Genomic DNA, 57,310 nt, shown 5'->3' with positions numbered 1-57,310 from the left:
CAATTCCACATTGAAATACACCGTCTCGCATGCTGTGCGACCGTGTGAAGGGCAACAAGCTCGTGCCGTACGTCATCACTCAGGCTTGCGTCGACGTCATGGACAAGTCCTGCATGGAAGAGTGCCCGGCCGACTGTATTTACGAGGGCGACCGGATGCTCTACATCCAGCCCGACGAATGTGTCGAATGCGGGCGCTGTGAACCCGTCTGCCCGCAGATCTCCATCTTCCACCACGAGGACCTGCCGGCCGAGAGCAAGCCGTTCGAGCGCATCAACGCCGAGTTCTTCACCCTCGGAATCGAACCGCTCGGCTCGCCCGGCGGGGCCCGCAAGGTCGGCCGGGCCGGCCGCGACCACCCGGAGGTCGGCGCGTGACCGGCCCCGTGACCACGGGCACCGGGCCCGCGACCACGGACATCGGCCGCGAGGTCTCCGTCGATCTGCTCATCATCGGCGCCGGACCGACGGGGCTGTACGGCGCGTACTACGCCGGCTTCCGTGGCCTGAGCGTCGCGGTCGCCGACGCGCTGCCCGAAGTGGGCGGCCAGATCGCCGCGCTGTACCCCGAGAAGCTCATCTTCGACGTGGCCGGTTTCCCCGCCGTCCGGGGCCAGGACCTGGTGGACCGGCTGGCCGAGCAGGCCGGGCGATGGAACCCCACCTATCTGCTCGGGCACGGGGTCACCCGCCTTGACGACACGGGCGAGGGCGTCGTCGCCCTCACCGACGGCGGCGCCCGGATCACCGCGGGCGCGGTGCTCGTCTGCGGCGGGATCGGCAACTTCATCCCCCGCGAGCTGCCGGTGGGCTCGGAGTACCTGGGCCGGGGGCTGCGGTACTTCGTACCGCGGCTGAACGAACTGGCGGGACAACAGGTCGTGGTGGTCGGCGGCGGGGACTCCGCGCTGGACTGGGCGCTGTCGCTGGAGCCGATCGCCTCGTCGGTGACGCTGGTGCACCGGCGGGCGCGGTTCCGGGCCCATGAACGTTCCGTCGAGCAGGTGCACACCTCCTCCGTGCGGGTCCTGACCCCCTACGAGGTCGAGAAGATCCACGGCGACGGGTCGGAGTCGGGCGACGGTTTGGTGTCGGGCGACGGGTCGGTGTCGGAGGTCGTGGTCGCGAGCGCCGACGGCGACCGGATCAGCCTGCCCGCGCAGGCCGTCGTGGCCGCGCTCGGCTTCATCGCCGACCTCGGTCCGATCGAGCGCTGGGGACTGGAACTGCGCCGCCGGCGCATCCTCGTCGACCGCACCATGCGGACCAGCCGGGAGCGGGTGTTCGCGGCCGGCGACATCGCCGACCACAACGGCAAGGTCAGCCTCATCTCGATCGGCTTCGGCGAAGCGGCGCTCGCCGTCAACCACATCGCCGCCCTGCTGGACCCGGCACGCTCGATCACACCCGGACACTCCTCGGACACGTGAGGTTTCCGCAGCGAACCAGTGGGCACAAGGGCCCCTCCCATCCGTGCACCCGCCGCTACACTCCCCTATACCACTTCCCTATTCGATACGGCGTCTCATTTAATGTCTTATGACTGGCCACATACGGTTGGGAGCGATACATCCATGCCCACGCAGGCGCAGCGCGGCACCGGGGAGCAGGTCGGCCCGGACAAAACCGCGCCGACCATCCAGACGGTGGAGCGCGCGGCGCTGATCCTCGGTTCGTTCACGGTCGGCAAACCGCATATGAGCCTCAACGAGATCACCGCGCGTCTCGGAGCGAGCAAGGCGACCGCTCACCGCTACACGAAGGCGCTGCGGGCGGCGAACCTGCTGCGCTATGACGAGCGCACCTCGCTGTACTCGCTCGGCCCCCAGGTGCTCACGCTCGCCGCCGCCGCGCGGGCCGGTCTGCCGATCGTCGCCGCCGCCGAGCCGTACATGGAGAATCTGGTCAGGCGCATCGACGAGACGATCGTCCTGTCGGTCTGGGACGGCGAGTCGGCGACCGTGGTGCGCTCGGTGGACAACACCGACCACATGGTGCGCATCAGCGTCCGGGTCGGCTCGCGTCTGCATCTCACCTCCTCCGCGCAGGGACGCGTCTTCCTCGCGTTCCTGCCCCCGGAGCTGGTACCGACGCTGCCGCGCGCGGTCCGCAAGTCGGCCGAACTCACCGAGGAGTTGGAGGCGATCCGGGAGCACGGTCTGTCGGTCAACTCCCCCACCGTCAACGGGGTCCGCACCATCGCGGCGCCGATCTTCGAGGGCGACAAGATCAGCGGAACGCTCGCGATCGTCGGTACGACGGCGACCGTGTCCGACGACGTCACGGCGCCCATGGCCCAGCAACTGCTGGAGACCGCCCGCGCGTTGTCGCAACGGCTGGGCACCTCCGAGGGCGCACGCAACGGCAACTGAACTGATTGCCACGACGTACGGCCCACCGCGAAAGCGGTGGGCCGTACGTCGGTCAGGTGCCGTATGTCGGTCAGGGTCGGGGCAGCAGGTCGGCCCGCGGCGGGACGAAGAAGTCGATGTTCACGCAGGGGCCCTCGGTCGGCTCCACGTAGTGCTCGCTGCCACGGGGGACCAGGAGGAACGATCCCGCGCGCATGTCGTGCGCCACCCCTTCCACGTAGTAGTTGGCCCGCCCCTCGGCGATATGGACCAACTGGTCGAAGTCCTCGTGCCGGTGCGGGTTGAGTGTCATGCCGACCTCCAGCTCGTGGTGGCAGATCATCACCTCGTCCGTCGCGTAGACACGACGGCGGACCCCCGGACGCACCTGGGTCACCGGCAACTCGTCCCAGTTGACGACGGTGTTGAACAGGGCCGCGTTGCGTGGGCTCACTGGTTCTCCTCTCCGGCGACCGCGCGCAGGCCGGCCGCCAACATCTGCAGGTCCGAACCGACGACCAGGTAGTCGGCCGCGCCCAGGCCGAGATCCGCCGCGGCGCCCCGGGTCGGCGCCCAACCGCCGAACGCAACCCCCGCGCGGCGGGCGGCATCGCCCACCCGGTCCACCGCGGCGCGCAGCACCGCCGGGTCGGCCGGCAGGCCCAGGTCGACCGCGAGGTCGGTACTGCCGACGAAACACACGTCGAGAGCGGCGACCAGGGTCGTCAGCGGATCCGTCAGCGCCGTCTCGATCTGCCCGACCAGTACCGGGGGATCGGCCCGTTCGGCGGCCAACAGCCCGGCCAGCGGGACCGCGCCGAACCGGGCGGCCCGGTTGGCCAGACTCACCGAACGGCGCCCGGCCGGCGCGAAACGGGTGGCCGCCACGAGTGCCTCGGCCTGGGCGACGCGGGTGAGCATGGAGAGCTGGATCCCCGCCGCCCCGGCCTCAAGGAGCCGGTTGACGGCGGCGGCGTCCACCTCGGGCACCCGAACCAGGGCCGGCAGACCGCACACGGCCGCGTGCCGCACCAGACCGACGGCGTCCTGCTCGGTGAGGGTGGAGTGTTCGAGGTCGACGACCACGAACGCGCACCCGGCCGCCCCGGCCAGTTCCACCACGTCGGGCGACGCGAGCTTGACGAACGTACCGACGGCGGGTCCTTCGGCCGTCAGGGCCGCGCGCAGTCGGCGCCGCAGCGGATGAGTGTCACCGTGCGTGTCACCGGCGGTCATCGGATCCTCCGTACATGGTCGGGCGGCACGGGAGGTGCGGGTGCGTCAGGCCAGGTTCAGACCGCGCCACGGCACGATGTCGATCTCGGCGCCGCCGTGCAGCACCACGGTCGGCTCCAGGCGCGGCGCGACGATCGTGTTGCCGGCGGCGTCGGGCAGGACGACCTCGTCGGTCTCGGTGACGACCGTGATGTCGGCCCGTCCGCCGACCTCCAGGCGCCCGTAGCCCTCGGTGTCGAGTCCGAGCAGTCGGGCCGGCGCGACGGTCGCCCGCCGGACGCACTCTTCGAGCGGCGCGCCGAGCGCGACCAGCTTGGAGATGCTGGTGAGCAGGTCGAACACCGGGCCACGCCAGTTGCGCGCACTGGTGTCCGAGCTGAGGATGTCGGGCAGGAACCCGTCGGCGATGGCCCGGCGGGCCACCTCGAAGCTGAGGTTGCTCCTGCCGTGGGCGGAGTCGAACAGCACCCCACGCTCACGGGCCGCGGTGACGGCGGGCTGTACGCGGTCGCCGTCGAGGATGCCGTGCGGCTTGCCCGTGTAGCAGTGCGCCACGATGTCGCCGGGGCGCAGATGGTCCAGGACGACGGGCAGCGGCTCCTCGGTCTCGCCGATGTGCACCATCAGCGGGAGACCGGCCTGTTCGGCCAGCGTCACGGACTTCTTCAGCAGCGACTCCCAGTTCTCGCCGACGACGTCCTCGGAGAGCCGGATCTTGAAGCCGCGCACCACGTCGGGGTGGGCCTCGGCGGTCGCGAGCGCGTCCTCGGGGACCAGCGTGTCGGGGTTCAGCAGCTCGCCGAACCTGAAGTCGATCAGGCCGAGCACCGAGACGTTCAGGAAGTTGACGATGCGCAGCGGGTTCGCCTCGACCACCAGCTTGCGGAACGCCGGGAACGTCGAGGCGCCGGCCGTACCGGCGTCCGCCGCCGCGACCACGCCGCGCCGCAGATGGGCCTCCTCGGCCGGGGCGCCGACGGCGGAGACGTACTGGAAGATATGGGTGTGGCCCTCGACCAGGCCCGGCAGCACGGTGGATCCCGTGGTGTCGATCGTGCGGGCCGCGTTCGCCGCCAGACCCTCCCCGATCGCGGCGACGCGGTCACCGTTGACGGCCACGTCGAGTCGGGCGTTGGTGCCCGACGCGGGGTCGATGACAGTGCCGCCGGCCAGCACGAGGTCGTAGGACGGCGCGGAGGATATGGACATCGATGTGGGCTCCAGGGTGAGGACGGTCAGCTGACGGGTTCGGTCAGCCGGTGGTCGCGCGGTGGGGTCCCCGCAGGACGCGCGATGCGGGTGACCAGGGGGAGTACGCCGTCCACCTCGACGCGTATCTCGTCGCCGTCGGCGAGGAAGCACGCACGGTCCTGGCCGGTGCCGGCCGGGGTTCCGGTGAGGACGACGTCGCCGGGTTCGAGCGCGGTGAACCACGACAGTCTGCTGAGCAGTTCGGTGACCGGGAAGATCATTCCGGCGCTGGTGTCGTCCTGGTGGAGTGCGCCGTTGACCCGGGTCCGTACGCGGATCGCGTCGCGGTCGGCGAGATCGTCGGGGGTGCAGATCGACGGGCCGAGCGGAGTGAACCCGGGGTAGCTCTTGGCGAGGGCGGGGATGGCCGTGGCGCGCATGACATCACGCGCCGTCATGTCGTTGGCCGCGGTGATGCCTGCCGTCGCGGGCCAGACCTCGGACTCGGTCGCCCGGTACAGCCGGCTCCCGACGACGACCGCGATCTCGCCCTCGTAGTCGGGTTCGGCCACGGCGTCCGGAATCACCACCCGCGCGCCGGGCGCGGGCACCGCGGACGACGCGGCCAGGTACAGGATCGGCTGCTCGGGCAGTCCCCGGCCGGTACGGGCCGCCTTCGACACGTAGTTGAGCCCGACGCCCCACACGGCACGGGGTCGTTCCAGCGGCGCCAGGAGCGTGGCCTCGTCCAGCGGGACCCGGCGGCGTACCGCGCAGGAGGCCAGGCACCGCAGCGAGCCCTCCTGTTCCAGGACCGCGCCGAGGTGCGGAAAAGCAGTGTCCAACAGGGCGACAGCCCCGTCCTCGATCCGGCCCAGGCCGGCCTTCGTCGTCACTACTCGCATAGCCCGCATCTTTTATTGTGAGACGGCATCATGTCAAGCGATACGCACACAGGACTGACGACGCACCGACACCCCGTACGCGCACCAGGCGCACGGGGTGTCAAAAGGGCATCTGAGGAGCCGATTTCCGGCTGTTGAAGGACTGTTGAAGGGCTGGGCCCCGGCCGTCGGACAGGACGTGGGTCCCGGCGGTCGGCCGGGGTGTCACGCGAGCTGGCGCCGCACCTCGCCGCTGTCCCAGTAGTCCGTGCGGCGCGTGATGAGACCGCCGGCGACGGTGAACACGAAGACGCCGCGAATCCGCACCGGGCGGTCGCCCGCCGAACGCATCCGGAAGGTCATGACATACGGCACCGCGGCCGATCCGCCGTCGACAAGGATGCGTTCGGGCGCGTAGCGCAGGTCACCGAAGTCGGCCAGGAACCCGGTGAGCGCCGCGCGGTACTCGGCGCGGCCCCGGCGGTCGTGTCCCATGGACGACGTGTGTTCGTTGACGAAGTCCTCGGCGACGCAGGCGGCCACGGCGTCGGCGTCGTGGGCGTTCAAGGCCGCGAGGTACGTCTCGACCGCGGCGCGGGTGTTGTCCTGGGTGTCCTTCAGCTTGAGCCCCACTTCTGGCGGACCGTGTCGAACACCCGCTGGTCGTGGGAGATCTCCACGACATTGCCGTCGGGGTCCTTGAGCGCGCAGATGTAGCCGACGGGATCGGGCATCTGCATGGGTTCCCAGTGCAGGCAGCCCAGTTCGCGTGCCCGGTCCGCCAGCGCGTTCACGTCCTCGCGGGTCGGCACCTCGATGCCGATGTGCGCGAACGGGTGCAGCAGGCCCAACTTGCCGCCCTTGTCCTTGTTGAACGACACCAGGACGAGCACGAACGGCGTCTCGGCCTGCTTGTCGTTGGAGAGCCAGACGCTCTCGCCGTCGGCGTCCCGGAACCGCTCGACCACGACCAGGGGAGTCAGCGAGGTGTAGAACGCGATCGCCTTGTCGAGATCGCCGGTGGGCAGCGCGACGTGAGTCCAGCGGGCCGTGGTGAGACCGGTGGTCACGGGACCTCCTCATGTGTGGTGCGGCAGGTGTGGTGCGGCATGTCTGCCGCATGTCTGCTGCGGCTTTCCCGCCGAGCCTAGGCGCGCGCGCACCCGCGGGTCGATGTGCTGCGGACACAACACGCACGCCGGGAACGCTGACCCCGCGCGACATCGGCTCCGGGACTCCCGCCGTGGGAGCCTGCGCGTGACAGTGGCAGGGACAGTGCAGTGACAGTGACAGTCACAGGCGTCGGCGCGAAAGGCGGGGGCGAACATGCAGTACAGAACTCTGGGCGGGACCGGCATCGAGGTGAGTCAGCTCTGCCTCGGGTCGATGATGTTCGGGGCCTGGGGCAACACCGACGAGGCCGAGTGCCACCGCATGGTGGCGACGGCACTGGACGCCGGCGTCAACTTCGTGGACACCGCCGATGTGTACGCCTTCGGCGAGTCGGAGGAGATACTCGGCCGGGCGCTGAAGGGACGGCGCGACGACGTCGTCCTGGTGTCGAAGTTCCACAACGAGATGCCGGGAGGCCCGCTCGACCGCAACCGGCGCGGCAACTCCCGGCTCTGGATCACGCGGGCCGTGGAGGACAGCCTGCGCCGGCTCAGGACGGACCACCTCGACGTGTACCTCGTCCACCGCCCCGATCCCCGAACCGACATCGAGGAGACCCTCGGCGCGCTCAGCGACCTGGTGCGGGCGGGCAAGATACGCGCGATCGGCACCTCCAGCTTCCCGGCCGAGGAGATCGTGGAGGCGCAGTGGGCGGCGCGACGCGAGGGCCGCGAACGGTTCACCGTGGAACAGCTCTCGTACTCGATCCTGGCCCGGCACGCGGAGGCCGCCGCCCTGCCCACCGCGCAGCGGCACCGGATGGGCGTCATGGTCTGGAGCCCGCTCAACGGCGGCTGGCTGACCGGCAAGTACCGGGTCGGTGCCGAACCGGCGGGGGACTCGCGCGCGCGGGCCAACGGCGACCACTTCGACTACGCCGACGAGCGGATACGTGAGCGCAAGCTGGCGGTCGTCGAGGAGTTGGTGAGCCTCGCCGCCGACGAGGGCTGCACGCTGGTCGAGTTGGCCCTGCGGTTCGTGCTCGCCCACCCGGGCGTCACCTCGGCGCTGATGGGTCCGCGCACCCACGACCAGCTCGTCTCGCAGCTCAGCGCGGTGGACCGGCCGCTGTCGACCGAGGCCCTGGACCGTATCGACGCACTGGTCGCACCGGGGAGCGTGCTCAACCCGCGCGACGTCGGCCACACACCACCGGCACTGGAGACAGCGGCGCTGCGACGCCGCTGACGTAGGTGTTCCGGGGCCCGAGGGGGGCCGGGGGGACGCCCCCAGGTCCTGCCGTCGGACGGCAGGACCTGGGGGTTTACGGGTTTACAGGCGTACGGGTTTACGGGTGTCCGGACCGGATCAGGTCGAGCCCCGTTCGAAGGGCCGGCCGAGTGCCGCCGGCTCCCGTTGTTTGGCGGTGAACAGCACCATGGCGAGCAGCGCCAGCAAGTACGGGGCCGCGACGAGCAGTTGGGCGTTGAGCGTGACACCGAGCGCGGGCAGTGCCAGGCGCATCGCGTCGGACAGGCCGAACACCAGACAGCCGAGCAGGGTCCTGCCGAGCCGCCACGCCCCGAAGATCACCGCGGCGATGACGATGTATCCGCGCCCGGCGGTCATGTTCTGGTTGAACGAGCCGACCTCGCCGACCGCGAGATAGGCGCCACCGAGTCCGGCCAGCGCACCGCACCACAGCAGGGCCTGCCGGCGCCGCAGGTTCACCTTGATACCCGTGACATCGGCGGCCTGCGGGTTCTCGCCGACCGCCCGCAGTTCCAGGCCCCAGCGGCTGCGCTCCACCAGCCACCAGGTGAGCGGCACCAGCAGGATCAGCAGATAGACCGGCCAGCGCCCCGAGAAGAACGGCTCGCCGATGAGCGGGATGTCGCGCAGCAGCGGGATCGACAGCACCCCCACCTGGTGCGAGGCGAACTGCTGCGTCGTGATCAGGTAACTCGTCAGCCCCAGCACGAGCGCGTTGAGCGCGAGGCCGACGACGAAGGTGTTGATGTACGCCCGGTGGGAGAGATTGCCGTGCACGAAGCCGAGAAATAGGCCGGTCACGACGCCGGCCGCGAGGCCGACGGTGGCGCTGCCCGTCGCGGCGGCGGTGGCGACCGAGGTGAACGCGGCGCCGAGCATCATCGCCTCGACGGAGATGTTCATCGCGCCGGCGCGCTCGGCCAGGTACTCACCGCAGGCGGCGAACGCCAGCGGCACCGTCAGCCGGACACCGCTCGCGAGAATCGTCTCGGTACTGTCCAGAACGCTCACGCCGCCGCCTCCATCTTGGTCGGGACAACAGGCACGGTGGGCGATGCCGGCGGATGGACACCGCGGCGCCTGCGGAAGAGGTCGATGAGGACGGGCGGCACGACGAACGCGAGGACCAGCAGCGCCTTGACGATGTCGACCAGGTAGGACGGCACACCGGTGGCCGACAGGAAGTCGCCGCCCGCTCGCAGCACGGCGAACACGAACGCCACCGGGATCGCGATCAGGGGACGGTTGCGCGCGACGAGCGCGACGAGCAGACCGTCCCAGCCGACGTTGTCCGAGAGCCCGGACTGGAGCCGGTTGGTGCTGACCGGGCTGGCAAGCAGCAGCCCTCCCGCCAGTCCCGCGAAGGCGCCCGACAACGCCAGGGTGAAGCCGCCGAGCGCGGCCACCCGGACACCGGCGTGCTTGGCCGTCTGCGGATTCAGCCCGACCATGCGCACCTTGAATCCCCACCGGCTGCGCCTCAGGGCGATGACGACGCCGACCGCGGCGACGAGCGCGATGAACAGACCCGCGTTCAGCTGCAGGGACGGGTACTCCCCGAAGTGGGCGAGCAGGGCGTTGGCCGGCAGGGGGTTGGACTGCACGTCGGCGATGCCCGACGATCCCTGCGCGCTCTCCTGGAGCATCCACGGGGTGCTCACCGCGAACGTGACCAACTGCAGGGCGAGGAACGACATCAGGAGGGTGCTCACCACGACGTTGACACCGCGGAAGCGATGCATGAGCGCGCTGAGCGCGGCCCACACGCCACCACCGATCGCCGCGGCGATCATCACCACGACCACCAGCGTCGGGCCAGGCAGCGCCAGCCGGAGCCCGACCCAGGCGCCGACCAGGCCACCGATGAGTACCTGGCCCTCCTGGCCGATGTTGAACGTGCCGGCGGTCGCGCAGACACACGCGCCGAGCGCGACCAGCAGCAGCGGCGCCGCGTTGAGCAGCGTCGTCGTCCAGCCGGCGGTGTTGGCCAGACTCCCGGTCCATATCGCGCTCACCGAGGCACTCGGCGAGGCGCCGGTCAGCGTGAGCAGCAGCGCGGACGCGCCCAGGGCGACGGCGACGAGCGCGACGGTGAGGCCCGCCGTGATCCAGCCGTCGCGCCCGGGTCGGAGCCGGGCGAGGAAGCGCCGGGCGAGGTCGTCCGGCTCCGTCAGGGCGGCGGGCCTCATGCGGCCTCACCGCCGACCAGCATGCCGAGCCGTTCGGGCGTCGCCTCGGCGATGGTGAGCGCTCCGGTGATCCGCCCGGCGGAGATCACCGCGATCCGGGTGGCAAGGGCCATGACTTCCTCGAATTCGGTGGAGATGAGCAGCACTCCGACGCCTTCGGCGGATGCCTTGCGCAGTCGGGCGTACATGTCCTCGATGGCACCGACGTCCAGCCCGTGGGTCGGCTGCGCGGCCACCAGGACGCTGGTGTCGCCGGAGAGTTCCCTGGCGAGTACGACCCGCTGCTGGTTGCCGCCGGAGAGGCTGCGCACGGGCGCGTCCAGCGACGGGGTGATGATGTTGAACTCGTCCGCGAGGCGACGGGCCTCGGCGAGCATCGCCCGCCGCCGCAGCAGGAACCGGCCGCTGACCTTGTCCAGCGACTTCATCGTCAGGTTCTCGGCGACGCTCATGTCGAGGACGACGCCGCTCTGGTGCCGGTCCTCCGGGACGATGCCGAGTCCGGCCTTCGACAGCGCGCCGGGCCGGGACACGTCGACCCTGTTCCCGGTGATCTCGACGGTGCCGGCGGCCGGCGCGACGAGCCCGGCGAGGACATCGCCGAGCGTCGCCTGGCCATTGCCCTCGACGCCGTAGAGGGCGACGATCTCACCGGCGCCCACGGTCAGATCGATGCCGTCGAGCAGTCTGACCCCACCTTGCTCGACGGTGAGTCCGGCGAGGCGCAGGGCGGGCTGCCCGGGGTCGGTGGCCTCGGCGTCGTCGGTGTCCGCGTGCTGCTGCGGCACCAGTCCGAGGGCGGCGGCCTCCTCGCCGAGCGACACCTCACGGCCCACCATCTGCCGGGCGAGCAGTTGGGGAGTGGTGTCGGCGGTGACCGCCCGGAAGGCGACGCCTCCCTTGCGCAGGACGGTCACCCGGTGCGTGGCCTGGGCGATCTCGGCGAGCTTGTGGCTGATGAGGATGACCGCGCGCCCCTCCTCCCGCACCACCCGGCCGAGCATCGCGAACAGCTCCTGCGACTCGGCCTGGGTCAGTACCGAGGTGGGCTCGTCCAGGATCAGGATCTGCGGGTTGCGCCGCAGGCACTTGACCACCTCGACCCGCTGCCGCTCGCCCGCCGAGAGCGTGTCGACACGCGCCTCGGGGTCGATCGGCAGCCCGTACCGCGCGCAGACCTCGGCGATGTCGGCGTGGATGGCCTGCTTGTTCACCTTGCCGGTGTCGCCCAGCGCCACGTTCTCCCAGACGGTCAGCCCGTTGATGAGGCTGAAATGCTGGTGCACCATGCCGATGCCGAGTTCGGCCGCTTCCTGCGGGCTGTCCAGCGCGACCGTCTCGCCGCGCACCAGGACGCTGCCGGCGTCGCGCCGGACCAGCCCGAGCAGGACCTTCATGAGGCTGGACTTGCCCGCCCCGTTCTCGCCCAGGAGTCCATGGATCTCGCCGGCGTCGACCCTGAGGTCCACGGCGTCGCAGGCCATGACCGATCCGTAGGACTTCGTGATGCCGCGCAGCTCAAGAATCGGAACCGCTGAGGCTGTCGGTGTCATCGCTGGTCTTCCTCGTAGGGGTCGGCGGTTCGGCGGGTCAGCCGAGGCGCTCGACCTCGGCCTTCGGGTCGATCTCCTTGCTGCCGATCTTCTTGATGAAGGCGGCCAACTGCTGCTCCTCGTCGCCCTTCGCGTCGCAGAGCTTGACGGTCGGGTACGGGTCGACGCCGAGCTGCCACACGCGCTTGGTACCCATCTTCAGGTTGTCCTTGGCGAACTCCTCCAGCGCGGCACGGAAGTAGTCACCCGGACTGAAGATCACAGATATGTCGTACTTCGGACTGGTCGAGGCGCACCGGTCGGTACCCGGGGTCAGGGTCAGCACGCCCTTGTCGTTCGCCAGCCGCGCCGAGGCGTCGGTCGCGCCGCCGAGGTAGGGGTAGATGACCTTGATGCCCTGGCTGATCTGGGCCTGGGTGGCCTCCTTGGCCTTCGCCGAGTCGTTGAAGTCACCGGTGTAGGTGCTCGTCAGCTTGGCCTTCGGGACGACCTCCCGGATGCCGGCGAGGAACGCCTTGGCGGCGGCGACACTGAAGTCGGCCTTGGCGCCGGTGATGAAGCCGGCCTTGGTGTCACCGGACGCCTTCATCTTCAGACCAGCGGCGTATCCGGCGACGAGCATGGACTGGTTGGGGTCGTCCTCGGACAGCAGGACCTTCGGGGTCTGGTCGAGGTTCGCCCCCGTCGGCACGTACCAGGCGGTCTTGGCGCACACCGCCTCCTCGGAGGCGGGGATGGCCGTCTTCAGCTCACTCGCGCCGAGCGCGACCAGGTCGACGCCCTGCCGGCACAGCGCGCGTGCCGCGCCGAGCGCGTCACCGATCGGCACACTGCCGCGCTTGATGACCATCCAGCCCTTTTCCTTGGCGTAGGCGTCCGCCGAGTCGACGAAGCTCTGGTAGTAGCCCTTGTCGTTGATGTCGCCGGGGCTGAGCACGCCGATGACGACCTTGCCGTCACCGTTGACATCGGGCTGCTTCTGGCCCGAACCCTGGCCCGCGTCGCTTTTACCGCTCGCGTCGGGGGTCGACTTGGATGCCGTCGCCTCGTTGCTGGCGCACCCGGAGAGCGCCAGGGCTCCCGCGAGGGCGAGGCCCACAGCGGCCTGAGGACACCGGAGAGTTCTCTTAGCGGTCATGTGCGTGGTCCATTCGCTGGGTGGCACCGCCCCGGCAGGGGAGCGGTAGGGGTGACGTAGGGGGTGACGTAGGAGTGGTCGATCGGTTGACGGGTCGGACGGCCCGGCCACCTCCGTACGGACGGCCCGGACGAGTTCGTACGGAGGGCCCGTAGGCGTTCATACAGACAGCACGGTCGAGTTCATAGGGACAGCTCGGTCGAGTTCGCACAGGGGACAAGCCACGGCGGTACCCGCTTCTTCGCCGGCGAAGGCCCGGCCATGTCGACGACGTTCAACGGTGGTCCTCCTTCACCCGGTGGCCGCCGGCTCCGCGGGCCAGGTCGGGCGGGGCGTGATCCCGGCGCGCCGCAGGAGGGCGGCGGATCGCTCGGCGGCGGCCTTGGCCAGGGCCTCGGAGTCGACGCCGGTCGGCCGCCGGTCACGGACGACGACACGGCCGTCGACCAGCACATCCCGAACGGTGCGCGACACCTGGCCCCATACGAGTTGGCGGGCGAGGTCGCCCCGGGGGATCCAGGCGGGGTCGCGGGTGTCGAGTACGACGAGGTCGGCGGCCTTGCCCACCTCCAGCGAGCCGATCCGGTCGCCGAGACCGATCGCCCGCGCTCCGTCGATCGTCGCGAGGGCGAACGCCTGCTCGGCACGGATCGGGTCGGGCAGGTCGCGGTCGCGTTCCAGGGCGGCGAAGAGGTAGGCGGCCAGGAGGATGTCCGGGGCGTCGCCGGCGTTGTGCGCGTCGCATCCCAGGGCCACCCGGCCGCCCCGCCGCACCAGTTCGGCGTGCCGGGAAGCGCGGGTGTACCCCTGGGCGAGACGCAGGTAAGCCCCCGGACAGGCGGCGACGGCGGTACGGGTTTCCAGGACCGCGTCGACCTCCTCGTCGTCCAGCCACACGGCGTGCCCCAGCAGCAGGCGCGGTCCGAGTACTCCCAGCTCGCGGAAGTGGACCACCGGCCGACGCGCGCAGCGGCGGGCGTATGCCTCGATGTCGGCGGGTCCCGGCGAGATGTGCCAGGTCAGTCCGGTGTCGAGCCGTTCGGCCAGGCTCGCGGCGCCGGTGAGGAGTTCATCGCTCGCGAGGTCGTGGCCCACGAGCGTCACCCACCCGGTGACCGGACCGGTGACCGGCAGGGACTGGACGATGTCCGCCTGTCGGGAGAGCACCTCGTCGGCGGGCGCGCCGAACGGCACGCCCTCGGCGTCCCAGCCCCAACCGCCCACCCGTGCGCGGATACCCGCGGCGCCGAGTCCCGCGACGACGCGTTCCGGATAGGCGACCGTGCCCGGCTCAAGGATCGTGGTGATGCCCCGGGACAGGCATTCGACGGCGGTGAGGGTGGCGGCGAGTTCGTCGTCGTCCCCGTCGGCCCGCTCATGCAGCGGGACGATCCAGTCGGAGATCGACTCCTGCGCACCGATGTCGTCCGGGATCATGCCGCGTACCAGGGGATCGACGGTGGTGTGCTGGTGGGCGTCGATCAGGCCGGGGATCACGACACAGCCCGACGCGTCGATCTCCCGCGCGCCCGGGTAGCGGGCGCGCAGGTCATCGGCCGTGCCGAGCGCGGCGATGCTGTCCCCGGACACGGCGATCGTCGCACCGGTGAGGACGCGTCGCGCGGAGTCCATCGTGACGACGTCGCCGCCCACGATCAGCAGATCGGTCATGGCTCGATCACGACCTTGCCGATGGTGTCGCGGGCACCGAGCACGCCCCAGGCGTCGGCCAGTTCCGTGAGCGGCAGCCGGGCGGCCGTGGGCAGGTACAGGCCGTCGGCGAAGCAGGCCGACATGGCGGCGACGAAGTCGGCCGAGGTGTAGCCACCGCTGCCCAGCAGTTTCAGGCCACGGTGGAAGACCTCTTGAAGCGAGAACGACACCTGGTCGCCACTGGTGTTGCCGGTCATGACCAGCCGCCCACGGATGCCGAGGCAGTCCAGTGAGGTGCGCCAGGTGTCGGTGCCGACGTGGTCCAGGACCAGGTCGGCGCCGGCGCCGTCGGTGAACACCGACACCGCTTTCGCCGCGTCCGGCTCCTCGTTGGGCAGCACCAGGTCCGCTCCGGCCGCGCGGGCCGCTGCCCGCTTCGCCTCGCTCCCGGCGAAGGCGACGACCGACGCTCCGGACCGCTTGGCCAGCGCGATGGCCGCCAGGCTGACGGCGCTCGCCCCCGCGTGCACGACGAGGGTCTCACCGGCGGCGAGCGACCCGACGGTGTGCACCGCGTGCCACGCCGCCGAGAAGGCGGTGGGCAGGGTGACGGCCGCGGCGAGCGGCAGGGACTCGGGGACCTGCACGACCGACTCGGCGGATGCCAGCACGTAATCGGCCAGCGCGCCGGGGGCGTTGCCGCCGAGGACGCGCGGTCTGACGCAGTACGAGCGATCGCCCACCGCGCAGCGCGGGCAACTCCCGCAGCCCTGGGTGGGGTCGGCGATGACCCGGTCACCGGGGACGACCGAGCTGACCGCGGAACCGGTCGCCACCACCGTTCCGGCGAAGTCCATGCCCGGTACATGGGGAAGGCTGAAGCCCGGAATCAGGCCCGGTCCCTTGAGTTGCAGCAGGTCGAGGCGGTTCAGTCCGCAGTACGCGACATCGATCACGACGTCGCGCGGTCCGCACGTCGGTTCCGGGAGATCATGCAGGAACACGGCCGCGGGCCCGCCGAAATCGGTCTGCACCATGGCTCGCACGCGCACCCTCCTCACGCTATCTCGTCTCGCATTGCGAGGCGGTGGAACGTATTGCGAGGTACTCTGCCTTTGCCGAGGGGTGGTGTCAACGCCCCTGCGCTACATCTTGGTTTCGCGGTCGTTTCGCCTGTTCGCGAGGCTGACAGCGCAGGCCGCGGCGGGGTCGGGGCGGGTACGGGGGCTGCGGCGGCGCGCCATGTGAGGGTGCGGGGAAGGGCGGATGTCGGTACCGCGTCCGGCCCACCGACCAGGGGCGAATACCGGTTCGGCATCGGATCCGCAAACGAAGCGGGAACGCCGGTTCAGCGGTGGACCGACACCGGCTCGTCATCGCCGCGAACCTGCGGGCCGTCGCCACGTATCTGCGGGCCGTCGCCACGTACTTGTGGGCCGTCACCGCGCGATGGCTGGTCGTCGTCGCGCAGTCGGTCGTCGTCGGCGGCGAGCAGGTCCAGGGCCGTGAGCGCCAGATGCAGTTCTGCCGAGGCGGCCGGAAGCAAGGGGTCGGTGCCGAGGAGGTTCTTGATCTGACGCACCCGGTATCCCACCGAGTTGCGGTGCAGATGGAGTTGTTCGGAGACGCTCTGCCGACTGCCCCGCTCGGCCAGCCAGGCACGCAGGGTGGCCATCAGCTCAGGACGGCTCAGGATCGGCCCGAGGTGCGCCTCGGCATACGCCTCTAGGCGCGTGCGCGGCAGGGTCAGCAGGACCTGGGCGACTCCGCAGCGGTCGAAGGTGAGCACCGGGACACCCTGGGTCCGAGCCAGGCCGAGCAGCCGTTCCGCCTCCGTGAAGGACCGGGCCAGGCCCTCGGGCGATTCGGGACGGGAGCCGCTCGCCGCGACGACCTGGCCGGCGGACTCGCCGTCCGTCATGAGGCGCAGGCGATTCCGCAACCGGGTGAGCACGGCGTCGTCCGGCACCACCGTCCAGGCCGTACGCCCCTCCTGCCGCACCGGGTACTCCAGCCAGGTGAGGGCCGTGGACCAGGCGCGCAGACGGGAGCCGCTGTAATGCAGTACGGCACCGGCCGAAGGTCGCCGCAGGTCGATGCCCAGTGCCTCGGCCGCCGCGCGCACCGAGGGACTCACCGTCCCGGACCGCAGCGCGGCGACGACGTCGGCCGCCGTGTACCGCGCCGAGACCTCGGCCGAGTCGTCCCCGGTGCGTACGGCGTCGATGAGCAGGGCGGTGACGGCGGCACCGGCCAGCGCCTGCACGCGCGGTTCGGCGGGACCGACGATCAGCAGCACACCGGCCACGGTCGTCCCCGCGCGTACGGGCTGTGCCGTGGCACGCAGCCCGTCGAGCGTGTCGACCACCGGTCCGGTGACGCCGGCGAGTACGCCGTCCGCCACCGCGGCCGACACTCCCGTACCGCCGTCCGTGGTCGCCAGCGGCACACCGTCGGCGGCCAGCAGGCGCACCTGTCGGCCGGTCGCCCGCAGCAGCGCGTGGAGCACGTCCGCGCGAGCGGCGCCGGCGAGTACGGCCTCGGTCAACTCGCGTTCCAGCAGGGCGGGTCGGGGGTCCGGGTCCGGTCCTTCGCGGGCCGGACCGGTCCAGGCTTCGGCGGTGGTCACCATGGTGTCCTGTCTCAGCGGGCCACCAGCCGGATGGCCACGCCCTTCTCCTGGGTGTACTCGCGCAGCGCCGCGTACCCCCCGCCTCGGCTGAAGCCGCTGTCCTTCTGCATGTTGAACGGGAAGCCGATCACCCCCGCGTCGTGGAACTGGTTGACCGTCACCTGACCGGAGCGGACGTCCTTCGCGAGGCGCAGCGCCCGCGAGATGTCGTTGGTCCAGATGCAGGCCAGCAGGCCGAAGCCGGTCGCGTTCATCAGCTCGGTCGCCTCGGCGGTATCGCGGAAGGACTGGACGGCGAGGACCGGGCCGAACACCTCTTCGCGCGCGACGCGCATGCCCCCGTCCACCCGGTCGTACACGGTCGGCCGGACGAACCACCCGTCGCCGACCGGCGTGCCACCGGTGACCAGGCGCGCGCCCTCGCGGGGCGCGCCTTCGAGGAAGCCGCTGACGCGGGCGAACTGGGCGGCGCTGACCAGCGGCCCCATGTCCAGGTCGGCTTCCCAGGGTCCGGTCCTGACGGCGGCCATGGCGGCGGCGACCCGCTCCACGACCTCGTCGTGCACCGAGGACTCCACGAGCAGCCGGGACCCGGCGTAGCAGTTCTGTCCGGCGTTCTCGGTGATGGAGGCGACGATCTCCGGGATGGCCGTGTCGAGTTCGGCGTCGGCGAAGACCACGTTCGGCGACTTGCCGCCGAGTTCCAGTTTCACCGGGACGAGGTTCCGTGCGGCGGCGGCCATGATCGCCCGCCCGGTGGCGGTGGAGCCGACGAAGCTGATGTGGTCGACGCCCGGGTGCGAGGTGAGGGCGACGCCGGTCTCGGGGCCGAGGCCCGCGACGACATTGATCACCCCCGGCGGGAAGCCCGCGCGGCGGGCGAGTTCGACGAGGGCGAACGGGGCCAGCGGCGCGATCTCGGACGGTTTGAGGACGACCGTGTTGCCCGCCGCCAGCGCCGGCGCGAGATTCGCGGCGGTGAGCACGGCGGGAACGTTCCACGGGATGACGACGGCGCACACCCCGTACGGCTCGTGAACCGTGTAGCCCAGATAATCGGGGCTGCGGGTCGGCAGGGTGACGCCGGTGAGCTTGTCGGCCGCGCCGGCGAAGTAGTCGATGATGCCGTGGGCGATGTAGATGTTCGTCCGGCCCCCGGACAGCGGCTTGCCGACGTCCCGCGCCTCCACGGCCGCGAGCGCCTCGACCTCGGCCATGATCAGGTCGGCCCAGCGGCGGATCAGCGCCCCGCGCTCGCTCGGGTTGGTCGCCGCCCAGCCGGGGAAGGCGCGGCGCGCTGCGGCGACCGCGTCCTCGACGTCGGCGCCGCCCGCCCGAGCCACCTGGGTGATCACTTGCTGGGTGGCCGGATCCAGAACATCCAGAGTGGCGCCGTCGCGGGCCGCGACCCACTCGCCGTCGATGAAGTGCACAGATGAAGGGAAGTCAACAGCGACCATAGGGGGAACCTTGACCGACCCCATCGCGCATGTCAAGATGCGATCTCACTTTGTGAGGCATCGAGGAGGCCCTGTGCGTGCCACCGCCGCTCTGCTGGAGCAGCCCGGACAGCCATTCGTCCTGACCGAGGTGGACCTCGACGAGCCCCGCCCGGACGAGGTGCTCGTCCGGGTCGCGGGCGTCGGAATCTGCGGTACCGATCTTGAGTTCGCGACCTTCTTCCCCACGCCCGCGCTGCTCGGGCACGAGGGGTCGGGCGTCGTGGAGAAGGTCGGCGCACATGTCACGTCGGTACGGCCGGGCGACCACGTCGCCATGTCCATCGCCTCGTGCGGGACCTGCGCGCTGTGCCGTACCGGCTCGCCCGCCTACTGCCGCGCCTTCGACGCGGTGAACTTCTCCGGCCGCAGGCCCGACGGCTCCACCGCCGTGACCCACGAGGGCCAGGAGGTCAACGCCCACTTCCTCGGCCAGTCGTCGTTCGCCAGCCATGTGGTCGCGCCGGAACGGGCGGTCGTACGGATCGACCCGTCACTGGACCTGCTGCGGGTCGGGCCCTTCGGCTGCGGCTTCCAGACCGGAGCCGGCGGTGTGCTCAACGTGCTCCAGCCGCGCCCCGGCTCGTCGATCGCGATCTTCGGGGCGGGCGCGGTCGGCGTGGCCGCCGTCATCGCCGCCTCGCTGAGCGGCTGCAAAGTCGTCGCCGCCGTCGACGTCAACCCGGCCAAGCTGGACGCGGCGCGCGGCTACGGAGCCACGCACACCGTCGACTCCTCGGCCGGGGAGACCGCTGAGCAGTTGGCCGCCGTCGTGCCCGAGGGGTTCGACTTCGTGATCGACACGACCGGCCGCGAGGATGTGCTGCGCACCGCGGTGGAGGCGCTCGGGCCGCTCGGTCGCGCCGGTGTCATCGGCATCGGCCCGAGTGAGTCGATGAGCTTCGAGTGGCGCAGCATCCTCAACGGACGCACGGTCACGGGCATCATCGCCGGGGCCAGCGTGCCGCAGCTTTTCCTGCCCCGATTGCTCGAACTCAATGCCGAGGGCCGGTTCCCGGTCGAGAAGATGATCACCTACTTCCCCTTCGAGCAGATCAACGAGGCCGTCGCGGCCGTCCGGTCCGGCGCGGTCGGCAAAGCCGTGCTGACCTTCTGACGGCCTTGACGGCCTTGACAGTCCTGCTTGGTTCCAACAGTCCTGACGGTCCTGGGCGCCTGAGCGTCGCTCCAGGGCATTGTCGTAGGCGCGGCGAAACCTTAGGGTGACCTGCGCCGATGAGGCATCAGGCATCCGGTGGCGCGGCCGGACAACACCGCGCGGAAGTACGAGCACGTGGAGCGTGCCCACCATGTCCGCCGACATCGACTTCGCCTTCGACCATCACGACGCCTTCGAGCGGCCCGCAGACGTCGAGCGCCCCGCCGACTTCGACCACCACTCCGACGAGGCCAACGCCGATCCGGTCGCCTACTACGCGCGTTACCGCGAGGGCTGCCCGGTGGGCCACTCCGAGGCCCATGGCGGCTTCCACTACACGACGCGGTACGCCGATGTGGCCCGTATCGCCCGCGACGACGAGACCTTCTCCTCGGCCCGCAGCGATCACGGCGGTCAGGGCGTCGGCATCGTCATCCCCAAGGGACCCGGCCTCGAACAGTTCCCGATCGAGCTGGACCCGCCACGTTCCACCGGGTACCGGCAGCTCATCAACCCGCTGCTGACCCCCGAGGCGGTCGAGCGGCTGGTCCCCATGATCGAGCGCCATGCCGCCCGTATCGTGGACGACTTCATCGAGCTGGGCTCCTGCGACTTCGTCCGCGACCTCACCAACCCACTGCCGGCCGCGGTGACCCTGGACTGGCTCGGTTTCCCCGAGGAGGACTGGGCGAGGCTGGCCGGGCCGATCCACGACATCTTCGCCGCCCCCGCCGGCAGCGAGCGCGCCGAGCGCGGGGCCGCCGGACTGGCCTACATGGATCAGCGCATCCGGGAGCTGATCGCCGAGCGACGTACCGCGCCACGGGCCGACGCGATCAGCGCGCTGGTGACGGGCCGGCGCGCTGACGGCGGCGACTTCGGCCATGGCGAGTTCAGCGACGACGAACTGGTGTCGGTGATCGGCCTGCTCATCGCCGGTGGCGTGGACACCACCACCTCCCTGACCGGATCGACGCTCGTCCACCTCGCCCGCCACCCCGAGCAGCGGCGGCGGCTTGTCGAGTCGCCCGATCTGCTGGACACCGCGACCGAGGAATTCCTCCGGGCGTTCGCTCCGTCGCAGTCGATGGCGCGTACGGTCACCCGGGACGTCGAGGTCGGTGGCTGCCCGATGCGGCAGGGCGACCGGGTGCTGATCCCGTGGGTCGCCGCGAACCACGACCCCGCCGTGTTCCCCGACCCCGAACAGGTACGACTGGACCGCGACACCACGCGGCACCTCAGCTTCGGGATCGGATCGCACCGGTGCGCGGGCGCGCATCTCGCCCGAGCGATGTTCCGCGCGATGATGACGCAGATCCTGACCCGGCTGCCCGAGTACCGGGTGATCGAGGAGGGGCTCGTCCCCTACGAGACGCGCGGCAACCAGTCGGGCTGGGACGCGATCCCGGCGCTCTTCCCACCCGCTGTCCGGGAGAGCGCGGGGGCTTCGGCGGTCCGGGGGGTCCGCCCGCTGACCACGCCCACCCCGCTGCGGGTGACCGCGGTGCGTGCTGCGGCCGATGGCGTCATCGCCGTCGAACTCGGTCTGCCGGACGGAGGGGAACTCCCCGGGTGGCAGCCCGGCGCCCACATCGAACTGCGGCTGCCATCGGGCCGGCTGCGGCAGTACTCGCTGTGCGGTGACCCCGCCGACACCACGACCTGGCGCATCGGCGTCCTGCGCGAGCCCGATGGCCGGGGCGGCTCCGCCGAACTGCACGCACTCGCCCGCCCCGGAGCCACGTTCACGGTACGCGGGCCACGCAACCACTTCCGGCTCGTACCGGCACCGTCCTACCTGTTCCTCGCGGGCGGCATCGGCGTCACACCGATCCTCGCCGGGGTCCGCGAGGCCGCCGGACGCGGTACGCCCTTCGCCGTCGTGTACGGGGGACGCACCCGCTCGACCATGGCGTTCGCCGACGAACTCGGCGCCGTCGCGGGCGACGCGCTCACCCTGCTCCCGCAGGACGAGGCCGGACTGCCGGACCTTCCCGGGCTGTTGGGCGGCCTCGCGGCGGACACCGCGGTCTACGCGTGCGGGCCCGCGCCCATGCTGGCCGCCGTCGAGCGCGAGTGCTCCCGACTGGGCCTGACCGACCGGCTGCACGTGGAGCGGTTCGCCGCGGGCGACGACCTGGAGACGGCGTTCGCCGCCACGGCGAACCAGGACTTCACGGTCCAGCTCGCGCGTACGGGGGTCTCCCTCACCGTGCCGGCCGACCGCCGCCTCATCGAGGTCCTGCGCGATGCCGTCAGTGGCCTGTCGTACGACTGCGAGAAGGGATATTGCGGGGCCTGCGAGACCCGGGTGCTCGCCGGGACACCGGAGCACCGGGACTCCGTACTCAGCGACGAGGAACGGCTGGCCGGGCGGACGATGATGATCTGCGTCGGCCGCTGCCAGGGCGACCGGATCGTGCTCGACCTGTAGGCCCCGGCAGCGAATCGGCAATTCGGCAACTCATTACGAGATGCCATGTCGACATACAAGACGGTGTTACCGCACGGCACTCCCTGTGAAACACCACGGCAACGAGTCGTTCCTAGCGTCGGGCCATCGCTTCCACGAAGGGTGGCCCATGACAGCGACCGACACGTCTCTCCTCGACGTTGCCGCGACCGGTTTCCCGATCCTCCAGCCCGGCCACGGCGCGATCGCGTCGGCGACCTACGTCCCGGCCACGCCCGAGAACGTCCTGTGGGGCCGCCTTCCGTGCGAGGCGGACCCACCGCGCGCGGTCGTGCGACCGGGCTCCGTCATCACCGTCGACACGATCAGCCACGAGGGAGTCCTGGAGGACCAGGGCCGTGACCCGCGTGAGTTCTTCGCCCGTTACGGCGTCAGCGGTACCCATGTGCTGGACGACGCCCAGCAGATCGCGGACTCCGGCGTACCGCACGACTTCGACGACGACGGACCCCACCTGGTCACCGGTCCGATCGCGGTGACCGGCGCCCGGCCCGGCGACCTGCTCGCCGTGACCGTCCTCGGCCTCACCCCGCGGGTTCCGTACGGGATGGTCTCCGCACGGCACGGCTTCGGTGCGCTCCCCGGTGAGATGCCGTCACTTGAGATGCCGTCGCTGCCCGGCCCGGTGGTCACCTTCGCCACGGCGCACGCGGAGGGTCGGGGCGGGTGGGGCCGGATGGCGGTGGACCGTACGGACCCCTCCCGTGGCGCACTGCGTTTCCCGCTCCGACCGTTCCTCGGCGTCATGGGCGTGGCGGTACCCGGTGCCGAGCGGCCTCACTCGGTACCGCCGGGGCGGCACGGCGGCAACATCGACGTCTCCCTGCTCGGCGAGGGCGCGACACTCTTCCTTCCCGTACAGGTCGATGACGCGCTGGTCTACTTCGGGGATCCCCACTTCGCGCAGGGCGACGGCGAGGTCGCCCTCACCGCGTTCGAGGCGTCGCTGCGCGCCACCGTGAAGGTGGAGGTGGTGCCCGGCGGTGCGGCCCTGCGGCCCGGCCATGGCCGCGTCACCCCGTTCGCCGAGACCGACGAGTACCTCGTACCGATCGGTCTTGACGAGGATCTGGACACGGCGATGCGCGACTGCGTGCGCTGCGCCCTTGACCTGCTCACGACCGACTACGGCATCGACCGTCATCTCGCGATGGCGTACCTGAGCGCCGCAGGCGACTTCGCGGTCTCCCAGGTGGTCGACGGCGTGAAGGGAATCCACGGAAAGATCCGCAAAAGCGACTTCGATGAGGTCACCCGACCTCGGTGACCGACGGACGCGAGGACGACTGCGTAAGGCCCCGTAAGGGTTGTCCGTAGCGCTCGCTCGGGAAGGGCGGCGCGGATGCCGTCCGGGTACGGACGATGATCCGGTTGATCGCGCCCCCGGGCCGTTCGGTCCGGCGATCCGACCGAATGGAGCGTCCGTGCGCCTGTCCCCGCGTCAGACACCGGCGGCCCTGCTGCCGGCCGTCACCCTTGTCGCCGCTCTCGCCGCTCCCGTCGCGCAGGCGGCGGAGCCGCCCGCCACCGCCACCAGCGCCGTGGCCGTGGAGCGCTCCGACCGGGCCGTCCCCGGGCAGTACATCGTCACCCTCAAACCCGGCCGCGCCCCCGGCGAGATCGTGCGGGCGCTCGGCATCACCCCCACGTTCCGCTACACCCACGCCCTGAACGGCTTCGCCGCCGACCTCGACCCGCTCCTGCTGCGCACCGTGCGGACCCACCCCGCCGTCAAGGCCGTCGAGGAGAACGCCACCCTCACCGTCCCCGAGATCGCCGCCGACCGCTCCGGCGACATGCCCGGACAGGCCGGCCGGGCACCCGCCGCCACCTGGGGCCTGGACCGTATCAACCAGCGGAACCTGCCCCTGGACGGCGAGTTCACCACCCGGGGCCACGGCGCCGGCGCGACGGCGTACATCCTCGACAGCGGCATCGACTTCGGCCACGAACAGTTCGGCGGCCGGGCCGCCCCCGGCTTCGACGCCGTCGGCGACGGCCGGAACGGTCTCGACTGCCATGGTCACGGCACCCACGTCGCCGGCACCGTCGCGGGCCGCACCTTCGGTGTCGCACCGCAGGCCCGCCTGGTCGCCGTGCGCGTCGTGGACTGCACGGGCAACGGCGACACGGCCCAGGCGATCGCCGGCCTCGACTGGGTCGCCCGCAACGCCCAACACCCCGCCGTCCTCAACGCGTCCCTCGGCGAGGGACGCTCCCAGGCCCTCAACAACGCCACCACCGCGCTCGCCGCCCAGGGCGTCCTGCCCGTGGTCTCCGCGGGCAACGAGGCCGCCGACGCCTGCACCGTCTCCCCCGCCTCCGCCGACCGGACCGTGACCGTCGCCGCGTCCAACCGGGAAGACCAGCAGAGCACCTTCTCCAACTGGGGCCGCTGCGTGACCCTTTACGCCCCCGGCCAGTCCATCGAGTCCGCGAAACTCGGCGGCGGCAGCACCACCCTCAGCGGCACCTCCATGGCGGCACCCCACGTGACCGGAGCCGCCGCCCTCTACACGGCCCAGCACCCACAGGCGACCCCCGCCGAGACCGCCGCCCACCTCACCCGCACCGCCACCACGGGCGCCCTGACCACCGTCCACAAAGAAACCCCCAACCGGCTCCTGTTCACGGGCGGCCTGTAACCGAGAGGCTGTGCCGACGTCAGTCAGCGCAACTGGCCGTGGAACCGTCCGCAGCGGAGGTGACGGCAACGCGGTAACCGGATCCAGAGCTGAACTCGGTTCCGGGCTTGCGCTCTTCCGCGTCGAGGATCTCCTCGGACAGGAAGTAGACGTCCAACATCGCCGTGCCGTCCCCCTTGCCGAGGGTGAAACACAGACCCGCCTTCCCGGACTCAGCGGTTGAGGTCGAAGACCCGTACCTCCGCGCCCTCGTACGCCTCCGGGGCAACCGTCGCGACCAGCGCATCGCTGTCGGGGTCGAGAAGCAGGCTCCTCGCAGCCTGGATCGCGGCGGCGATCCCCACCGGGACGCCCTCGCGGTGCAGCAGCATCACCCCGTACGTCCCGGCATAGTCGAGATCGACGGTGTGGAGGACTTCCAGCTGCCCGATGTGCTCGATGATCCCCGGCCGCTCCCGCTCGGCCTCGACCAGCGACAGCAGCGGCACCCACAACCGCGCATCCGCTTCCAGACAGGCGCGGTGGATCAGGCCGGACACCTGCTTGTCGCCACCGAGCCCAAGCAACGTGGGCGCATCGAGGACAAAGTGCGTCAGGTTCAACGGTCGCCGGTCTCCGCACGGTGATCGGCGGCGGCACCGCGCATCTTGCGCCCCATTTCGGCACTTTCCTCGTCACTGACGTAGTGCCCGAACTGCTCCGCCATGTACGCGCGCGCCCGCTCCGCACGCTCACGCCGCTCCTCGGGCGTCAGCGTCGACATCGCGAACTCCTCGATCACCGCACGCATCGATGTCCCCCGCGCCTCGGCCAACACCGCAAGCCGGTCCCGGATCGCCGCCGGCACCCGAATCATCACATCAGTCATGGATCGAGTATACGGCGACGTCTACACAGTCGGTTGCTCCTCACGAAACCTTCCACCCGCCCTGCCATAGCCCTTGGAAGCTCTGGACGCTCGAACTTCTCGTCGGCACCACCATGCCGACATGTCAGTACAGAGAATCGGGACAAAAGAACCCCCTGACCGCGTTTCCACAGGTCAGGGGGTGTATATATGTGGAGCCTAGGAGATTCGAACTCCTGACATCTGCCATGCAAAGACAGCGCTCTACCAACTGAGCTAAGGCCCCGAAAGCAATGCGGTCGCCGGAGCACTCGACCCCCGGGCGGCATCGCAGACCAGAGTACCGGGTCACCCCCCTGATCCCGCAAAAGGATTGGGCTCCCCGCGCCCGACCACGCTCCGTAAGATGCTCGCACGCGGTTCGCTGGAGCGAAGCGCGGTACTTGGGGAAGCGATGGGGAGACGCAATGGACGCCGCACAACAGGAATCCACCGCCAGAGCGCGGGAGCTGCAGAGGAACTGGTACGGAGAGCCTTTGGGGGCGCTCTTCCGTAAGCTCATCGAGGATCTCGGGCTCAATCAGGCCCGGCTGGCCGGAGTCCTCGGACTGTCGGCGCCGATGCTGTCCCAGCTGATGAGCGGCCAGCGCGCCAAGATCGGCAACCCGGCGGTCGTCCAACGCGTCCAGCTCCTCCAGGAACTCGCCGCCCAGGTCGCCGACGGCAGTGTCAGCGCGGCCGAGGCCACCGAGCGCATGGACGAGATCAAGAAGTCCCAGGGGGGATCCGTCCTGAGCAACACATCCCAGTCCACGTCCAGCTCCGGCGCACCCACCGTGAAGCGCGTGGTCCGCGAGATCCAGTCCCTGCTGCGCTCGGTCGCGGCGGCGGGCGACATCATTGATGCGGCGGACTCCCTCGCCCCGACCCACCCGGAACTGGCAGAGTTCCTCAAGGTGTACGGCGCCGGGCGCACCGCCGACGCGGTCGCCCACTATCAGGCACACCAGAGCTGAGCCGAGGGCCCAGCAGCCGGAAACACAGCACGGGGAGCGACGCACAGCGATGGGTGAGGTATTCGCCGGCCGGTACGAACTGGCAGACCCGATCGGACGTGGGGGAGTCGGCGCGGTCTGGCGTGCCTGGGATCACCGGCGGCGCCGGTATGTGGCCGCCAAGGTCCTTCAGCAGAGCGACGCGCACACCTTGCTGCGCTTCGTCCGCGAACAGGCACTCCGGATCGATCACCCGCATGTGCTCGCGCCCGCCAGTTGGGCCGCCGACGACGACAAGGTCCTGTTCACCATGGACCTCATCAGCGGCGGCTCGCTGGCGCATCTCATCGGGGACTACGGCCCGCTGCCGCCCCGCTTCGTCTGTACCCTGCTCGACCAGCTTCTGTCCGGGCTCGCCGCGGTGCACGCCGAGGGGGTCGTGCACCGCGACATCAAGCCCGCCAACATCCTCCTGGAGGCCACCGGGACCGGACGCCCGCATCTGCGGCTGTCCGACTTCGGCATCTCCATGCGCAAGGGGGAGCCGCGGCTGACCGAGACCAACTATGTGGTGGGCACGCCCGGTTACTTCGCGCCCGAGCAGATGATGGGCGCGGAGCCGGACTTCACCGCCGACCTGTTCGCCGTGGGCCTGGTCGCGCTGTATCTGCTGCAAGGCGCCAAGCCCGACGCGCAGGCCCTCATCGAACACTTCGCGGCGCACGGCACACCGTCGGCGCCGCAGGGCATCGACGAGCCGCTGTGGCAGGTCATCGCGAATCTGCTCCAGCCCGATCCGCAGATGCGGTTCCGCACGGCCACGGGGGCGCGCAAGGCGCTGACCTCGGCCGTCGAGATGCTGCCCGAGCTGGGTCCCGACGACGAGTTGGTCGAGGTCTTCGACCAGATCGGACCGCTGCCCGCGGGCTTCGGCCCCGAGGGTCCCGAACGCCCCGAGCGCCGGCCCGGCGCCGCCCCCGTACCCGACGGCGTACCCGCGGCGGTTCAGCCGTCGATGTCGGAAACCGGCAGCTTCCATCTCGCGCCCCCGCCGGAGGCCGGACCCCACACGGCCTCCAGCCCCGCCACCCCCGCCACTCCCTCTACTCCTTCCGTTCCTTCCGCGCCCGACCCCACGCAGGCCCCCGCCCACCAGGCCCCGGTGCACTTCGAGCCGACTCAGGCGTCTGCCCCCCAGCCCCACGCAGGTCCCCAGCCTGCTCACCAGCACCCTCAGAGCCCGCCGCCCCACCAGGCACCCCAGCACCAGGGCGCTCAGCCCCATCCGGCCTCTCAATCCCCTCAATCCCACGTTTCCCCCCAGGCTCCGACCTCCGCGGTGCAGCGTGAATACGCCCCTACTCGTCCATACACCGCCCAGGGCCTCCAGGTTCCGCATCCCGGCGCACAGGTTCCGGAATCGGCGGCTCCGGCCGGCGCGGCGTCGGCGGGGCACCGGCAGGTGCCGCAACGCCGACCGGGACCGCCCCCGAAGGTCGCGATCCCGGTCCTCGTAGTCGCCCTGCTCTGTTTCGCGGTCGGTATCTGGGCCCTCACCCAGACCTGAGCCCTGCCCCGCGCCGTACCTTCGGGCTCCGGTTTCGGGCTCCGGCCCGCTACCAGGCTCCCGGCGGCCCGTACCCCGTCGGCGGTGTGCCGCCCTGCGGTACCGCCGCCGCCCGCTTGCGGGCCGTCAGCGTCCACACCGCCAGGACCACCACCAGCACGACACCGGCGCCGATCGCGCCCGCGGCGACCAGCCGCATGGTGTCGCTCCGCGCCGCCTCGTCCTCGGTACGGCCGGACGCGGCGATTTCCTTGTCCCGGTCGCTGACCTCGAACACATCGGCGGGCACCGGCGTCCCCGCGTACTCGGGCCCGCTCTGCGCGGTCCCGGACACCTTCACGCGCAGCGTCGTCCGGATCGGCCCCTGGCCGTACTTCGTGGCCATCTCGGGGCTGAGATGCACCGTCAGGTAGTACCACCCGCCGAACCGCATCCCGCTGACGTCGTCCTTGGTCTCGTACCGGTTCGGATACGCGACCGGGGGCAGCGGGTCCAGGGCGGCCGACTTCTGCTTGCCGTCGTACTGGGTGTCGGCCCGCGTGACGAAACCGCGCACCGGGTTGTACACCGCGATCTCCAGCGCCGACGGCACATAGCCGTCCTCCGCCGAACTACCCAGCTCCGCGCGCGCGGAGAGCTGCTGCCCCCAGTCGACGGGCACCCGGTAGTACAGCGTCTGCCCCGGCTTGACCTGGTCCGACCAGACGCCCTGCTCCAGCCCCACCGCCTCGCTGAAGCTGCTCCCGCCGGTTCGCTGCTGAGCATCGCCGGACAGCGGTTCGGGCGAGGCCGAGTTCCAGGTCTCCGGGGGCGTGGTGGAGCCCGCCTTCGCGAGACCCGGTTCCGACACGTGCTGGATCTCCAGGTCCCAGGGCCCCGGCGTCGAGGTGTCCTGCCGGGTCCGCTCGACGACCACGTAGTACGTGCCGGCCTCCTGGCACATGGTCTTGTCGGGCCCGATCCGCCGTGCCGCCCAGGCGGTGATCGGCCGCGGACTCGTCGCCGCCCCGAAACGCGCCTGCCCGGACGAACAGTCGGTGCCGTTACCGTCCTGCACGGACACCGTCAGACCGTCCCCGTAGGCGACCTTCGTGCCCAGCGGAGGGACCGCCGTCACGGACACATAGGCGTTGGACTTCGCGTCGAGTTCGAGCCGGTAGTAAAGCGTCCCCTCGCGCGCGCTGGTGCTCTTGTAGGTACTCCCGGCATCGAGCTTCGCGGCGTCCGTGTTGCTCGCCGTCCCGGTCACCGGCTTCGCGCCCTCGACAAAGGCGTACGGGTTCGGGGTGCCCGCCGCGGTGGCGACCTCCGGCAGCGCGGCGACGGCACACAGCGCCGCTCCGGCGGCCAGCGCGGCCCGGCCGAACCTCCCGTAGCCCCCGTGCCTCCCGTACGTGCCGTACCGCCTCATCACGCGCCACCCCTCGTCGTCCATCCGGCCGTTCCCGTCCCGGCCGCCGCCCTGGCCGCCCGGCGCCGCGCGAACACCAGCCCGAGGACGGCGATCAGCGCGACCGCGCCACCGGCCACCGAAGCGACCGTGACGGTGGACCATCCTGCCGCGCCGGACTCGGCACCGTCCGCGCGGGCACCTGAATCACCGGTTCCGCCCTTACCGTCGGCGCCTTGGGTGCCGTCCGCACCGGCGCTCTCGCCCGCGCCCTTCGCGCGCGGGGGCGCGTCGTGCTGAGGACCGGCCAGTTCGTCACCGACGACGTCCACCTTGAGCACGACTCCGATCGCCGGGTTCTCGGCGAAGGCCGCCGCCTCGGGGCCCAGCGAGACCGCCACGTAGTAGTCACCCGCCGCGCGCAACGGGAGGACCTGGTGCGCGGGTTCGAAGCGGTTGGTCCAGGAGACCGGGACGGTCCCCATGTCCAGCGCCGCGGGATCACCGTAGTAGCCGCGCCGGTCGCGGAAGCCGGTGCCCGACCAGACGCTCTTGCGGCCCTCCGTGTAGACGGCCGTGTGCACGAACGAGGACTTCGGCGGACCCGACGTCGCGGAGTCGACGGTGGGTTCGTTGCCGAAGTCGAGCCGGTAGCGCAACTGCTGGCCCCAGCCCACCCGCACCTTGTACCAGCGGGTCTGCGCTGGCAGCAGTGCGTCGCGCCAGACGCCCTCGGTCAGTTCACGCGCGTCGTTGAAACCCGTCCCGCCCGTCACGCCCTTCGGATCACCGGCGGGCAGAACGGCGTCCGGTCCGGCCGCGCCGTACTCGGTCGCGGACTCGGCCGGCACCGTCCCGGCCTTCAGCGGCTTCTCGGTGCCCATGCGTAGTTCGATCGGCCAGCGGGCGACGTCGGAACCGGAAGCGGTCGAGCGGTGTACAGAGAGAAGGAACCGTCCGGCCTTGTCGCAGAACCGGTTGCCCTGGGAGGAGGGGATTCGACTGACCGCGCTCGTGAGGACCATCGCGCCCTCGGTCTGGGAGAAGTGCGCCCGGTCACTGTCACAGGTGGCCCCGACCCGACCCGTGGAGGTGAGCTTCAGCTCGATCCCGTCGCCGTACGCGACCGGCACCCCCGGCTGCGGTACGGCGGTGACACCGAGGTCCGCCGCGGACGCGCCGTCGAGTGAGGCGGCGTACCAGCGGGTCTCGCCCGGCCCGATGGTGTCGAGGTACTGCCCCGGCGTGAGCCCGGCGGCGTCCTCCGCGCGCGAGCCGCCCGTGATCGGGCTGCCCCGGAAGCGGTAGCCGTCCGCCGACAGCTGCGAGGCGCGCACCAGTTGGCGGGCCAGCGCTTCGGCGTCCGGTGCGTCGTAGTACGAGCCGTGGCCCGCCTCGGCGACACATTCGAGCTGCTTGCGTGCCGCGCCCTTCACCTGGAAGCCGATGGCGTCGATCCGCAGGTCGACGCCATCCTCACCGAGCTGCTTGGCGACCTCGCAGGGCTCCGGGGCACCGCAGTTGTCCTCGCCGTCGGAGATCAACAGGATCGTGCGCCGCCCGATCGCCCCGGCCCGCGGTTCGGGCAGATCCTGCGCCGCCTTGCGCAGCGACAGCCCGATCGGGGTGTCCCCCTTGGGCTGTACGGCACCCACGGCCCGCTTCATCGCCGCCCGGTCGAGCGCCTCCACGGGGCGCACGAGCCGGGTGTCGGTGCAGCCGCGCGGCTGGTCGGCGCCGTAGACCCGCAGCCCGGTCGGGTATCCGTCCGGGAGGCTGTCGACGACCGTGCCCACGGCGTCCCGCGCGGATTCCATCCGGGTCCGCCCGGTGCCGTCGTCGTCGGCCATGGACCCCGAGGAGTCGAGAACCATGACGAGACCGCTGTTGCCACCGGAGTCGGCCGGCGCGGCGGACGCCGGGGTCGGCGCGGCGACCAGGCCGCAGAGCACCGCCCCGGCGAGCATCGCGCCGCCCCCGGCCCGGCGGACCGACCACCCACGGCCACCGCCGTGGCGCCCACCCGCACCCCGATTCCACCCGATGTCGTCACCGCCGACCGAAACACCCCCAGCACCACCGGCGTTCCCCTGAACCCGTCCCCATGCCCACGCCCGTGCTCGTGACCTCACGCGTGCCCCCTAGTCCCCGTATCCGCAACCCCGTGACTTTGCTCCTGCAACCTAGTCATTTGCTCAGGTGAACTCAAGGGGCGCTTCGTCACGGTCCAGCAACAACACGCACGGGCCCCACAGACCACACCGGCACCAAAGGTCACACCAACCCTACGGAGTCGCAGGGCACCCCCGTGCCGGATGCCATCAGGCAGCACAAAGCCCCGATCGCTCGGGCGATCGGGGCTTGCGAAGAGAGTGTTGTCGATTCTCACGAACCCGTGGGCACGGAGTCGGTCGCCTCCGTCCACAGATCCTGCTCGGCGCGATCCGCCTGGATCTGGCGGTACACGAGGAGCCCGCCGATGGCGGCCAGTGCGACCAGGAGAAGCTTCTTCACCGCGCGACCTCGTCTTTCCTTGACGTAGGGGACCTCTGGCGCCCGACTATACACACCGGCCGATATCGATCGGTGACCTGCCAGGGAGCCCAACTCCCGCTCCGAGCACCGCAGTAGCAACGATCTCTGGCGGGCGAGGGCACTCCGACTACTCCCCTCAGACTGTGACTTTCGCCGCTCCAGCCCATTATTCGGGGCACTTGCGCCCATCCGAGTGGTGTTCATCTGAAGATCGCCGCGCCACGAGCGAGCGTCCCCCACTCAAGAACCCACATACACATCATGAGGAAAGTACGCAAATCGAACCAAGCCGAAAGTGAGGGAACATGGCCAGGAACAAGCTCCTGACGCTGTGGACCGCCCTGATCACAGCCGTCCTCGCGGTGCTCGCCACCCTGGGACTCTCCACGACGGCCGCCGCGGCCACCCCCGTACAGCAGACCGAGAAGGCGCGCAACAGCGCGGAGACCACCGAGCCGTGCCTGGCGGCGGCGCCGCTGCCGGCCCGGCACGACACGTCCCTGCCACCGACGATGAAGCAGCGGATCCGTGCCGAGGCGCACGGTTCCTCGCCGAGCTGCCGCCACCGCCCCTCGGCACCCGGTACGGCGACGGAGCAGGCCGGCGCACTGGAAGCCGCCCTCACGACCGAATCCCCGGACCCCACGGCGCACCGGCCCCACATCCCCGCCCAGCACACCCCGTCACACCACCCCCACAGCCACAACGGCCCCAAGCACCACAGCCCCGCACACCACGGCTCCCCGCACCAGAACCCCACGCACCACGGCCCGAAGGACCACGGCCCCAAGCACCACGGCTCCAAGGACCACGGCCCCGCGCACCACACGCATGCACGCCACGCCTACGCGAACTGACCGCACCGGCGCATCCGGCACCACAGCCGACCGGACCGGCCACCGCAGAGCAGGAACAGCCGGCCCCGACCCACTCGGCGAAACAAGCCCCTTAAGCAGAACCAGCCACAGCAGCCCCACCAGAAACACCCGATACGCCAGGCAGCAACCACGACGTACCGGACGACGCCGTAACGCACCACGCACCTCAATGACGTAACGCACAGCCCCCACACCGCAGAGCCGAATCAACGCGACAACGCAGCCCGGCAGCAGCGCACACCGCCCCCGGCGGGAGAGGCCACTGCCCACCGCAGCGTCGCGTGCCCCACCGTCACCCGACCTGCCCCGACGTGGCCGGACACCCCGGACCCGGACCCGGTAGTCCCTCCTGAGCGCCCGCGCGCCGACGCGCGCCCACACTCCCGCGCCCCCCAGGACGAGCGACACCGGCACCCCGACACCGGCCCGACCGCCGCCGCCGAGGCATCGGTCCGTACGCGGTTGATGGCTTGATGCCTTCTTGTAGGCACGTGCTGGAGCTGGTCCCATCGCGATGGTGTTTCGTCGCGGGGGTGGGAATGGATCATTTAGAGGTCAAGGCATGGAAGCGGTACGGGCATGACCGGCTCTACGTGAGTGTCGCGGGCGGCCCCAACGTCGCCTGGTTCGACCGCGCCTCCGGTCGGCTCGAAATACTTGAGGCGTCGTACCGGGACCAAGTCCTGGACGTACTGGCGCCCCATCTCGCGGCCCCCGTCACCGGCCCCGCTCCCCACCCTGTTTCCCACCCGGTTCCCCCTCCCTCCACCGCGCCGCGATCCCCGGTGGAAGCGCCCCTCCTGCCCGCCTCCAGCAACGATCTCGCCGCGAACCGACCGGGTGACTCGCTCCTGGGCCAATTGGAAGGAGCACCGACCTGGTGGGCCAGACAACTGATGCGTCTGCTTCGCCAGGAGGACGACACCGACTCCTGGCGGAAGGGTCTGGTAGGCGAACGGATCGTGGGCGCCAAGCTCGATCGGCTCAAAAGCCGGGGCTGGTTCCCCCTTCACTCCATAACCCTGCCGAGCGGCGCGGACATCGACCACCTGCTGATCGGCCCCGGCGGCGTCTTCTGCCTGAACACCAAGTACTTCCGCAACGCCCGCGTATGGGTGGGAGACGCCGCAGTGAAGGTGAACGGCGGCCAAGGGCGCCCGTACGTACGCAACAGCCGTCATGAAGGCAGCAGGGCGTCGAAGGTGTTGACCAAGGCGTGCGGCTTCACCGTGAACGTGACTCCGGTGCTGGTGTTCGTCTCCGCGACCACTGTGAACGTCGCCGCATCGCTCCACGACGTAAGGGTGATCAGGGATCGGGACGTCCCGTCCTTCCGGCGCCGGACAGGCGTCCTGGAGCGGACCGAGATCGAGTCCATCCACACCGTCGCCCGAAACCCTCGGACGTGGCTCGGCTCATGACCGGCCCGGGTGAACGTAAAAGACCCCCAACCGCAATCGGTTGAGGGTCTTTTCGCTGGTGGGGCTAACAGGATTTGAACCTGTGGCCTCATCCTTATCAGGGATGCGCTCTAACCAACTGAGCTATAGCCCCGCCGCGCTCCGCGCTGACCTCTGAAGATTAGCGCACGACGCGGTCAGTCCCAAAATCGGTATCCGGGGTCCGCTCGGGCCGAAAACCGACCGCCACTCGTCCCGGTACCTGTCCTCCTACTCGTCCTCCGCCAGCGTCAGCTCCACGCCGCCCACGAACCCGGCGGACAGGTTGTAGATGAAGGCGCCGAGCGTCGCGAGTGCCGTGGCGAGGACCACGTCGATGACGGCGATGATTCCCGTGAACGTCAGCACGCGCGGCAGCGACAGGAACGACTGGAGGTCGAAGCCGTTGGACTCGTTCGAGCCGGTGGCCTCGGAGATCGTGCCGCCGACCGTCGAGAACACGCCCATCGCGTCCATGACCATCCACAGCACCGCGGCGGCGATCACCGTGCAGATGCCGAGCGCGATGGAGAGCAGGAAGCTCACCTTCATCACGGACCACGGGTCGGCCTTGGCGACCCGCAGCCGTGCCTTGCGGGTGCGGGGCGTGGTCCGCGCCCCGGTCCGTGGCCGGCGCGTCGCACCCGACGGAGGCGTCTGGTACGCCTGCGGCGGGTGGTACGGCTGCCCGGCGTGCTGCTGGGGCTGACGCTCCCCCGGCAGCGTGCTGCCCGCCGCCGGGCCGCCCGCGTACCCCTCGTACGGGGCCTGGGGCCCTCGGGTGTCCGTCACAGTTCCCCCCTGGGATCCATGAGAGTCATGGGAGGCGGCAGAGTCAGTGGCGGGGCCACGGCCGCCGTCCGCTCCGGTTCCATTCGCTCCGGCGTCCGTGGCTCCGCTCACGACTTACTCCTCGCGCTGTTCGGCCGTGGACTCCGTGCCCTCGTCCGTACCGGTGACCGTCTCGCCGTCGACCGATTCGTCGACAGTGTCCCCGTCGACTTCCTCGGCCTCACGACCGGCCTCGGCGTTACGAGCGATACCGACCACGGCATCGCGCTTGCCCAGGTTGATCAGTTGAACGCCCATGGTGTCACGGCCGGTCTCCCTGACCTCGTTGACTCGCGTACGAATCACACCACCGCCGAGCGTGATGGCCAGGATCTCATCCGTCTCCTCGACCACCAACGCCCCGACCAGCGATCCGCGGTCCTCCACGATCTTGGCGGCCTTGATACCGAGGCCACCGCGACCCTGGACGCGGTACTCGTCGACAGGGGTCCGCTTCGCGTACCCGCCGTCGGTGGCGGTGAACACGAACGTACCGGGCCGGACGACATTCATCGAGAGCAGCTCGTCGCTCTCGCGGAAACTCATCCCCTTGACGCCCGAGGTGGCGCGGCCCATCGGGCGGAGCGCTTCGTCCGTCGCGGTGAACCTGATGGATTGGGCCTTCTTGCTGATGAGGAGCAGATCATCGGCGGCGGAGACCAGTTCGGCGCCGATCAGTTCGTCGTCCCCGCCGGCCTCGGTCTCCCGCAGATTGATCGCGATCACACCGCCGGAGCGGGGCGAATCGTAATCCTTCAGTGAGGTCTTCTTGACCAGACCCGCCTTTGTCGCGAGGACGAGATAGGGCGCGGCGTCGTAGTCCCGGATGGCGAGGATCTCGGCGATGGCCTCGTCCGGCTGGAAGGCGAGCAGGTTCGCGACGTGCTGCCCGCGCGCGTCACGGCCGGCGTCCGGCAGTTCGTACGCCTTCGCGCGGTAGACGCGTCCCTTGTTGGTGAAGAACAGCAGCCAGTGGTGCGTCGTGGACACGAAGAAGTGGTCGACGATGTCGTCTTCCTTGAGCTTCGTACCGCGCACGCCTTTGCCGCCGCGCTTCTGGGAGCGGTAGTCGTCCGTCTTGGTGCGCTTGACGTACCCCCCGCGCGAGATGGTGACGACGATGTCCTCTTCGGCGATGAGGTCCTCGATGGACATGTCACCGTCGAAGGGCACCAGCTTGGAACGGCGGTCATCGGCGTACTTCTCGACGATCGCGGCGAGTTCCTCGCTGATGATGCCGCGCTGGCGGACCGGCGAGGCAAGGATCGCGTTGTACTCGTTGATCTTGACCTGGAGTTCGTCGTGCTCCTGGACGATCTTCTGGCGCTCCAGGGCGGCCAGTCGGCGCAGCTGCATCTCCAGGATGGCGTTGGCCTGGATCTCGTCGATCTCCAGGAGACCCATCAGGCCCGTCCGCGCGATCTCCACGGTGTCGCTGCGCCGGATCAGCGCGATGACCTCGTCGATGGCGTCCAGGGCCTTCAGGAGGCCACGCAGGATGTGCGCGCGCTCCTCGGCCTTGCGCAGCCGGAACTTCGTCCGCCGGACGACGACCTCGATCTGGTGGGCCACCCAGTGACGGATGAACGCGTCGAGGGAGAGCGTGCGCGGCACTCCGTCGACGAGCGCCAGCATGTTGGCGCCGAAGTTCGTCTGGAGATCGGTGTGCTTGTAGAGGTTGTTCAGGACGACCTTGGCGACCGCGTCCCGCTTCAGGACGATGACGAGCCGCTGGCCCGTACGGGAGCTGGTCTCGTCGCGGACGTCGGCGATGCCGCCGACCTTGCCGTCCTTCACCAGGTCGGCGATCTTCTGCGCGAGGTTGTCCGGGTTGACCTGGTAGGGCAGCTCGGTGACCACCAGGCACTGGCGGTTCTGGATCTCCTCGACCTCGACCACCGCGCGCATGGTGATCGAGCCACGGCCCGTGCGGTACGCCTCCTCGATGCCCTTGCGGCCGACGACCAGGGCGCCGGAGGGGAAGTCGGGGCCCTTGATGCGCTCGATGAGCGCGTCGAGCAGCTCCTCGTGCGAGGCGTCCGGGTGCTCCAGATACCACTGGGCACCGGCCGCGACCTCGCGGAGGTTGTGCGGCGGGATGTTGGTCGCCATGCCGACCGCGATCCCGGCGGAGCCGTTGATCAGCAGGTTCGGGAACCGGGCCGGCAGGACGGTCGGCTCCTGGGAGCGGCCGTCGTAGTTGTCCGTGAAGTCGACGGTGTCCTCGTCGATGTCACGGACCATCTCCATGGACAGCGGCGCCATCTTGCACTCGGTGTAGCGCATGGCGGCGGCGGGGTCGTTGCCCGGGGAGCCGAAGTTGCCGTTGGAGTCCACCAGCGGCATCCGCATCGACCAGGGCTGCGCGAGACGGACCAGCGCGTCGTAGATCGAGGAGTCGCCGTGCGGGTGGTAGTTGCCCATGACGTCGCCGACGACACGGGCGCACTTGTAGAAGCCCTTCTCGGGCCGGTAGCCGCCGTCGTACATGGCGTACAGGACGCGGCGGTGGACGGGCTTGAGGCCGTCTCGTACGTCGGGCAGCGCGCGGGACACGATGACGGACATCGCGTAGTCGAGATACGAGCGCTGCATCTCCGTTTCGAGCCCGACGGGCTCGATGCGCACGGTCGATTCGGCGTCTTCGGGCACGGTGGGGGGGTTCTCGTCGGCCATTGCTGGTGAAGATCCTTTCTGCTGCGGTCAGCTGAGACCGACTCAGATGTCGAGGAAGCGGACATCCTTGGCATTGCGCTGGATGAACTGACGGCGGGCCTCGACGTCCTCACCCATGAGGACCGAGAACAGGTCGTCGGCCTGGGCGGCGTCGTCCAGGGTGACCTGGCCGAGTACGCGGTGCTCGATGTCCATCGTGGTGATGCGCAGCTCCTCCGCGTTCATCTCGCCGAGGCCCTTGAAGCGCTGGATCGAGTCTTCCCTGATGCGCTTGCCGGCCTGGCGGCCCAGCTCGATCAGGGCGTCGCGCTCACGGTCCGAGTAGGCGTACTCGAAGTCGTCACGGCCCCACTTGATCTTGTACAGCGGCGGGCGGGACAGGAAGACATGGCCGGACTCGACCAGCGGGCGCATGAAGCGGAACAGGAACGTCAGCAAAAGCGTGTTGATGTGCTGACCGTCGACGTCGGCGTCCGCCATCAGGATGATCTTGTGATAGCGGAGCTTCTCGATGCCGAAGTCCTCGTGCACACCGGTACCGAAGGCCGAGATCAGCGCCTGGATCTCCTGGTTGTGCAGGATCTTGTCGATCCGCGCCTTCTCGACGTTCAGGATCTTGCCTCGGATCGGCAGGATCGCCTGGTACATCGGGTCGCGTCCGGACTTCGCCGAACCGCCGGCGGAGTCACCCTCGACGATGAAGATCTCGCACTTCGTCGGGTCGTTGGACTGGCAGTCCGACAGCTTGCCCGGCAGCGACGCGGTCTCCAGGAGGCCCTTGCGGCGGGTCAGGTCGCGCGCCTTACGGGCCGCCACGCGCGCGGTGGCCGCCTGGATCGACTTGCGGATGATCTCCGCGGCCTCGTTCGGGTTACGGTCCAGCCAGTCCGTCAGGTGCTCGTGGACGACCTTCTGTACGAAGGTCTTCGCCTCCGTGTTGCCCAGCTTGGTCTTCGTCTGGCCCTCGAACTGGGGCTCGCCCAGCTTGACCGAGATGATCGCCGTCAGACCCTCGCGGATGTCGTCGCCCGTGAGGTTGTCGTCCTTCTCGCGCAACAGCTTCTTGTCGCGCGCGTAGCGGTTGATCAGACCCGTCAGCGCGGCCCGGAAGCCCTCTTCGTGCGTACCGCCCTCGTGCGTGTGGATGGTGTTCGCGAAGGAGTACACGCCCTCGCTGTAGCCGGTGTTCCACTGCATCGCGACCTCAAGGGACAGCTGCCTGTCCTTGTCCTCGGCCTCGATGTCGATCACGGTGTCGTGGACGACCTCGCCCTTGCGCGAGTTGAGGTACTTCACGAAGTCGACGATGCCGCCCTCGTAGTGGTACGTCACCGTGCGCGCCTGGGCCTCGGTGTCGTCGCTCGGCTGGTCCGTGTCCGCCCCGGCGGTGGCCTTCGCCGATTCACGCTCATCAGTGAGTTTGATCGTCAAACCCTTGTTGAGGAACGCCATCTCCTGGAAGCGCCGCGCGAGCGTCTCGAAGGAGTACTCGGTGGTCTCGAAGACGTCGCCGTCGGCCCAGAACGTGACCGTCGTACCGGACTCGTCGGTGGGCTCGTTCCGCGCGAGGGGTGCCGTGGGCACGCCCAGCTTGTAGTCCTGGGTCCAGCGGTAGCCGTCGCGCTTGACCTCGACGGAGACCTTGCTGGACAGGGCGTTCACCACGGAGACGCCCACGCCGTGCAGACCGCCGGAGACGGCGTAGCCGCCGCCGCCGAACTTGCCGCCCGCGTGCAGGACGGTCAGTACGACCTCCACGGCGGGCTTGTTCTCGGACGCGACGATGTCCACGGGGATGCCACGGCCGTTGTCCACGACGCGTACGCCGCCGTCGGGGAGGATCGTGACGTCGATGGTGTCCGCGTGGCCGGCCAGTGCCTCGTCGACGGAGTTGTCGACGACTTCCTGCACCAGGTGATGAAGCCCACGCTCACCGGTCGAGCCGATGTACATGCCAGGGCGCTTGCGCACCGCGTCCAGACCCTCAAGGACGGTGATGGCACTGCCGTCGTACGTCGAGGCCGTCTCCGCTGCCGCCTGAGGGGCGTGCGGTACGGCCTCGCCGGGCTTGCCGGCTGCGGTGGACGGGATGTTGTCGTTGGGGTTGCCGGAATCGGCCACGAAGCGCCCTTTCTGGCACAGCACAAGCCAGGCTCCCGGCGGTGGCCGGAGCGGCTGCGGCGTGTTGCGGTGGTAAGCCTTTATCAGCGTTGCTCGGTGTGTGTCCCACGAGTGGGGCAGGATTGCTTCCAGTCTACCGGTAGCGCCGACAGTGATGGGGGTTTGCCGGTACCTGAGTCCGCATGTGCCGCCCTGAACCGGTCTCCACCGACTCCCCATATGCGGCCCCGGGCCAAAAGAGGCTCACAGCGGCACTCAGCGCTTCGGGGTGTCAACCCCGAGCGACGGCCGCGCGCCGCGTCTCCGAGGCGCGCGGCAAGGTCATCCGTAGGTGTCGCCGGGGCCTGTGCTGCCAGGGGCACGCAAGGGGCCGAAGCGACGTGCGGGGCCCCCGGGACCGAGCACCTTGAGCAGCTTCACCGTGCCGTGGCCCAGGTCCTCGTTCAGCCGTGCGACCAGTTGCGGGGCGAGCAGCCGGAGCTGGGTCGCCCACGCCGTGGAGTCGCACTGCACGGTCAGGACGCGCTCGTCCTCGTCGTACTTCTGGGGGACGCAGTGGTTGGCGAGATCGTCACCGACGATCTGCGGCCAGCGGCCCATGACCCCGCCGACGGCGGCCGGGGTCTCCCAGCCGCGCTCGGTGATGAGCCGGTTGATCGCGGCGCCCAGCGCCATCGGGTCGCGTCCGTCGGCACGCGCGCCGGAACGCAGGCCGCCCCTGCGCGCCTGCTTCTTCTGCGCCGCCGCGTCCCCCCGCGCGCGTGCCTGCTCCTTCGCGGCACGCAGAGCGACCCGCGCGAGGTCGACACCGCTCGGCTCGGGAGGCGGGGGAGACACGGAACCCGGAGCGGGACCGCCGCCCGCGCCCTCGCCGGCGCCCGGCAGCGGGGTCCCCGAGGGGCCGCCCGGGTCTGTGGACCGGCGGATGTCCCGCGGCCCGCTCATACGCGCTCCACGCCACCGTCGGAGACCGTGAACCGGGTCCCCGCCAGGATGCCCGGCACATCGTCGTCCACGGCGGCCGTGACGAGCACCTGCTCGCCGGGCGCCACCAGTTCCGCGAGCCGCTCACGGCGGCGCGCGTCCAGCTCGGCGAAGACGTCGTCGAGGACGAGCACGGGCTCGTTCCCCTCGGCCCGCAGCAGGTCGTAGGAGGCCAGCCGCAGCGCCAGCGCGTACGACCAGCACTCGCCGTGGCTCGCGTACCCCTTGGCGGGGAGCTGGCCGAGTTTCAGGAGCAGGTCGTCGCGGTGCGGTCCGGCGAGTGTCACACCGCGCTCGATCTCCTGCTTGCGGACCTCGGTGAGCGCGGCCAGGAGCTGGTCGTGCAGGCCCTCGCGGGAGTGCGCGTCGCCGGGCGCGGACGGCTTGTACTCCAGGGCGACCGGACCGCCGCCGGGCGCGAGTTGCTCGTACGCCTTGTCGGTGAGCGGTTGCAGCGCGGCGATCAGGTCGAGCCGCTGGGCGAGCAACTCGGCGCCCACGCGCGCGAGGTGCTGGTCCCAGACGTCGAGCGTGGACAGGTCCAGGGACCGTCCGCCGTGCCGCCGGGCGAGCGCGGCGGACTTCAGCAGGGTGTTGCGCTGTTTGAGTACCCGGTCGTAGTCGGAGCGGACGCCCGCCATGCGCGGGGAGCGGGCGGTGATCAGCTCGTCAAGGAACCGGCGGCGCTCGCCGGGGTCGCCCTTGACCAGCGCCAGGTCCTCGGGCGCGAACAGGACCGTCCGCACTATCCCCACCACGTCACGCGGTCTGACCTGCGACGACTTGTTGATACGGGCACGGTTGGCGCGGCCCGGATTGAGTTCCAGTTCGACGAGTTGCTGACGCTCGCCCTGCCGGACGGTGGCCCGGATGATCGCGCGCTCCGCGCCGACGCGGACGAGCGGGGCGTCGGACGAGACCCGGTGACTGCCCAGGGTCGCCAGATAGCCGACGGCCTCCACGAGGTTCGTCTTGCCCTGGCCGTTGGGCCCCACAAAGGCGGTGACGCCCGGGTCGAGCGGTACCTCGACCCGGGCGTACGAGCGGAAGTCGGCCAGCGACAGATGCGTGACGTGCATGGTCGTTCGCCGACCTCCCCTGGTGGTGTCAGTTCTTCTCGACCGCGTGGCCGCCGAACTGGTTGCGCAGCGCCGCGATCATCTTCATCTGCGGGGAGTCGTCCTGGCGCGAGGCGAACCGCGCGAACAGGGACGCCGTGATGGCGGGCAGCGGGACCGCGTTGTCGATGGCGGCCTCGACCGTCCACCGGCCCTCGCCGGAGTCCTCCGCGTACCCCTTGAGGTGGTCCAAGTGCTCGTCGTCGTCCAGCGCGTTGACCGCGAGGTCGAGCAGCCAGGAGCGGATGACGGTGCCTTCCTGCCAGGAGCGGAAGACCTCGCGCACATCGGTGACCGACTGGACGGCCTCCAGCAGTTCCCAGCCCTCGGCGTACGCCTGCATCATCGCGTACTCGATGCCGTTGTGGACCATCTTCGCGAAGTGCCCGGCGCCGACCTTGCCGGCGTGCACCGAGCCGAAGTCGCCCTCGGGCTTGAGGGCGTCGAAGACGGGCTGCACCTTCGCGACGTTCTCCGCGGAGCCGCCGTACATCAGCGCATAGCCGTTCTCCAGGCCCCAGATGCCGCCGGAGACGCCGCAGTCGACGAAGCCGATGCCCTTGAGGCCCAGCTCCACCGCGTGCTTCTCGTCGTCCGTCCAGCGGGAGTTGCCGCCGTCCACGACGATGTCACCCGGCTCCAGGAGCGCGGCGAGTTCGTCGATCGTGGCCTGGGTCGCGGCGCCCGCGGGCACCATCACCCACAGCACGCGCGGGCCTTTGAGCTTGCTCACCAGCTCTTCCAGGCTTTGGACATCGGACACGTCCGGGTTGCGGTCGTATCCGATCACGGTGTGGCCCGCACGGCGGATGCGCTCGCGCATGTTGCCGCCCATTTTGCCGAGGCCGACGAGACCCAGCTCCATCAGTGTTCCTAACCGTCGCGATGTGGCGTACCGGGCACTTTCGTACCCCCGTCCGAGCCTACGCCCGCACCTTCGCGCACACCTGTGGGCTCAGCCGCTCAGACGTACTCCCACCTGCGCCGACTCAGCCCGACAGGCGCACCGGCATGATCAAGTACTTGTACGCGTCGTCCGACTCGGCGTCGAGCGCGGGCCTGCCGCTGAGCAGCGCGGGCTTGGTCGACGTCGTGAACGACAGTTGGGCGACCGGCGAGTCGATCGCGCTGAGGCCGTCGAGCAGGAACGTCGGGTTGAAGGCGATGGAGATGTCGTCGCCCTCCAACTGGGCGTCGACCCTTTCCACAGCTTGTGCGTCGTCGCTGGAACCGGCCTCCAGGATGAGCACGCCCTGCTCGAAGCTGAGCCGCACCGGGGTGTTCCGCTCGGCGACCAGCGCGACGCGCTTGACGGCCTCGACGAACGGGGCGGTCTCGATGACCGCGACAGAGTTGAACTCCGTCGGGAACAGCGTGCGGTACTTCGGCAGGTCGCCTTCGAGCAGCCGTGTCGTCGTCCGCCGTCCGGCGCCCTCGAAGCCGATCAGGCCCTCACCGGCGCCACTGCCGGACAGGGCGATGGTGACGCTGTCGCCGCTGGTCAGTGCCTTGGCGGTGTCCAGGAGGGTCTTCGCGGGCACCAGGGCGACCGCCGACGAGTCCGGGACCTCGGGCTTCCACAGGAACTCGCGGACCGCGAAGCGGTAGCGGTCGGTGGACGCCAGCGTGACGGTGTCGCCCTCGATCTCGATCCGCACACCGGTAAGTACCGGCAGCGTGTCGTCGCGCCCGGCGGCGATGGCGACCTGGGCGGCGGCCGAGGCGAAGACCTCACCGGGGACAGTGCCCGTCGCGGACGGCATCTGCGGCAGCGCGGGGTACTCCTCCACAGGCAGTGTGTGGAGTGTGAACCGCGAGGAGCCGCAGACCACGGTCGCCCGTACACCGTCTGTGGAAATCTCCACCGGCCGGTTGGGGAGGGCGCGGCAGATGTCGGCGAGGAGGCGGCCGGAGACGAGAACGGTGCCGTCCTCCTCGACCTCCGCCTCGACGGACACGCGCGCCGAGACCTCGTAGTCGAAGCTGGACAGGCTCAGCATGCCGTCCTCGGCCTTCAGCAGCAGGCCCGCGAGGACAGGCGCCGGCGGGCGGGCCGGCAGGCTGCGCGCAGCCCAGGCCACTGCCTCCGCGAGTACGTCGCGTTCCACCCGGATCTTCACCGTAAGCCCGCCTCCTGCTGTTGCTGGCTGCTCTCGCCCTGCCTGCTTCGTCGTCTGACTCGGTGTCGCCAGACCCACGGATGGGAAGGACACCGGGGAACAGTCTGACGTACGCCACTGACAGTAGGTGCCCCTCGGGGTCAAGTCATGCCGACGGGTCCTGGCGCTCCGGACCGCGAGTTGTGCACAGCCCCCACTTCGAAGCCAATCTCCCGCTCTCTCAAGTTGGTAGTAGTAGTAGGGGCTGTGGATACCGTGGATAACCCCGTTTTCCCAGCTCAGAGGCGGTTTTTTGTCCACCGGTCCTGTGGGTGGAGGCGGTGGACAACCCGGCTTCTCTGTGGACGGGGAAAAGTTCTGCACACCCGATGCACAGGCAGGGGCCACTTCTCCCCAGCGCCGTCCCCAGCTTTACCCACGTTCCCCACAGGCCAACCGGACGCCTTGGTGTGACGCCTTTCACTCGACGCGGTGAGAGAGCGCGTTGCGTTGCCGAACAGTGGACAGGGGTGTGGAGAAGCCGCCCGAAGCTGGGGACAACTGGCCGCTGCCTGTGGGCGGGCGGTGGACAACGCTCGGGGCACCCTGTGGACGGCCGCGTCGTCCACAGTCTGTGGAGAGCTGTTGTCCACGAATCCACAGCCATCTGACCTGCGCCGACCACTCCCCGCCCGCCTCGCCTGTGGACGCGGTCTGGAAAACTTCCCGGTCCCCAGGGTGTGGACGCGAAAAAGTCCGCAGATCTGTGGAGAACGGGCACATCGGGGCAGGTAATCGAACAGCGGGTGACCCGCGCACGACGAAGGGCGCCCCGGGAGGTGGTCTCCCGGGACGCCCTTGGGCCGTGTCCGCGGCCGGGCCGGCGCCCAGCGGGTCCGGCGTCCGGCCGTCTCGCGGCCGGTGTCAGCCGTTCTTGATGCGGTTGGTCAGCTCGGTGACCTGGTTGTAGATGGAGCGGCGCTCGGCCATCAGCGCCCGGATCTTGCGGTCCGCGTGCATCACGGTCGTGTGGTCGCGCCCGCCGAACTGCGCGCCGATCTTCGGCAGCGAGAGATCCGTCAGCTCACGGCAGAGATACATGGCGATCTGCCGTGCCGTCACCAGCACCCGGCTGCGCGAGGAACCGCACAGGTCGTCCACCGTCAGCCCGAAGTAGTCCGCCGTCGCGGCCATGATCGCCGTCGCCGTGATCTCGGGCGCCGAGTCCTCGCCCCCCGGGATCAGGTCCTTGAGGACGATCTCCGTCAGACCGAGATCCACCGGCTGCCGGTTCAGCGAGGCGAAGGCCGTCACCCGGATCAGCGCGCCCTCCAGCTCCCGGATGTTGCGCGAGATACGGGACGCGATGAACTCCAGCACCTCCGGCGGTGCGTTGAGCTGCTCCTGCACCGCCTTTTTGCGGAGAATCGCGATACGCGTCTCCAGCTCGGGCGGCTGCACATCGGTGATCAGACCCCACTCGAACCGGTTACGCAGCCGGTCCTCCAGCGTGACCAGTTGCTTCGGCGGCCGGTCCGAGGACAGCACGATCTGCTTGTTCGCGTTGTGGAGCGTATTGAACGTGTGGAAGAACTCCTCCTGCGTCGACTCCTTGTCCGCCAGGAACTGGATGTCGTCGACCAACAGGATGTCCATCTCGCGGTAACGCTTGCGGAAGCTGTCGCCCTTGCCGTCACGGATGGAGTTGATGAACTCGTTGGTGAACTCCTCGGAACTGACGTACCGCACGCGCGTGCCCGGGTACAGGCTGCGCGCGTAGTGCCCGATCGCGTGCAGGAGATGCGTCTTCCCGAGCCCCGACTCCCCGTAGATGAAGAGCGGGTTGTACGCCTTGGCCGGCGCTTCGGCGACGGCGACCGCGGCGGCGTGCGCGAAGCGGTTCGACGCGCCGATGACGAATGTGTCGAACAGGTATTTGGGGTTCAGCCGGGCGGTGGGCTCACCGGGCCGGGTCGCGGGCGCGGGCTGGGCGGCCAGCGGACCGGGAGCGCCGCTCGACGAGGGCTGCACGGACCCTGGGGGGCCACCGTGCACACCATGGGGACCGCGCGGACCCATGCCGCCGTGGGAACCGGGACCGTGCGAGCCGCGACCGCCGGCCCCGGACTGCGGGTCGGACAGCTCACGCCGGTCGCCGAGGTCCCGCCGCTCGTTCAGCTCGCGGCGCTCGGCCCGCTGCTCGTACTCCGCACGCGCCTGTTCGTACGGTGTGCGCTCCCCTTCGTAGGCCGGGCGCTCCCCTTCGTACGGCGGACGTTCGGACTCGTACGGCGCGCGCTCGGACTCGTAGGCACCGCGCTCCGTCTCGTACGGCGACCTCTCCGGCTCGTAACCGGATCGTTCAGGGGACGGCGAGCGGTAGTCGCGCCGGCCCTGCTGTCCCGGGTTCGCGTACGGATCCCGCTCGGGGAAGCCGAGGCGTGGCTGCTGCCAGCTGTACTCGTCCTGCGCGCGCGGCCAGGCACCGGGCTCCGCGCGCTGGTAGTCGGGGTACGCCGGGCGCGCGGTCGGCAACTGGTCGCCGCGTCCGCCCGGGTGCTCGTCGGTGGGACGTCGGCCGTAGCCGTCGTACGTGTCCCGGCCGTCTCGACCGTCGCGGGTGTCACGGCCGTCGCGGGTGTCGCGTCCCGGGCCGGGGCCGGGCGGCAGCTCCGGCTCCTCGTAGCGCTGCTGCGGGAGCGGCGTGGGGGCCGGACCGGGTTCCGCGCCCGCCGAGTCGTCGACGGTGATCGCGATCCGGATCGGGCGCCCGCACTCACGGGTCAGCGACTCGCTGACGATCGGCGCGAGCCGGCCCTCCAGGACACCCTTGGCGAATTCGTTCGGCACGGCGAGCAGGGCCGTGTCCGCGACCAGCGCCAGCGGCTGGCAGCGCTTGATCCAGTGTTCGTCCTTCGCCTCGACGCCCTGTCCGCGGCCTTCACCGAGAAGCTGCTCCAGTACGCGTGGCCACACTGCGGCAAGATCGGCAGGTACATCAGCCACAGGGCACGCTCTCTCGCAGGTCCCACGAAGGTGTGGTTCTTGGGACGGGGTCGGAAAAACTTTCGAAGGGTCCGGGGAACGGATCGGGTGCTGCGGCGGTAACGGAACGAATCGGAGTTCAGCCACGGTAGTCAGGGCGACGGGTGCGGTTCAAGTTGTTGTCCACAGGCTGTGCACAGTGTCTCCTACTCGCTGACGGGGATCGCTGGTTTGACCGGATGGCGTAGCCCCGCGTACCGTGACCAGGTCGAGTTGTCGATGGCTGCTGCCGCCTGCCTCCGATGGGCAAAGATCACACTGAGTGCTGAGAAGCACGACGAGTGATCGGGAAAGCGGTGCACTCGGGCGTATATGCGAGCTACTCGTGGGCGCACGGTGACAGCCAGGCGGCACCCCGCCACCCACCAATCATTTCTGGAGCCCCCGAGTGAGCAAGCGCACCTTCCAGCCGAACAACCGTCGTCGCGCCAAGACCCACGGCTTCCGGCTGCGTATGCGTACCCGTGCCGGCCGCGCGATTCTCGCGTCCCGCCGTGGCAAGGGTCGCGCCCAACTGTCCGCCTGATCGCCGTCAGGTCATGTCGTCGTGCTGCCTACCGAGCATCGGCTGAGGCGGCGCGAGGACTTCGCGACCGCGGTACGTCGGGGGCGCCGGGCCGGACGCCCGCTCCTCGTCGTCCACCTACGTAGCGGTGCCACCGACCCGTACGCGCCTGGGGAGAGCGTTCCCCCGTCGCGTGCGGGTTTCGTCGTGAGCAAGGCGGTGGGCGGAGCCGTCGTCCGCAACAAGGTGAAGCGCAGGCTTCGCCATCTGATGCGGGACCGCATCGCCCTGCTGCCCCCCGGTAGCCTGGTAGTCGTACGAGCGCTGCCCCAAGCGGGTGACGCCGACCATGTACAACTGGCCCAAGACCTGGACGCCGCCCTGGAGCGGCTGCTGGGAGGTGGCGCACGATGAAGTACCCCCTGCTGGCTCTGATCAAGCTGTACCAGTGGACCATCAGTCCGCTGCTCGGGCCGGTGTGCAAGTACTACCCGTCGTGCTCCCACTACGGATACCAGGCCATCGACCGGCATGGCGCGGTCAAGGGCACCGCGCTCACCGCCTGGCGCATTCTGCGGTGCAACCCGTGGTCGCTCGGCGGAGTCGACCATGTTCCGCCGCGCAAGCGTCCGAGGTGGCACGAAATGCTGCGTGACGCCTGGCGCGACCGCAAGGGCGGGCCTACCGCCGCCGGCGCTCCCTCCGGGGACAGCCTTCCTGACCCCGCGAGCCCTGCCGCCGAGACCCCGTCCCATGCCCAAGGAGCCTGATTAGTGGACACGATTGCCAGTCTGTTCAGCTTCATCACCACACCCGTCTCATGGGTCATCGTCCAGTTCCACTCGCTGTTCGGTGCGATCTTCGGCCCTGACACGGGCTGGGCCTGGGGCCTGTCCATCGTGTCCCTGGTGATCCTGATCCGTATCTGTCTGATCCCGCTCTTCGTGAAGCAGATCAAGGCGACCCGGGCGATGCAGACGCTCCAGCCCGAGATGAAGAAGATCCAGGAGCGCTACAAGAACGACAAACAGCGTCAGTCCGAAGAGATGATGAAGCTGTACAAGGAGTCGGGCACCAACCCGCTCTCCTCGTGCCTTCCCATCCTGGCGCAGTCCCCGTTCTTCTTCGCCCTGTACCACGTGCTCAGCGGTATCGCCTCGGGCAAGACGGTCGGCGTCATCGACCAGCCGCTCCTGGCGAGCGCGCAGAAGGCGCACATCTTCGGCGCCCCGCTCGCCGCGAAGTTCATGGACAGCCAGGACAAGGTGGCCGCCCTGGGCGCCACGCTCATGGACGTCCGCGTGGTCACCGCGATCATGATCGTCCTGATGTCGTTCTCGCAGTTCTACACGCAGCGCCAGCTGATGACGAAGAACGTCGACACCACGATCAAGACGCCGTTCATGCAGCAGCAGAAGATGCTGATGTACGTCTTCCCGGTCATCTTCGCCGTGTTCGGCATCAACTTCCCCGTCGGTGTCCTCGTCTACTGGCTGACCACCAACGTGTGGACCATGGGCCAGCAGATGTACGTGATCCACCAGAACCCGACCCCGGGCAGCAAGGCACAGTCCGCGTTCCTGGACCGGCTCCTGAAGCACGTCACGCACACCAAGAAGGTCCGCAAGCGGAGCCAGCGCGCCGCGATCAAGGCCATCGTCGCCAAGGGCCGCGACCGCAACGAGTTCGAGCGCAAGTTCATCAACGGCCTCGGTAAGGCCGGTCTCGCCGCGCAGACCGACGGCAGCGTGGCGCTCGGTGAGAGCGCCGTGGCCACCGAGACCGAGGACGGCACCCCGGGCTCCGGTGGCGGCGCCGCACCCAGGCGCCAGCAGCCCAAGCGGCAGTCGAAGTCCCAGCGCCATTCCGCGCCGTCGACCACCAAGTCGCCCGACAGTCCGGACACCGCCCGCTCCGTCGCCTCGTCGGGGAAGACGTCCCTGTCGAAGTCCGACGAGCCACAGGACGCCAAGCCGGCCGGCGCCAAGCCGGCGTCCAGTGGTACCCGCAGCCAAGCCAAGAGCGGGCAGCGCAAGGGCCAGCAGCGCCCCAAGCACCCGTCCAAGAAGTAAAGAAGGAGCCCATCCCGTGACGGAAGGCACCACCTCCGCCTCAGCCGAGGGCAGCGACACCCTGAGCCGCCTGGAGCAGGAGGGCGAGATCGCGGCGGATTACCTTGAGGGCCTGCTGGACATCGCCGACCTGGACGGCGACATCGACATGGATGTCGAGGCCGACCGCGCCGCCGTGTCGATCATCAGCGACTCGGGCAGCCGCGACCTTCAGAAGCTCGTGGGCCGGGACGGTGAGGTCCTGGAGGCGCTCCAGGAGCTGACCCGGCTCGCCGTGCACCGCGAGACCGGCGACCGCAGCCGGCTGATGCTCGACATCGCCGGCTATCGCGCCAAGAAGCGCGAAGAGCTGTCGGAGCTGGGCGTCAAGGCCGCCACCGATGTGAAGAACACCGGCGAGCCCGTGAAGCTCAAGCCTATGACGCCCTTCGAGCGCAAGGTCGTGCACGACGCGGTCAAGGCCGCCGGACTGCGGAGCGAGTCCGAGGGCGAGGAGCCGGAGCGCTTCGTCGTCGTGCTCCCCGCCTGAGCGACCCACGATGTCCCGGCCCCGTCTGTTCGCAGACGGGGCCGGTCTTTGTCAGCCTGATAGTCAGCACCCGGTGCGAGGTGCGGTACGGAAGGACGGTCCCCGTGACGGAGGCAGCGGAACTCCCCCCGGCGCCGGAGGAGGCGCGGGAGGTATTCGGTGATCGCTTCGGCGACGCCGTCCGGTACGCGGAGCTGCTGGCCGACGCGGGCGTGCGGCGGGGTCTGATCGGGCCCCGCGAAGTGCCCCGCCTCTGGGAGCGGCATCTGCTGAACTGCGCGGTGCTCTCGGAGGTCGTACCCGAGGGTGTGACCGTCTGCGATGTCGGGTCGGGCGCCGGGCTACCCGGAATCCCGCTCGCCCTGGTCCGCCCCGACCTGAAGATCACGCTCCTTGAGCCGCTCCTGCGCCGCACCAACTTCCTCAACGAGGTCGTGGAGCTGCTGGGCCTCGACCATGTGACGGTGGTCCGCGGCCGTGCCGAGGAAGTCCTCGGCACACTGACCCCGGTCCATGTGGTGACGGCCCGCGCCGTGGCACCGCTGGACCGGCTCGCCGCCTGGGGTGTCCCGTTGCTCCGGCCGTACGGAGAGATGCTGGCGCTCAAGGGCGACACCGCCGAGGAAGAGGTCAAGGGAGCGAAGGCCGCCCTCAGCAAGCTCGGCGCGGTGCGGACATCCGTCCTCCATGTCGGCGAGGACATCGTCGACCCGCTGGCGACGGTCGTACGGGTCGAGGTCGGGGAGAGTCCGGGGGGAGTGCGCTTCGCCGCGAAGCGCGCCAAGGCCGCGAGTACGGGGCGGGCCCGGCGCCGTCGCTGAAGGCTGCTGCTGCCGGTGCCGGTGCCGGTGCCGCTGCCGCTGCCGCTGCCGCTAGGAGCTGACGCCGCCGTCCCTGAGGGCGGCGGCGGTGGTTGCGCCGATGAGGGCGACGTCAGCTCCGGCTCGGGTCGGATCGCTCAGCCGTCCTGACGACCAGCCCTACTCCACACAAGCTGGCAAACCTACGCGCCCCGGAGTGTCGCGCCGAAACGGCGCTGACGGCTATGCATCGTGTTTCACGTGAAACGTCGCTCACTGCTGCAAGGCATCATCAGTCGCGGCCGGGCTGCGGCCGAACCCCGCGACCGCCGACCTCTTGGCCGCCTGGAGCCCCCCACACAGGGCACGGAGTTGTCCACAGAGGTGGATTTCTCCACAGAAGACCGGGCCTCGCTGGTTCGCGACCCCAAAGACATGGCAGGCTCTGTTCATTGCGAGTCTGAAGTCGAGGAGAGTGAATCCTTGCGGTCCAACGCCAACATCGCGGGACCGATGGCCGATCCGGTCCCCGGTCCCCGTACCGAATCGACGGGGGAGGATGTTTCACGTGAAACACCGCCTCCGATGGACGACACCCCCATCGGTCGTGCAGCCCAACTGGCGATGGAAGCTCTGGGCCGTGCCGGCGAAGGTCTGCCCCGCCCGGAGCAGACCCGAGTCATGGTGGTCGCCAACCAGAAGGGCGGCGTCGGCAAAACGACCACCACGGTCAACCTTGCCGCGTCACTCGCCTTGCACGGCGGCCGAGTCCTGGTGGTCGACCTCGATCCCCAGGGCAATGCGTCGACGGCACTGGGGATCGACCACCATGCCGAAGTCCCTTCTATCTACGACGTGTTGGTCGAGAGCAAGCCACTCTCCGAGGTGGTCCAGCCGGTATCGGACGTCGAAGGTCTCTTCTGTGCCCCCGCCACCATCGATCTGGCCGGTGCGGAGATCGAGCTGGTCTCCCTGGTGGCCAGGGAAAGCCGGCTGGAGCGGGCCATCAAGGCGTACGAGCAGCCGCTGGACTACATCCTGATCGACTGCCCGCCGTCGCTGGGCCTGCTGACCGTGAACGCCCTTGTCGCCGGCGCCGAGGTCCTTATCCCGATCCAGTGCGAGTACTACGCGCTGGAGGGACTGGGCCAGCTCCTGCGGAACGTCGATCTGGTCCGGGGCCATCTCAACCCCTCGCTGCATGTGTCGACGATTCTGCTCACCATGTACGACGGCCGCACCCGGCTGGCCTCCCAGGTCGCCGAGGAGGTGCGCACCCACTTCGGTGAGGAAGTCCTCCGGACGAGCATTCCGCGCTCGGTCCGGATCTCCGAGGCACCGAGCTACGGCCAGACTGTATTGACCTATGACCCGGGTTCCAGTGGTGCACTGTCCTACCTTGAGGCGGCGCGTGAGATCGCGCTACGCGGGGTGGGCATGCAGTACGACGCCCAGCACGCCCATCTGGGCACTCAGAACGATCAGCAGAGTATGGCGGAGGGGATCCAGTGAGTGAGCGACGTAGGGGTCTGGGCCGTGGCTTGGGGGCCTTGATCCCGGCGGCCCCGACGCCTGAGAAATCGGCTCCCTCGGGACCGGCCAATGGAGCCTCGCCAGGCGCCGGTCCCGTCCTCACCGCCGAACGTGGTGTGGCCGCGGCCAAGGTGGCCATGCTGCCGCAGGGCACGGGATCGCCGGAGATGATGGAGCCGATGGGGGCTCCGGAAGAGTTCCTGGACAACACGGCCGGGGCGCACTTCGCGGAATTGCCGCTGGACTCCATCACGCCCAACCCGCGTCAGCCGCGCAAGGAGTTCGACGAGGACGCCCTCGCCGAACTCGTCACCTCCATCAAGGAGGTCGGCCTTCTCCAGCCCGTCGTCGTACGACAGTTGGGCCCCGGGCGCTATGAGCTGATCATGGGTGAGCGGCGCTTGCGGGCGTGCCGTAAGGCCGACCTGGAGCGGATCCCGGCGATCGTCCGTGCCACGGACGACGACAAGCTGCTCCTGGACGCCCTCCTGGAGAACCTGCACCGCGCGCAGTTGAACCCGCTGGAAGAGGCATTCGCCTACGACCAGCTCCTCAAGGACTTCAACTGCACGCACGACCAGCTCGCCGACCGTATCGGCCGATCGCGTCCCCAGGTCTCCAACACCCTGCGCCTGCTCCGTCTCCCTCCGGCCGTCCAGCGCCGGGTCGCCGCCGGGGTGCTGTCCGCGGGTCACGCCCGTGCGCTGCTGTCCGTGGAGGACTCGGAGGAGCAGGACCGACTCGCGCATCGCATTGTGGCCGAAGGGCTGTCGGTGCGTGCCGTCGAGGAGATCGTCACTCTCATGGGGTCGCGTCCGCAGGCCCCGTCCCGGGCCAAGGGACCTCGGGCCGGTGCGCGGCTCTCGCCCGCCCTGACCGATCTCGCGACGCGTCTCTCGGACCGGTTCGAGACCCGGGTGAAGGTCGACCTGGGGCAGAAGAAGGGCAAGATCGTCGTCGAGTTCGCCTCGATGGACGATCTGGAGCGCATCCTCGGCTCCCTGGCGCCCGGTGAGGGCCCCGTGCTTCAGAAGGGCCTCACCGAGGGCCTTGAGGACGAGGAGGACTGACCCCGGAGAGGGCTCAGCCGGCCTAGCGGGACTGAATAGCTCAAGAGCGGGTCGTGTCCGGTGTGTACCGGAAAACGACCCGCTCTTTGCTTTCAGTCGGTATCGATGCAATCGCTTCGTGGATACGATGCGAACGAGTAGGGCGCATCCACCTGGCAGGACCTCTTCGGGGAGGCGAGGGTCATGCGAACGGTGAGCCGCACCGGTCTGCTGACCGCAGGCTTGGGACTCGGAGCGATCGGCGGTTTCATCGGCGGTCTGCTCAGGGAACGGAGCGCTCTGACAGCGGCCCGCGGTGCGGCGGGCGAAGGAAGTGAGGAACGGCCTTCATGGGGCGTCGGCTTGTACCGCTCACGCTGGACAACCTTCCGGATCTCCCCAAGCGCTGTCGGTCCTGCGTCTTCTGGGAACTGGATCCGGTCAGTGGGCAGGCCGCGGTAAGGGCGGGCAGATCTGAGCCGGAGAAGGAGGCGTGGATCTCCGCAGTCCTCCTGGAGTGGGGCTCGTGCGGGCGGGTCGTCTACGTGGACGATGTCCCGGTCGGCTTTGTGCTCTACGCGCCTCCCGACTATGTCCCCCGTGCCACCGCCTTCCCGACGAGCCCCGTCTCCCCTGACGCTGTGCTGCTGATGACGGCGTGGATCACACCGGGATACCAGGGGCAGGGACTGGGGCGGGTCATGGTGCAGACCGTCGCGAAGGATCTGCTGCGCCGGGGCTTCAAGGCGATCGAGGCGTTCGGTGACGCTCGCTGGAAGGAACCGGCGTGTGTGCTCCCGGCGGACCATCTGCTCGCCGTGGGATTCAAGACGGTCCGGCCGCACTATGCCCATCCGCGGCTGAGGCTGGAGCTGCGGACGACGCTCTCCTGGAAGGAGGACGTCGAGATGGCACTCGACCGTCTGCTCGGAGCGGTCCAGAAGGAACCGGTACTCCGGCCGCTGTGACACACGAATGGGCCAGCCCGACCGGGCTGGCCCATTCGATGTTTCACGTGAAACATCGCCACCGATCACTCGGCGATGAAGTCCTCCAGGTCGCGCACAATGGCGGCCTTCGGCTTGGCACCGACGATGGTCTTGGCGACCTCGCCACCCTGGTACACGTTCAGGGTCGGGATGGACATGACGCCGTACTTGGCGGCCGTACCCGGGTTCTCGTCAATGTTGAGCTTGACGATCTCGATCTTGTCGCCGTACTCGGCCGCGATCGCTTCGAGGGACGGCGCGATCTGGCGGCAGGGACCGCACCAGGCGGCCCAGAAGTCCACCAGTACGGGCTTGTCGTTCTTGAGCACGTCCTCCTCGAAGGAGTCGTCGGTCACGTTCTTCAGGGTGCCGGCCACGGCGGGCTCCTTAACTCGATGGTGCGGTGAGGCGGGTAGGGGGATCAGACGGTGGCCGCTGCGGTCTCGCTGTCGGCGAGTGCGGCGAGGTAGCGCTCGGCGTCGAGAGCCGCAGAGCAACCGGTGCCCGCCGCGGTGATCGCCTGACGGTAGGTGTGGTCGACGACATCGCCCGCACCGAAGACACCGGTGAGGTTCGTCCGGGTGGAGGGGGCCTCCACCTTGAGGTAGCCCTCGTCGTCCAGGTCCAACTGGCCCTTGAACAGTTCGGTACGAGGGTCATGGCCGATCGCGATGAACAGACCCGTCACCGGCAGTTCCGAGGTCGCGCCCGTCTTGAGGTTGCGCAGAGTCAGACCGGCGAGCTTCGGGTCGCCGTGGATCTCCGCGACCTCGCTGTCCCAGATGAACTTGATCTTGGGGTCGGCGAAGGCACGGTCCTGCATGGCCTTGGAGGCACGCAGCGAGTCCCGTCGGTGCACGATCGTCACCGACTTGGCGAAGCGCGAGAGGAAGGTCGCCTCCTCCATCGCGGTGTCACCGCCGCCGATCACGGCGATGTCCTGGTCCTTGAAGAAGAACCCGTCACAGGTCGCGCACCAGGAGACACCCCGTCCCGAGAGGGTGTCCTCGTTCGGCAGGCCGAGCTTGCGGTGCTGGGAGCCGGTCGCCACGATGACGGCCTTCGCACGGTGCACGGTGCCGGCGGTGTCGGTGACGGTCTTGATCTCCCCGCTGAGGTCGACATTGACGATGTCGTCCGGGACCAGCTCGGCGCCGAAGCGCTCGGACTGGGCGCGCATGTTGTCCATCAGCTCGGGACCCATGATGCCGTCCTCGAAGCCCGGGAAGTTCTCCACCTCGGTGGTGTTCATCAGCGCACCGCCTGCGGTGACAGCGCCCTCGAAGACCAACGGCTTCAGCGACGCGCGCGCGGTGTAAAGCGCCGCCGTATAGCCGGCGGGCCCTGAGCCGATGATGATCACGTTTCGGACGTCGCTCACGGCTTCATTCCTCGTCTCTGGAGACTGCTGCGTACTGCTGGCGGGAGCGCCTCACTCAGGACCCTCACACCACCCAACGGATCCTACGGGGCCTGCATTCCCGACGTGTCCGGGCGCACACGCACGCGTGTCCACACCCTGTAGGGCAGGGTGTGGACCGATGCGTTCGTTCAGTGCCGGGCGTAGGAGTGGGCGAGCAGCACCTTGCCCGTGGAGGTGGTCTGCTGCCGGACGCAGGCGGCGTCGACGATGTACGCGGAGACTCGTGTCATGTCGGTCTCATGCGGAAGGACGACGAGGTAGGCGTCCGTGCCCTCGTAGGTTCCCTGCTCGGCCGCCAGGGGAGCGTCGAAGCGACCGATGCCCTTCTTTATGCACTCCGGCACAGTCACCCCCACGGTGGTCTCCTCCCGAAGGGGAGCGTTCGACTGGGGAGTGTCGGGGCTGGATTGCACATCGAAGGACGACTTCGGGCTGGGGGACGACCCCTTCGGTGTGGAGCGCCGACTCAGGAGATCCGTCACCTGCCCCTCAAGCTGCCCCTCGGAGAAGGCGAGGCCGTTACCGGATGACTGCTGATTCGTCTTCGTAGCGCCTGCGCCGGAGTTGTCATCGCCGAGCGACTGGATCAGCAGGGAGCCGAGTCCGATCGCGGCGGCCGTGAAGACGGCGCCGAGCGTGATGGTCCTGCGTCGCCTGGACCGCCCACGGGAGCCCCGGCCGGGACCGGTCCTGGCGCGAGGGTGGCCGGCGGGGCGGTCGGCCGAGACCGTAGAGGCGCCGGTGGGTGATGCGCCCGCCGATACGTCGGCCGCTGTGCCCGTCGCTGCGTCGGGCGATGTTTCACGTGTAACAAAGACCCACCGGGTGTGGCACGACCCCGGGCACGCGGCGGGGTGGGTCGGCCTGGGCACGGGGGGGACCGGCCAGGGCGAGA

The 57,310-nt window shown here is 69.7% G+C and carries 52 protein-coding genes and 2 tRNA genes; 21 read left to right on the top strand and 33 right to left on the bottom strand.

The window, feature by feature from the left end; all coding sequences use genetic code 11:
* Window positions 1-29: 29 nt before the first annotated feature.
* The 3 genes from fdxA to ACFVT5_RS27510 all read left to right on the top strand — a co-directional run bounded on the left by fdxA (window position 30) and on the right by ACFVT5_RS27510 (window position 2,371).
* The gene (gene fdxA, locus ACFVT5_RS27520; RefSeq protein WP_389893449.1) at window positions 30-377 is read left to right on the top strand and encodes a ferredoxin; all 348 of its coding nucleotides are present in this window, start codon (window positions 30-32) and stop codon (window positions 375-377) included.
* Complete coding sequence (locus ACFVT5_RS27515) at window positions 374-1,429, top strand: NAD(P)/FAD-dependent oxidoreductase (RefSeq protein WP_389893446.1); 1,056 nt, start codon at window positions 374-376, stop codon at window positions 1,427-1,429. Before fdxA ends, ACFVT5_RS27515 begins: the two co-directional genes overlap by 4 nt.
* Before the next feature lie 144 nt (window positions 1,430-1,573).
* On the top strand, window positions 1,574-2,371 hold the full coding sequence (locus tag ACFVT5_RS27510) for an IclR family transcriptional regulator (RefSeq protein WP_389893443.1): 798 nt from the start codon (window positions 1,574-1,576) through the stop codon (window positions 2,369-2,371).
* A gap of 70 nt (window positions 2,372-2,441) precedes the next feature.
* Here ACFVT5_RS27510 and ACFVT5_RS27505 read toward each other — a convergent pair whose 3' ends face one another.
* The 6 genes from ACFVT5_RS27505 to ACFVT5_RS27480 all read right to left on the bottom strand — a co-directional run bounded on the left by ACFVT5_RS27505 (window position 2,442) and on the right by ACFVT5_RS27480 (window position 6,731).
* Window positions 2,442-2,804, bottom strand: coding sequence for a cupin domain-containing protein (locus ACFVT5_RS27505; protein WP_389893440.1), 363 nt, complete (start codon window positions 2,802-2,804; stop codon window positions 2,442-2,444).
* Window positions 2,801-3,586 (bottom strand): HpcH/HpaI aldolase/citrate lyase family protein, encoded by a 786-nt coding sequence (locus ACFVT5_RS27500; RefSeq protein ID WP_389893437.1) that lies wholly within the window; start codon window positions 3,584-3,586, stop codon window positions 2,801-2,803. Before ACFVT5_RS27500 ends, ACFVT5_RS27505 begins: the two co-directional genes overlap by 4 nt.
* A gap of 45 nt (window positions 3,587-3,631) precedes the next feature.
* Window positions 3,632-4,795 carry an amidohydrolase family protein gene (locus tag ACFVT5_RS27495; RefSeq protein ID WP_389893434.1) on the bottom strand — a complete coding sequence of 388 codons (1,164 nt, stop codon included), beginning with the start codon at window positions 4,793-4,795 and terminating at the stop codon, window positions 3,632-3,634.
* 26 nt (window positions 4,796-4,821) lie between these two features.
* Complete coding sequence (locus tag ACFVT5_RS27490) at window positions 4,822-5,682, bottom strand: fumarylacetoacetate hydrolase family protein (protein ID WP_389893432.1); 861 nt, start codon at window positions 5,680-5,682, stop codon at window positions 4,822-4,824.
* Window positions 5,683-5,886: 204 nt separating this feature from the next.
* The gene (locus ACFVT5_RS27485; protein WP_389893429.1) at window positions 5,887-6,294 is read right to left on the bottom strand and encodes a nuclear transport factor 2 family protein; all 408 of its coding nucleotides are present in this window, start codon (window positions 6,292-6,294) and stop codon (window positions 5,887-5,889) included.
* Window positions 6,279-6,731: a VOC family protein gene (locus tag ACFVT5_RS27480; protein ID WP_389893426.1), complete on the bottom strand. Its 453-nt coding sequence runs from the start codon at window positions 6,729-6,731 to the stop codon at window positions 6,279-6,281. The genes ACFVT5_RS27485 and ACFVT5_RS27480 overlap by 16 nt, the downstream gene beginning before the upstream one ends.
* A gap of 256 nt (window positions 6,732-6,987) precedes the next feature.
* Between ACFVT5_RS27480 and ACFVT5_RS27475 the strand changes: the two genes are divergently transcribed.
* Window positions 6,988-8,022, top strand: a complete 1,035-nt coding sequence (locus tag ACFVT5_RS27475; protein ID WP_389893424.1) for an aldo/keto reductase — start codon at window positions 6,988-6,990, stop codon at window positions 8,020-8,022.
* Between the two features lie 120 nt (window positions 8,023-8,142).
* Here ACFVT5_RS27475 and ACFVT5_RS27470 read toward each other — a convergent pair whose 3' ends face one another.
* From ACFVT5_RS27470 to ACFVT5_RS27435, 8 genes are all read right to left on the bottom strand, one after another.
* Window positions 8,143-9,057 (bottom strand): ABC transporter permease, encoded by a 915-nt coding sequence (locus ACFVT5_RS27470; protein WP_389893421.1) that lies wholly within the window; start codon window positions 9,055-9,057, stop codon window positions 8,143-8,145.
* The gene (locus tag ACFVT5_RS27465; protein WP_389893419.1) at window positions 9,054-10,235 is read right to left on the bottom strand and encodes an ABC transporter permease; all 1,182 of its coding nucleotides are present in this window, start codon (window positions 10,233-10,235) and stop codon (window positions 9,054-9,056) included. Before ACFVT5_RS27465 ends, ACFVT5_RS27470 begins: the two co-directional genes overlap by 4 nt.
* Entirely contained in the window at window positions 10,232-11,788 is a 1,557-nt protein-coding gene (locus ACFVT5_RS27460; protein ID WP_389893416.1) for an ABC transporter ATP-binding protein, read from the bottom strand. Before ACFVT5_RS27460 ends, ACFVT5_RS27465 begins: the two co-directional genes overlap by 4 nt.
* Window positions 11,789-11,825: 37 nt before the next feature.
* Window positions 11,826-12,926: a BMP family ABC transporter substrate-binding protein gene (locus tag ACFVT5_RS27455; protein WP_389893413.1), complete on the bottom strand. Its 1,101-nt coding sequence runs from the start codon at window positions 12,924-12,926 to the stop codon at window positions 11,826-11,828.
* A 291-nt stretch (window positions 12,927-13,217) separates the two neighbouring features.
* The gene (locus tag ACFVT5_RS27450; RefSeq protein WP_389893410.1) at window positions 13,218-14,597 is read right to left on the bottom strand and encodes an amidohydrolase family protein; all 1,380 of its coding nucleotides are present in this window, start codon (window positions 14,595-14,597) and stop codon (window positions 13,218-13,220) included.
* Window positions 14,594-15,616, bottom strand: a complete 1,023-nt coding sequence (locus tag ACFVT5_RS27445) for a zinc-binding dehydrogenase (protein WP_389893883.1) — start codon at window positions 15,614-15,616, stop codon at window positions 14,594-14,596. The genes ACFVT5_RS27450 and ACFVT5_RS27445 overlap by 4 nt, the downstream gene beginning before the upstream one ends.
* A gap of 311 nt (window positions 15,617-15,927) precedes the next feature.
* The gene (locus ACFVT5_RS27440; RefSeq protein ID WP_389893407.1) at window positions 15,928-17,211 is read right to left on the bottom strand and encodes a PucR family transcriptional regulator; all 1,284 of its coding nucleotides are present in this window, start codon (window positions 17,209-17,211) and stop codon (window positions 15,928-15,930) included.
* Between the two features lie 11 nt (window positions 17,212-17,222).
* Window positions 17,223-18,644 carry an aldehyde dehydrogenase family protein gene (locus tag ACFVT5_RS27435; RefSeq protein WP_389893404.1) on the bottom strand — a complete coding sequence of 474 codons (1,422 nt, stop codon included), beginning with the start codon at window positions 18,642-18,644 and terminating at the stop codon, window positions 17,223-17,225.
* A 100-nt stretch (window positions 18,645-18,744) separates the two neighbouring features.
* Between ACFVT5_RS27435 and ACFVT5_RS27430 the strand changes: the two genes are divergently transcribed.
* From ACFVT5_RS27430 to ACFVT5_RS27415, 4 genes are all read left to right on the top strand, one after another.
* Entirely contained in the window at window positions 18,745-19,827 is a 1,083-nt protein-coding gene (locus tag ACFVT5_RS27430; RefSeq protein WP_389893401.1) for an NAD(P)-dependent alcohol dehydrogenase, read from the top strand.
* Between the two features lie 193 nt (window positions 19,828-20,020).
* Window positions 20,021-22,306 (top strand): cytochrome P450, encoded by a 2,286-nt coding sequence (locus ACFVT5_RS27425; protein WP_389893398.1) that lies wholly within the window; start codon window positions 20,021-20,023, stop codon window positions 22,304-22,306.
* Window positions 22,307-22,454: 148 nt separating this feature from the next.
* Window positions 22,455-23,612, top strand: coding sequence for an acetamidase/formamidase family protein (locus tag ACFVT5_RS27420; protein ID WP_389893395.1), 1,158 nt, complete (start codon window positions 22,455-22,457; stop codon window positions 23,610-23,612).
* 157 nt (window positions 23,613-23,769) lie between these two features.
* Window positions 23,770-24,990, top strand: a complete 1,221-nt coding sequence (locus ACFVT5_RS27415; RefSeq protein WP_389893392.1) for a S8 family serine peptidase — start codon at window positions 23,770-23,772, stop codon at window positions 24,988-24,990.
* Between the two features lie 19 nt (window positions 24,991-25,009).
* Here ACFVT5_RS27415 and ACFVT5_RS27410 read toward each other — a convergent pair whose 3' ends face one another.
* From ACFVT5_RS27410 to ACFVT5_RS27395, 4 genes are all read right to left on the bottom strand, one after another.
* Entirely contained in the window at window positions 25,010-25,150 is a 141-nt protein-coding gene (locus tag ACFVT5_RS27410; RefSeq protein ID WP_389893389.1) for a hypothetical protein, read from the bottom strand.
* A 52-nt stretch (window positions 25,151-25,202) separates the two neighbouring features.
* Entirely contained in the window at window positions 25,203-25,592 is a 390-nt protein-coding gene (locus ACFVT5_RS27405) for a hypothetical protein (RefSeq protein ID WP_389893386.1), read from the bottom strand.
* Window positions 25,589-25,858, bottom strand: a complete 270-nt coding sequence (locus tag ACFVT5_RS27400) for a hypothetical protein (RefSeq protein WP_389893383.1) — start codon at window positions 25,856-25,858, stop codon at window positions 25,589-25,591. Before ACFVT5_RS27400 ends, ACFVT5_RS27405 begins: the two co-directional genes overlap by 4 nt.
* A 192-nt stretch (window positions 25,859-26,050) precedes the next feature.
* Window positions 26,051-26,123: transfer RNA gene (locus tag ACFVT5_RS27395), tRNA-Ala, on the bottom strand.
* Between the two features lie 181 nt (window positions 26,124-26,304).
* Between ACFVT5_RS27395 and ACFVT5_RS27390 the strand changes: the two genes are divergently transcribed.
* Together ACFVT5_RS27390 and ACFVT5_RS27385 are read left to right on the top strand one after the other, a co-directional pair.
* Window positions 26,305-26,853, top strand: a complete 549-nt coding sequence (locus tag ACFVT5_RS27390; RefSeq protein WP_389893381.1) for a helix-turn-helix domain-containing protein — start codon at window positions 26,305-26,307, stop codon at window positions 26,851-26,853.
* Between the two features lie 49 nt (window positions 26,854-26,902).
* Window positions 26,903-28,399, top strand: a complete 1,497-nt coding sequence (locus ACFVT5_RS27385) for a serine/threonine protein kinase (protein ID WP_389893378.1) — start codon at window positions 26,903-26,905, stop codon at window positions 28,397-28,399.
* A gap of 49 nt (window positions 28,400-28,448) precedes the next feature.
* Here ACFVT5_RS27385 and ACFVT5_RS27380 read toward each other — a convergent pair whose 3' ends face one another.
* The 3 genes from ACFVT5_RS27380 to ACFVT5_RS27370 form a co-directional block, all read right to left on the bottom strand.
* Entirely contained in the window at window positions 28,449-29,834 is a 1,386-nt protein-coding gene (locus ACFVT5_RS27380; RefSeq protein WP_389893375.1) for a hypothetical protein, read from the bottom strand.
* Entirely contained in the window at window positions 29,810-31,756 is a 1,947-nt protein-coding gene (locus ACFVT5_RS27375) for a VWA domain-containing protein (RefSeq protein WP_389893372.1), read from the bottom strand. Before ACFVT5_RS27375 ends, ACFVT5_RS27380 begins: the two co-directional genes overlap by 25 nt.
* A 418-nt stretch (window positions 31,757-32,174) precedes the next feature.
* The gene (locus ACFVT5_RS27370; RefSeq protein ID WP_003999697.1) at window positions 32,175-32,303 is read right to left on the bottom strand and encodes a DLW-39 family protein; all 129 of its coding nucleotides are present in this window, start codon (window positions 32,301-32,303) and stop codon (window positions 32,175-32,177) included.
* Window positions 32,304-32,629: 326 nt separating this feature from the next.
* Here ACFVT5_RS27370 and ACFVT5_RS27365 point away from each other — a divergent pair, with 326 nt between their 5' ends.
* Window positions 32,630-33,181, top strand: coding sequence for a DUF6344 domain-containing protein (locus ACFVT5_RS27365; RefSeq protein WP_389893369.1), 552 nt, complete (start codon window positions 32,630-32,632; stop codon window positions 33,179-33,181).
* Window positions 33,182-33,741: 560 nt separating this feature from the next.
* Entirely contained in the window at window positions 33,742-34,623 is an 882-nt protein-coding gene (locus ACFVT5_RS27360) for a nuclease-related domain-containing protein (protein WP_389893366.1), read from the top strand.
* A 56-nt stretch (window positions 34,624-34,679) separates the two neighbouring features.
* Here the strand turns inward: ACFVT5_RS27360 and ACFVT5_RS27355 are convergent.
* The 9 genes from ACFVT5_RS27355 to dnaA form a co-directional block, all read right to left on the bottom strand.
* Window positions 34,680-34,756: transfer RNA gene (locus tag ACFVT5_RS27355), tRNA-Ile, on the bottom strand.
* 116 nt (window positions 34,757-34,872) lie between these two features.
* Window positions 34,873-35,544: a DUF3566 domain-containing protein gene (locus ACFVT5_RS27350; protein ID WP_389893364.1), complete on the bottom strand. Its 672-nt coding sequence runs from the start codon at window positions 35,542-35,544 to the stop codon at window positions 34,873-34,875.
* Window positions 35,545-35,547: 3 nt separating this feature from the next.
* A complete protein-coding gene (gene gyrA / locus ACFVT5_RS27345; protein ID WP_389893361.1) occupies window positions 35,548-38,148 on the bottom strand; it encodes a DNA gyrase subunit A in 2,601 nt (866 codons plus the stop codon).
* A 42-nt stretch (window positions 38,149-38,190) separates the two neighbouring features.
* On the bottom strand, window positions 38,191-40,293 hold the full coding sequence (gene gyrB, locus ACFVT5_RS27340) for a DNA topoisomerase (ATP-hydrolyzing) subunit B (protein ID WP_389893360.1): 2,103 nt from the start codon (window positions 40,291-40,293) through the stop codon (window positions 38,191-38,193).
* A 297-nt stretch (window positions 40,294-40,590) separates the two neighbouring features.
* A complete protein-coding gene (locus ACFVT5_RS27335; RefSeq protein WP_389893358.1) occupies window positions 40,591-41,214 on the bottom strand; it encodes a DUF721 domain-containing protein in 624 nt (207 codons plus the stop codon).
* Window positions 41,211-42,332: a DNA replication/repair protein RecF gene (recF, locus tag ACFVT5_RS27330; RefSeq protein WP_389893355.1), complete on the bottom strand. Its 1,122-nt coding sequence runs from the start codon at window positions 42,330-42,332 to the stop codon at window positions 41,211-41,213. The genes ACFVT5_RS27335 and recF overlap by 4 nt, the downstream gene beginning before the upstream one ends.
* A 28-nt stretch (window positions 42,333-42,360) precedes the next feature.
* Window positions 42,361-43,236, bottom strand: a complete 876-nt coding sequence (gnd, locus tag ACFVT5_RS27325; protein WP_389893352.1) for a phosphogluconate dehydrogenase (NAD(+)-dependent, decarboxylating) — start codon at window positions 43,234-43,236, stop codon at window positions 42,361-42,363.
* 124 nt (window positions 43,237-43,360) lie between these two features.
* Window positions 43,361-44,491, bottom strand: coding sequence for a DNA polymerase III subunit beta (dnaN, locus tag ACFVT5_RS27320; RefSeq protein WP_389893349.1), 1,131 nt, complete (start codon window positions 44,489-44,491; stop codon window positions 43,361-43,363).
* A 903-nt stretch (window positions 44,492-45,394) separates the two neighbouring features.
* On the bottom strand, window positions 45,395-47,476 hold the full coding sequence (gene dnaA, locus ACFVT5_RS27315) for a chromosomal replication initiator protein DnaA (protein ID WP_389893346.1): 2,082 nt from the start codon (window positions 47,474-47,476) through the stop codon (window positions 45,395-45,397).
* Between the two features lie 427 nt (window positions 47,477-47,903).
* On the opposite strand from dnaA, the gene rpmH reads away from it, so the two are divergent.
* From rpmH to ACFVT5_RS27270, 9 genes are all read left to right on the top strand, one after another.
* Window positions 47,904-48,041, top strand: a complete 138-nt coding sequence (rpmH, locus tag ACFVT5_RS27310; protein WP_389893343.1) for a 50S ribosomal protein L34 — start codon at window positions 47,904-47,906, stop codon at window positions 48,039-48,041.
* A 21-nt stretch (window positions 48,042-48,062) separates the two neighbouring features.
* The gene (gene rnpA, locus ACFVT5_RS27305; protein ID WP_389893340.1) at window positions 48,063-48,434 is read left to right on the top strand and encodes a ribonuclease P protein component; all 372 of its coding nucleotides are present in this window, start codon (window positions 48,063-48,065) and stop codon (window positions 48,432-48,434) included.
* Complete coding sequence (gene yidD, locus ACFVT5_RS27300; protein WP_389893337.1) at window positions 48,431-48,790, top strand: membrane protein insertion efficiency factor YidD; 360 nt, start codon at window positions 48,431-48,433, stop codon at window positions 48,788-48,790. The genes rnpA and yidD overlap by 4 nt, the downstream gene beginning before the upstream one ends.
* A 3-nt stretch (window positions 48,791-48,793) precedes the next feature.
* Window positions 48,794-50,092 (top strand): membrane protein insertase YidC, encoded by a 1,299-nt coding sequence (yidC, locus tag ACFVT5_RS27295; RefSeq protein ID WP_389893334.1) that lies wholly within the window; start codon window positions 48,794-48,796, stop codon window positions 50,090-50,092.
* Between the two features lie 16 nt (window positions 50,093-50,108).
* Window positions 50,109-50,621, top strand: coding sequence for a protein jag (locus tag ACFVT5_RS27290; RefSeq protein ID WP_389893331.1), 513 nt, complete (start codon window positions 50,109-50,111; stop codon window positions 50,619-50,621).
* Between the two features lie 104 nt (window positions 50,622-50,725).
* Window positions 50,726-51,442 (top strand): 16S rRNA (guanine(527)-N(7))-methyltransferase RsmG, encoded by a 717-nt coding sequence (gene rsmG / locus ACFVT5_RS27285; RefSeq protein WP_389893328.1) that lies wholly within the window; start codon window positions 50,726-50,728, stop codon window positions 51,440-51,442.
* A gap of 414 nt (window positions 51,443-51,856) precedes the next feature.
* Window positions 51,857-52,933, top strand: coding sequence for a ParA family protein (locus ACFVT5_RS27280; RefSeq protein WP_389893881.1), 1,077 nt, complete (start codon window positions 51,857-51,859; stop codon window positions 52,931-52,933).
* Window positions 52,930-54,024, top strand: a complete 1,095-nt coding sequence (locus tag ACFVT5_RS27275) for a ParB/RepB/Spo0J family partition protein (RefSeq protein WP_389893325.1) — start codon at window positions 52,930-52,932, stop codon at window positions 54,022-54,024. The genes ACFVT5_RS27280 and ACFVT5_RS27275 overlap by 4 nt, the downstream gene beginning before the upstream one ends.
* Window positions 54,025-54,353: 329 nt before the next feature.
* Complete coding sequence (locus tag ACFVT5_RS27270) at window positions 54,354-54,971, top strand: GNAT family N-acetyltransferase (protein ID WP_389893322.1); 618 nt, start codon at window positions 54,354-54,356, stop codon at window positions 54,969-54,971.
* Between the two features lie 65 nt (window positions 54,972-55,036).
* Here the strand turns inward: ACFVT5_RS27270 and trxA are convergent, their stop codons facing one another.
* The 3 genes from trxA to ACFVT5_RS27255 form a co-directional block, all read right to left on the bottom strand.
* Window positions 55,037-55,369, bottom strand: a complete 333-nt coding sequence (trxA, locus tag ACFVT5_RS27265; RefSeq protein ID WP_389893320.1) for a thioredoxin — start codon at window positions 55,367-55,369, stop codon at window positions 55,037-55,039.
* A 44-nt stretch (window positions 55,370-55,413) separates the two neighbouring features.
* The gene (gene trxB / locus ACFVT5_RS27260) at window positions 55,414-56,373 is read right to left on the bottom strand and encodes a thioredoxin-disulfide reductase (RefSeq protein WP_389893317.1); all 960 of its coding nucleotides are present in this window, start codon (window positions 56,371-56,373) and stop codon (window positions 55,414-55,416) included.
* A 170-nt stretch (window positions 56,374-56,543) separates the two neighbouring features.
* Complete coding sequence (locus tag ACFVT5_RS27255) at window positions 56,544-56,771, bottom strand: hypothetical protein (protein ID WP_389893314.1); 228 nt, start codon at window positions 56,769-56,771, stop codon at window positions 56,544-56,546.
* Window positions 56,772-57,310 lie beyond the last annotated feature (539 nt).

This window comes from Streptomyces sp. NPDC058001 (assembly GCF_042886315.1).
Classification (GTDB): domain Bacteria; phylum Actinomycetota; class Actinomycetes; order Streptomycetales; family Streptomycetaceae; genus Streptomyces.
Note: the sequence above shows the minus strand (reverse complement) of the source record. Positions and strands in the feature narration are given on the sequence as shown.

Excerpts from the sequence above, each read along its gene's own strand:
- ACFVT5_RS27460 (WP_389893416.1), bottom strand. The coding sequence starts at position 11,788 with ATGACACCGACAGCCTCAGCGGTTCCGATTCTTGAGCTGCGCGGCATC.
- ACFVT5_RS27360 (WP_389893366.1), top strand. The coding sequence starts at position 33,742 with ATGGATCATTTAGAGGTCAAGGCATGGAAGCGGTACGGGCATGACCGG.
- ACFVT5_RS27375 (WP_389893372.1), bottom strand. The coding sequence starts at position 31,756 with ATGCTCGCCGGGGCGGTGCTCTGCGGCCTGGTCGCCGCGCCGACCCCG.
- fdxA (WP_389893449.1), top strand. The coding sequence starts at position 30 with ATGCTGTGCGACCGTGTGAAGGGCAACAAGCTCGTGCCGTACGTCATC.
- gyrA (WP_389893361.1), bottom strand. The coding sequence starts at position 38,148 with ATGGCCGACGAGAACCCCCCCACCGTGCCCGAAGACGCCGAATCGACC.
- ACFVT5_RS27455 (WP_389893413.1), bottom strand. The coding sequence starts at position 12,926 with ATGACCGCTAAGAGAACTCTCCGGTGTCCTCAGGCCGCTGTGGGCCTC.
- ACFVT5_RS27365 (WP_389893369.1), top strand. The coding sequence starts at position 32,630 with ATGGCCAGGAACAAGCTCCTGACGCTGTGGACCGCCCTGATCACAGCC.
- ACFVT5_RS27280 (WP_389893881.1), top strand. The coding sequence starts at position 51,857 with ATGGCAGGCTCTGTTCATTGCGAGTCTGAAGTCGAGGAGAGTGAATCC.
- ACFVT5_RS27475 (WP_389893424.1), top strand. The coding sequence starts at position 6,988 with ATGCAGTACAGAACTCTGGGCGGGACCGGCATCGAGGTGAGTCAGCTC.
- ACFVT5_RS27445 (WP_389893883.1), bottom strand. The coding sequence starts at position 15,616 with ATGGTGCAGACCGATTTCGGCGGGCCCGCGGCCGTGTTCCTGCATGAT.
- gnd (WP_389893352.1), bottom strand. The coding sequence starts at position 43,236 with ATGGAGCTGGGTCTCGTCGGCCTCGGCAAAATGGGCGGCAACATGCGC.
- ACFVT5_RS27510 (WP_389893443.1), top strand. The coding sequence starts at position 1,574 with ATGCCCACGCAGGCGCAGCGCGGCACCGGGGAGCAGGTCGGCCCGGAC.
- ACFVT5_RS27335 (WP_389893358.1), bottom strand. The coding sequence starts at position 41,214 with ATGAGCGGGCCGCGGGACATCCGCCGGTCCACAGACCCGGGCGGCCCC.
- ACFVT5_RS27440 (WP_389893407.1), bottom strand. The coding sequence starts at position 17,211 with ATGGTGACCACCGCCGAAGCCTGGACCGGTCCGGCCCGCGAAGGACCG.
- ACFVT5_RS27385 (WP_389893378.1), top strand. The coding sequence starts at position 26,903 with ATGGGTGAGGTATTCGCCGGCCGGTACGAACTGGCAGACCCGATCGGA.
- ACFVT5_RS27400 (WP_389893383.1), bottom strand. The coding sequence starts at position 25,858 with ATGACTGATGTGATGATTCGGGTGCCGGCGGCGATCCGGGACCGGCTT.
- recF (WP_389893355.1), bottom strand. The coding sequence starts at position 42,332 with ATGCACGTCACGCATCTGTCGCTGGCCGACTTCCGCTCGTACGCCCGG.
- ACFVT5_RS27500 (WP_389893437.1), bottom strand. The coding sequence starts at position 3,586 with ATGACCGCCGGTGACACGCACGGTGACACTCATCCGCTGCGGCGCCGA.
- ACFVT5_RS27450 (WP_389893410.1), bottom strand. The coding sequence starts at position 14,597 with ATGACCGATCTGCTGATCGTGGGCGGCGACGTCGTCACGATGGACTCC.
- ACFVT5_RS27390 (WP_389893381.1), top strand. The coding sequence starts at position 26,305 with ATGGACGCCGCACAACAGGAATCCACCGCCAGAGCGCGGGAGCTGCAG.
- ACFVT5_RS27490 (WP_389893432.1), bottom strand. The coding sequence starts at position 5,682 with ATGCGAGTAGTGACGACGAAGGCCGGCCTGGGCCGGATCGAGGACGGG.
- ACFVT5_RS27270 (WP_389893322.1), top strand. The coding sequence starts at position 54,354 with ATGGGGCGTCGGCTTGTACCGCTCACGCTGGACAACCTTCCGGATCTC.
- yidD (WP_389893337.1), top strand. The coding sequence starts at position 48,431 with ATGAAGTACCCCCTGCTGGCTCTGATCAAGCTGTACCAGTGGACCATC.
- ACFVT5_RS27420 (WP_389893395.1), top strand. The coding sequence starts at position 22,455 with ATGACAGCGACCGACACGTCTCTCCTCGACGTTGCCGCGACCGGTTTC.
- ACFVT5_RS27495 (WP_389893434.1), bottom strand. The coding sequence starts at position 4,795 with ATGTCCATATCCTCCGCGCCGTCCTACGACCTCGTGCTGGCCGGCGGC.
- ACFVT5_RS27425 (WP_389893398.1), top strand. The coding sequence starts at position 20,021 with ATGTCCGCCGACATCGACTTCGCCTTCGACCATCACGACGCCTTCGAG.
- ACFVT5_RS27410 (WP_389893389.1), bottom strand. The coding sequence starts at position 25,150 with ATGTTGGACGTCTACTTCCTGTCCGAGGAGATCCTCGACGCGGAAGAG.
- ACFVT5_RS27380 (WP_389893375.1), bottom strand. The coding sequence starts at position 29,834 with ATGGACGACGAGGGGTGGCGCGTGATGAGGCGGTACGGCACGTACGGG.
- ACFVT5_RS27465 (WP_389893419.1), bottom strand. The coding sequence starts at position 10,235 with ATGAGGCCCGCCGCCCTGACGGAGCCGGACGACCTCGCCCGGCGCTTC.